This window comes from Streptomyces sp. NPDC050263 (genome assembly GCF_040655955.1).
Lineage (GTDB): Bacteria > Actinomycetota > Actinomycetes > Streptomycetales > Streptomycetaceae > Streptomyces.
Genome location: NZ_JBFAKW010000028.1, coordinates 1 through 54571, shown reverse-complemented (window position 1 = coordinate 54571; position 54571 = coordinate 1). Strand labels below are relative to the sequence as shown.

Here is a 54571-nt window from a genome sequence, read left to right as displayed (position 1 = left end):
GGCTGCCCTCCGGCAGCTCCAGCACCTTGTCGACGATGGCCTGCGGCGACTGGCGCGTGATCGGCCGGGAGCACTCGGGGCAGTGCGGCTTGCCGATGCGCGCGAAGAGCAGCCGCAGGTAGTCGTAGACCTCGGTGATGGTGCCGACCGTGGAGCGCGGGTTGCGCGAGGTCGACTTCTGGTCGATGGAGACGGCCGGGGAGAGGCCCTCGATGAAGTCGACGTCCGGCTTGTCCATCTGGCCGAGGAACTGGCGGGCGTAGGACGAGAGGGACTCGACGTAGCGCCGCTGTCCCTCGGCGAAGATGGTGTCGAAGGCCAGCGAGGACTTGCCCGACCCCGACAGGCCCGTGAAGACGATGAGCGAGTCGCGTGGCAGATCGAGCGAGACATTCTTGAGGTTGTGCTCGCGCGCGCCACGGACGATGAGACGGTCGGCCACGCCGGTCCGCACCTTTCTTGAGAGAAGTGACAGGGGCGGGGCCCCCGTCTTCCTCAGACTAGGGGGAGCCACTGACAACGCCGGTCGGGATTCACCGGTTCACAACAATCCCCGGCCTTCCAGCATGCCCGACGCCACCACCGACCATATAGCACGTGCATTCGATTTGCGGGTCCGGGCGGCCGCCTTCACCCGAAGGAGTGGCGGGGCTAGGGTCAGCAACATGACTGATCACGCTCATGACCTGGAGTCTGTACGTGCCGCGACCGAGCGACTGCTCAGCGAAGTGGGCGCACTGGACAACACGTCGGCAGTCGAGCCGTCACGCCTGCCCGGCTGGAGCCGTGGCCATGTGCTCGCCCACATCGCCCGCAACGCCGACGCCCTCGTGAACGTCCTCGAAGGGCGCCCCATGTACGCCGACGCGCAGGTGCGCGACGCCGACATCGAGCGGGACGCCCCGCGCCCCCTGGACGTGCAGCTCATGGACGTGCGGGAGAGCGGGGCCCGCTTCCAGGAGGCGGGAGCGGCGCCCGCGGACTGGTCGCGCACGGTGCAGCTGCGCAACGGGGTCGTCGACACGGCGGCCCGCGTGCCCTTCCGGCGGTGGGTGGAGGTGGAGCTGCACCACGTGGACCTCGGCACCGGATACGAGCTGGAGGATCTGCCGGAGGACTTCACCGAGCGGGAGATCGAGTTCCTCGCGGAGCGGTTCGACGGACATCCCGACGTACCGCCGACGCGCCTGACGGACACCACGCGCGTGTGGAGCACGGGTCGCAAGGCCGACGGGCCCGAGGTGATCGTCACCGGCTCTCCCGCCGACCTCCTGGGCTGGCTCGCAGGCCGCCGGGACGGATCCGCACTGACGGTCGACGGCGGCACGCTCCCGGCCCTTCCCCCGCTATAGGCTGCCGTCATGACGTACAGCGGAGAGGTGACGGTCGGCGGGCCCGCCGACGTGCACGAGCTCAAGGACCTCATGATCACCAAGATCGCGGTCGGCCCGATGAACAACAACGCCTATCTGCTGCGCTGTCGGGCCACGGACGAACAGCTGCTGATCGACGCGGCCAACGACGCGGAAGCCCTGCTCGGCATGATCGGCGACGACGGCATCGCGTCCGTCGTCACCACGCATCAGCACGGCGACCACTGGCAGGCGCTCGCCGAGGTGGTGGCCGGCACGCACGCGCGTACCTACGCCGGCCGGGAGGACGCCGAGGGCATCCCCGTACCGACCGACGTCCCGGTCGACGACGGCGACGTCATCCGGGTGGGGAACGTGGAGCTCACCGCGCGCCATCTGGTCGGGCACACGCCCGGCTCGATCGCCCTGGTCTACGACGACCCGCACGGCCACCCCCACGTCTTCACCGGCGACTGCCTCTTCCCGGGGGGTCCAGGTCGGACAACACTTCCGGAAGAGTTCAACTCCCTGATGGGCGGCCTGGAGACCAAGCTGTTCGACGTCCTGCCCGACGAGACCTGGGTCTACCCGGGCCATGGCAACGACACCACCCTCGGTACGGAGCGGCCCCACCTCGCGGAATGGCGCGCACGAGGCTGGTAACCGTCCGACGACGACCGCCCCCGTTTCGAAACCGAAGCGGGGGCGGTCGCGCGTTGGCCTGTCGACGCTCGGGCAGCATCAGCCCCACGGACGGTGGCGTCCAGAGCTCCGTCACCGACGCCGACAGCAGTGACCGTGGGGGGAACATCGGTGCCAGATCATGCGCTAAGGCCAGGCGGGATCCAGGATGACCGCCGCCCGTGATCAGTTTCGAAGGCTACCCGGCGCGATCCCACTCTTCAGGTTGCGCTGCCTCGTCTCGGCAAGAAGCTCCGGGTCGGTCGGCGGGCGGGCGCACAACGCCTCGCCCCGTACGCACGAAGCAGGTAACCGCTGAGTCTTCCTGGCCGCCGTGACGGATGGCCCTCCGCTTGGTCCAAGACCGGCGGGGGGCCATCCGCATGTCCGGCTCACAGATCCTCGGTGTCCCGCACGTCAATCTCGCACTCCAGACCGGGAATCACATCGAGCTGCTGCTTCACCGCCTCACGGGCATCAGCGGTCAGCGATACCGACACCCCGGCGGGGACGTCGGGAGCGTCCGAGCGGTTGACGGATGTCACGATCGCATCCGGATCCACGTTCTCCAGCGCGTGGAGAACCTCGTCGACACGGTCGTTCCGCACGGTCGTCGAGACATAGGTACGGACAGTCATTGTTGTCTCCCTGGTGGTAGCCCCACTCCTCCGGCCCGCCGCCCGCCGTCCTCGTCGGGCGGGTATAGGACCACGGGCGGAAGCCATGCCGCCAGCCTCACCCCGGCGGAGGCAGAGCGCATCCGCACCCGTTCACGCGAGCACGAGAGGCACGCAAGGGACGTGCCATCTGCCTGAGAATGCGCAGGTCAAAGCCAACAGACCACATCCACATCCTCTATGCGGCTAGAGGGCTTAGTACTGCAACGGTCTTTGCCGTGGTGTGGTCATGGGTGGAGACCTTGCTGATTGTTTCTGCAACTTCCGCGGTACCGCGGAAGGTTGACGCCCATCAGGCAGGGCAGGCCTTACGCTGCTGCGATGCGGATCCGCCCCCTCGTCGTCGACGCGCTGATTGTGGCGGCGCTGACCAGCGTGGCCTTACTGCTGGGGCCGGAGGCCGCGCGGCAGGGCCAGAATCCGCTCGACGGAGCCGCCTACGCGCTGGTCGTCCTGGTCCACCTGCCGCTCGTCCTCCGCGGCCGTGCCCCTGTCGTGGTCTGCTGCCTCGTGCACGCGACCTGGCTGGTGTACATCACCGCCGGCTACTGGCCCGTGGTATGCAGCTTCGGACCCATGCTCGCCGTCTACACCGTCGCCTCCGTGCGCGTGGCGCGCGTCTCCGTCGCCTGCGCCGCGCTGATGGGCGGGGTCTGGATCTACGCGGGTGCGGTGAACCACACCGACTCCTGGGCGTCTGTCATCGGACAGGCGGTGGTCTACCCGGCGATGCTGTGGCGGTTCGGTGTCCTCGCCCGCCGCTCGAACGAGCTGGCCCGGCAGCTGCGCCGGGAGCAGGCGGAGCGGGCCCGGCGCGAGGTGGCCGAGGAACGCGGCCGGATCGCCCGCGAACTGCACGACGTGGTCGCCCACCACATGTCCGTGATCTCCGTACAGACCGGTCTCGCCCGGTTCGTCTTCGACACCGACCGCCAGACCACGCGTACCGCACTCGACACGATAGAAGCCACCGGCAAGGAAGCCCTCGAAGAACTGCGCCGCATGCTCATGGTGCTGCGCGCTTCCGACGAGGGTGCCCCCGCCGGCCCGATGCCAAGCCTGGCCCGCCTCGGCGAGATGACCGAACGCGTCCGCGCCGGCGGGACCGAGGTCGCCTTGACCGTCGAGGGCGTCGAGCGTCCGGTGGCCCCTGGCGTGGAACTGTGCGCCTACCGGGTGGTGCAGGAGGCACTCACCAACGTCCTCAAGCACGCGCCCGGCGCGAGTGCGCAGGTACTGCTGAGGTATGAACCGCACCAGGTGACGGTTTCGGTCACGGACGACGGTGAGGGGGTGATTCCAGACAGAGTACGAACCGGCGGCGGACACGGCTTGCTCGGCATGCGAGAGCGGGCCAAGCTCTACGGCGGGCAGATCAACATCGGCCCGCAGGACCAAGGTGGCTTCGCCGTGCGGCTGATCCTGCCGACGTCCGCGCGGGCCGCACAGCAGGGGGACGGCACCACCACATGACCACCGTGCTCGTCGTGGACGACCAGTTCCTCATCCGGGCCGGCCTGGTGGGCCTGTTGCGTGCCGCACCCGGCATCGAGGTGGTCGGCGAGGCGAGCGACGGCGCGGAGGGCGTCCTCCTGGCCGCCCGAACCGCCCCCGAGGTGATCCTGATGGATGTGCGCATGCCCGGCATGAACGGCATCGAGGCCACCGAACGCATCCTCGCCGAGGCCGCCGACCCCCCGCCCCGCATCCTGATGCTGACCACCTTCGACCTCGACGAGTACGTGTACGGGGCACTGCGCGCCGGAGCCTGCGGGTTCCTGCTCAAGGACTCCGGCCCGGAACGGCTGCTCGCCGCCGTGGCCGCGATCGCCGGCGGCGACGCGCTCTTCGCGCCCAGCGTCACCCACCGCCTGGTGGAGGCGTACGCCCGGCAGACCGCCTGCGAACAGCCCCCCGATCTGCAGGCCTTGACCGCCCGCGAACTGGAGGTCCTGAAACTGATCGCCCGTGGCCTGTCCAACCTGGAGATCGCCGAGCGCCTCTACATCAGCGAGGCGACCGTCAAGACCCACCTCAACCGCACGATGACCAAACTGGACCTTGGCAGCAGAGCACAGGCCGTGGTGGTGGCCTACGAATCGGGGCTCGTGACCCCGGGCGGATAACGGCCGGGCGACTTGTTCCGTGCCGAGCCGTTGCCCGATCCGGCGCGGATCAGTGGACGTAGATGCAGGCCTCACCGCCGTAGTGCTGGCGGCCGCCGCTGGCGATCCAGAGCTTGGCGCAGTAGTTGCCCGCCCTCGAAACGGAAGCGTTGAGGACGGTGCCCTCCGAAAAAGCGCTGGTGGAATACTGGGAGCCGTTCTTCCAGTGCACGCCGCCGGCCTTGATGTACTCGAGGTGGACCGACTTGTTGCCGTTGCTGCCGTCGGTTCGCCTGGCGCTTCCTATGACCTCCTCGACAAACAGGTCATGGCCGACGATCTTGTAGCAGACCTCCCAGTACCCCAGGGAGTCGGACCCGCCGTTTCCGCAGACTCTCGCGGTGGCGGAGGCGGGGCTGGCTGTTGCCAAGGTGGCGATGGTCATCACGCCGGCGGTGATGGACGCGGCCAGAAGACGTCGATTTCTACGTTGCGTTTTCATGAGACGAGCCTGGCATTCCAAGGGCTCGAAGCCATCCCACGCTCGTAGGAGTGCGGGTAAACCTGTGGCGTACGTAGGGGTACACCAGTGGGGTACGTGCAGGTGAACCCGACCCCTCTGCCGCTGCCAACGGCCCTTCAGCCTCACCGCGAACGACACGGCCCACGAGGCCAGTCCGCCCGCTGTCCACCGGTGACGAGTAGGGACGGCGGTCGGCAGCACCCGTCAGCGCTCAGGTGGAACTCGCTGGTGAGCTGGGCAAGGCTGTGCGCGGCAGCGCACGGCCGGTCGAGGTGCTCGTCGAGGTCGACAGCGGGAGCCATCGCACGGGAGTACCGCCTCACGCTGCCGGTGAGGTCGGGAAGGCTGCCGCCGACGCAGGACTGGATGTTGTCGGCGTGTTCACGTTCCCGGGACACGGCTACGGGCACGATGCGCAGGCGCGCGAGCGTGCCGCACGGGACGAGGAGCGCACGCTGAGCGAGGCCGCACAGGTGCTGCGGGACCTTGGGCTCGACGTCCGTGTGGTCAGCGGCGGGTCGACTCCTACGGTGGGGCGGTGGCAGCCGGGAGAGGTGAACGAGTTGCGGCCCGGTGTCTACGTCTTCAATGACGCCACCCAGCTGGCCATCGGCACTTGCGGTGTGGAGGATCTGGCGCTGGTTGCCGCGGCGACGGTGATCAGCGTTCCCGCCCTTGACCGCTTGTGCTTGATGTCGGTAGCAAGGTCCTCGGCTCCGACCGGTCGCCTTGGGTGACGGGCCACGGCTACCTGCCCCGGTTCCCGCAGGGAACCATCACCGGATTGTGGGAGCACCACGCCGTTGTCCGGCTTCCGGAGGGGGCGCGGGGACCACGCCTTGGATCGCTGGTCGCTGTCGTCCCCAACCGCATATGCACGCCGGTGAATCTCGTCGAGGAGCTGCCGGTCGTCCGAAACCGCGAGGTGATCGACCGCTGGCAGGTAACGGCGCGAGGTGCCAATACCTGAGCTCGCAGCAGGCCGAGAGCCCGGTAGCAGATCAGAGTTGCGGCTATCCCGGCGAAGGCAAGGAAGTGTTCAGCCTTGCGCTCGTAACGACGGTGAAGGCGACGGCCCCCGGCCAGCCAGGCCACGGTCCACCGGTGACGGCGCAGCCGCTGCGAGGAAGGGAGCGAACGCAAGGGCGTCCAGCGCGGCAAGACGTGGGGCCTGAAGCCCCGTATGGGCTCCCGATGGGCGTGCCAACATTTCGATCACGACGCGGACGCCCATCCGCACCGAGTGGGAGGGAAAAGACATGGCGAAAGACCGACCGTGGAACCGGGCGGAGTCCACCGCACCCCCGGCGCCGGAAGGGTTCAACCTCGGGGACGCCAGCGACGAGGAAGTGCGCGCCTACTGTCTCCAACGCTCCCGTGCGTTCCTGGCCAGAGCAGAGACCACGGAGGCCGCGATAAGCAGCGACCGCCAACTGGACATCGCGGCCTACTCCCGTCCGGGCATCCGGCACACCAGGCCGGCCGACGCACCCGCGCTGAGAACCCTGCTCGCTGTCTGCGGGCGGCCGTAGGCTGCGACCCATGCCCGCATGGGTCAACTCAGTCTGGCCCGTAGCCGCTTTCTTCCCCGGGGGCGTGGGCAACACCCGCAAGGACCCGGAGGCGTTCGCCAGCCTGATCCACGACGTGGAGACGAAGATCTTCGACGTGCTGCCGGACGAGACCTGGGTCTATCCGGGACACGGCGACGACACCACGCTGGGCGCGCAGCGGCCGCACCTTCCGGAGTGGCACGCGCGCGGGTGGTGAACTGAGTCGTCCATACAGGGGGCGTGCGTCACCGAACGCGCGCCCCGTGTGAATCGCGCGCACGCGCCGACCCCCTGCGCGCGCTCCCCGCACAGGTGGTTGCGCGGTCAACTGGTGGCAGCCCCGCGCGGGATGACGGCTCCGGCGCGGAATGGGCCGCCGGTCCACGATCCCCGCCCTCGGCCGGCGGCCCAGGCGCTCAACCGGCCGGGCACAGCGCCTGTTCACGAGACTGCAACACCCGTTCCCACCATGCGAACAACTGCTGGTGTGACCTCGACAAACAGCGATTTGGCTGCCACTCTCCCGCCATGCATCCCGCCCCTCGTGTTCTGCGCCGCGCCGTGGCCGGCGCCACCGTAGCCCTCCTCGCGACCGCCGTCGGCTGCGCTCCGCAGCCGGAGGACAAGGCGGCCACCACGCCTTCCGGTTCGAGTACGAACACCTGCGCCAAGGGCAAGCTGGCCACCGAGACCTCCGGCAAGCTGACCATCGCGACCGACCAGCCCGCGTACGAGCCGTGGTTCAAGGACGACAAGCCGGCCAACGGCGAAGGCTTCGAGTCCGCGGTGGCGTACGCCGTCGCGCAGCAGCTCGGTTACGACAAGAGCGCCGTGGTCTGGCAGAGCGTGCCGTTCAACAAGGCCTTCGCGCCGGGCGAGAAGACCTTCGACTTCGACATCAACCAGGTGTCGATCAGCGACGAGCGCAAGAAGGCCGTGGACTTCTCGTCCGGATACTACGACGTGCGTCAGGCCGTCATCGCCCTCAAGGGCACGAAGGCCGCGAGTGCGACCACCATCGCCGGCCTCAAGGGCCTCAAGCTGGGCGCCCAGGTCGGCACGACCAGCCTCGACTACATCGACGACGTGGTGCGGCCGTCGCAGCAGGCGGCCGTCTACGCCAAGAACGACCAGGCCAAGTCCGCGCTGAAGAACGGCCAGGTCGACGCCATCGTGGTCGATCTGCCGACCGCCTTCTACATCACGGCCGCCGAGGTGACGGACGCCGAGATCGTCGGCCAGTTCGCGAACCAGGGTGCCGCGCCGGAGCAGTTCGGGCTCGTACTCGACAAGGGCAGCGCGCTCACCTCCTGCGTGACCGCCGCCGTGGACACGCTCCGCAAGGACGGCAGCCTGGCGAAGATCGAACAGCAGTGGCTCTCCGACGCCGTCGACGCACCGGTGCTCAAGTGACGGTCACGAAGGACGAGTCCGGCCGGGAGGGCGCGAACGGCAAGGACGACATGTCCGGGGGCGGTGACGGCGGCCGTGACGCGTACGCCCCGTCGCAGCGGCGGCTGGAGCGCGAACGCTACAAACGCGCGCGTGCCCGCCGCGCCACGGCGATCGCTGCGCTGTCGACCCTGGTCACGGGTGTCGCCCTCTACTTCGTCGTCGTCGGCGCGCCCGGCTGGCCGCGCACCAAGGAGACCTTCTTCAACGGGCAGTACGCGCGCGAGGCGCTGCCCAAGGTCCTCGAAGGGCTGTGGCTGAACGTCCGGCTGCTGCTGATCTGCGGAGCCGCCGTGCTGGTGCTCGGCATGCTCATCGCCGTGGCCCGCACGCTGCGCGGCCCCGTGTTCTTCCCGCTGCGGGTGCTGGCAGCGGCCTACACGGACTTCTTCCGCGGTCTGCCGCTCATCATCAACCTGATGATCGTAGTGCTGGGCGTCCCGGCGCTCCGGCTACAGAGCGTGACCGTGGACCCCGTGCTGCTGGGCGGTACGGCGCTGACGCTGACGTACTCGGCGTACGTCGCCGAGGTGTTCCGCGCCGGCATCGAGTCCGTGCACCCCTCGCAGCGCGCCGCGGCCCGCTCGCTGGGCCTGTCCAACCGGCAGGCGCTGCGCTACGTGGTGCTCCCGCAGGCGGTGCGCCGGCAGGTGCCGCCGCTGCTGAACGACCTGGTGTCACTGCAGAAGGACACCGGGCTCGTCTCGATCGGCGGCGCGGTCGACGCCGTGCGCGCGGCGGACATCATCGTGGGCCGCAGTCTGAACTACACGCCGTACATCGTCGCAGGGCTCGTCTTCGTGGCCCTGACCATCCCGATGACCCGCTTCACGGACTGGGTGACGGCCCGGATGGACCGTCAGCGGGCGCAAGGAGGAACGACATGAGCGACGCGCCCGTGCTGCGGATGGAGTCCGTCCGCAAGACGTTCGGCGACTCGGTCGTCCTGCGGGACGTGGACCTGGAGGTCGCCCCGCACACGGTGACCGCGCTGATCGGCGCCTCCGGCTCCGGCAAGTCCACCCTCCTGCGCTGCGCCAACCTGTTGGAGGACGTCGACGACGGCGCGATCTGGCTGGACGGCGAGGAGATCACCGACCCGCGCGTCGACCAGGACGCGGTGCGGCGCCGGATCGGCGTGGTCTTCCAGGCGTACAACCTGTTCCCGCACATGACGGTGCTGCAGAACATCACGCTCGCCCCGCGCCGCGTGCACGGGGTCGCCCGCGCGCAGGCCGAGGAGTACGCGAGGGAGCTCCTGGAGCGCCTCGGGCTGGCCGGCAAGGCGGGCGAGTACCCCGACCGGCTCAGCGGCGGCCAGCAGCAGCGGGTGGCGATCGTGCGCGCCCTGGCCGTGCGTCCCCGGCTGCTGCTGCTCGATGAGATCACGGCGGCGCTGGACCCGGAGCTGGTGGGCGAGGTCCTGAACGTGGTCCGAGACCTGAAGGGCGACGGCATGACCATGGTGCTGGCCACGCATGAGATGGGCTTCGCACGCGAGGTCGCCGACCAGGTCTGCTTCCTGGACGGCGGGGTCGTGCTGGAACGCGGCATCCCCGAGCAGGTCTTCGGCGACCCGCAACAGGAGCGCACACGGCAGTTCCTGCGGCGGATCGTCGAAGCCGGACGCCTCTAGGCCCGTACTTCGCAGGTCACCCGATCGTGAAGATCAAGTGGTCGTGGCTGATCGCTCGCCGATCGGAACCGCTACGGCAATAGCGGTCCCGGACCGACCCAGTCGAGATCGGACGCTGAGAGGCCGCTGCGGCGAACCTTTTCGGCGACCTGCGAAGTACGGGTCTAGGAGCTGCGGTAAGAGGCGTCCGCCAGGAGACCGGTCGTTACGCGTCGGTCTTTCCCGTGCCCGCGAGTGCCGCGACGCGCTCCACGCCGAACACGTACCCCTGCACCCCGCAGCCGGCGATGACGCCGTCGGCGCGCAGCGAGACGTACGAGTGGTGTCGGAAGGCCTCGCGCCGGTGGATGTTCGAGATGTGGACCTCCAGCACGGGCAGACCGTCGCAGGTGTTGAGGGCGTCCAGGATCGCGACCGAGGTGTGCGAGTAGGCCCCTGGGTTGATCACGATGCCGCAGTGGTTCAACCGTGCCTCGTGGATCCAGTCGACCAGTTCGCCCTCGTGGTTGGACTGGCGGAAGTCCACCGTGCCGCCGTGCGCGGCCGCCGCTTTGACGCACAGCGTCTCGACGTCGGCGAGGGTGTCGGAACCGTAGATCTCCGGCTGACGCTGGCCCAGGAGGTTCAGGTTGGGGCCGTTCAGAATCATGATCGGGGCGTTGGCCAGGGTGCGGGGCACGGTTCCTCCGGTCCGTTCAAGGGAAGGCGGCCTGTCAAGGACCGCTGCTCAGACCCCGGTTTATCACGGTGCACCGGCAGCGGGGCGGCCCGTACGCTCCCGGCATGACGACCCCTGCTTATCCCCCCAAGCCGTCACCCGGCAACCGCATAGCCGTCATCTCGCCGGGCGCCGCGCTGCCCGGGCTCTTCCCGCGCCCCCACGAACTGGGTCTGGAGCGACTGCGCAAGGAGTTCGAGCTGGAACCGGTCGAGTATCCGGCGACCCGGAAGATGGGTTCGACGCCCCAGGAACGCGCCGCCGACATCCACGCGGCATTCGCCGACCCGGACATCAAGGCGGTCATCGCGGCGATCGGCGGCGACGACCAGATCACCGTGCTGCCGTTTCTGGACCGCGAGTTGATCCGCGCGAACCCGAAGCCGTTCTTCGGGATGAGCGACAACACGAACCTGCTGGCGTACCTGTACAACACAGGGATCGTCGGCTTCCACGGCGCGACCGTGATGACGGCGCTCGGGCGTCCCGTGGCCATGGACCCGCTGACCGCCGAGTCCCTGCGGGCCGCCCTGTTCACCTCGGGCGAGTACGAGTTGCGGCCCACCGAGCGCTGGAGCGACGTCAACCGCGATTGGGCCGACCCCGCGACCTTCGACACCGAACCGGAGACCCGTCCCGGCACCGGCTGGACCTGGCTGAACGCCGACCGCGCAGTGGAGGGCCGCAGTTGGGGCGGCAACCTGGAAATCCTGTCCTGGCTGCTGATGGCCGACCGTGAGATCGCGCGCGACCTGTCGGCGTACGACGGCGGCGTGCTGTTCCTGGAGACCTCGGAGGAGCTGCCGAGCGGCACGGAGGTCTTCCGGATCCTGCGCAGCATGGGCGAGCGCGGCCTGCTGCACCGCTTCCCGGCGCTGCTGATGGCCCGCGCCAAGACGTGGTCCTTCGAGCAACCCAACAGCCCGCAGGAGGGCGCCCGTTACGCCGCCGAGCAGCGCGAGGCGGTGGAGCGCGCGCTGAAGGCGTACGCCCCGGACACCCTGGCCGTCTTCGACGTGGACTTCGGTCACACCGACCCGCAACTCGTCATCCCCTATGGCGGCACGGTCCGTGTCGACGGTCCCGCGCGGCGCATCACCGTCACCTACTGAGGCTCCCGGAGGCGGGCCGCGCTCCCACACGCCCCCGTAACCCGTGGTCACCGTGGGTAGTTGACGCGGCATGCACGACGTACACACCGTGAAGACGCCCTCCATGCCTCGGCTCGCGGCCGCCTCGCTCGCCGGGACCGCCATCGAGTTCTACGACTTCTTCGTCTACGGGACGGCAGCCGCGCTGGTCCTGGGGCCGCTGTTCTTCCCGACGTTCTCGCCGCTCGCGGGGACGCTGGCCGCCTTCGCGACGTTCGGCGTGGGGTTCGTGGCGCGGCCGCTGGGATCGGTGCTGTTCGGGCATGTCGGGGACCGGCACGGACGCCGGCCCGTGCTCGTCGTCTCCCTGCTGCTGACCGGCGCCTCGACCGTCGCGGTCGGCTGCGTGCCGTCGTACGACACGATCGGCGTGGCCGCTCCCCTGCTGCTGCTCGTGCTGCGTTTCCTGCAAGGGCTCGGGCTCGGCGGGGAGTGGGGCGGCGCGGTGCTGCTGACCGCCGAGCACGCGCCCGCCGAGCGGCGCGCCCTGTGGTCGAGCTTCCCGCAGGTCGGGCCCGCGGTGGGCTTCGTGCTCGCCAACGGGGTGGTGCTGGCCCTGGCGGCGACCCTGACCGACGCGCAGTTCACGCAGTGGGGGTGGCGGGTGCCCTTCTGGGCGGCCGGGGCGCTGGCCGTGCTCGGGCTGTGGCTCAGGTCGTCGCTGCCCGAGAGCCCTCGGTTCCTGGAGATCGACAACCACGCGCGCGTGCCGCTCGTCGAGGTCGTGCGCGACCACTGGCGGCTCGTCCTGCTGACCGCCGGCGCGCTCTCCGTCGGGTACGCGATCTTCTACGCCGTGACGACCTGGTCCCTGGCCTATGCGACGGAGCGGCTCGGGGTGAGTCGTACGGTCATGCTCGCCTGCATCCTGGCCGCCGTGGTGGTGAAGGGGTCGCTGACGCCCGCGATGGCGCTGCTGGGCGACCGCTACGGCCGACGGCCGCTGTGCCTCGCCGGATGCGCGGCTGCCGCGCTGTGGATGTTCCCGATGGTCTTCCTGCTCGCGACCGGCGAGCCGTTGCCGATGTTCCTGGGCATCCTGGGGGCGCTGATCGCGTTCGTCACGATGTTCTCGGTGATCGCGGCGTATCTGCCGGAGCTGTACGCGCCGCGCGTGCGCTGTACCGGTGCGGCGGTCGGCTACAACCTCGGCGGCGTCCTCGGGGGCGCGCTCACGCCGATCGTGGCGACGGCTCTCGCGGAGCACTCGGGGCGGGTGCCGTGGGGTGTGGGCGCGTATCTGACGGGGGTCGCGCTGCTCAGCCTGGGCTGCTTCGCGCTGCTGCCGGAGACCCGGCCGGTACCGGGGCAGGTACCGGGGAGGACAGCGGGGCAGGTCGCCGGGCAGGTGGCGAAGCCAGGGCCGGTGGCGGCGACCGAGGCGGCTGCCGGGGACTGCGCGTAAACGCTTGCGCAAACGTCTACGCGAGCGTTTACGCAAGCGTTTACGCGCCGCTACGGGTTGATCGCCAGCTCCAGGTACGCGGCGAACAGCACGAGGTGGACGCCGCCCTGCAACGGCGTGGCCCGTCCCGGGACCACCGTCAGCGAGCTGACCACGATGGTCAGCGCGAGCAGCACCAGGTGAGTGGAGCCGAGGCCCAGGACGAGCGGCCCGGAGAGCCAGATCGAGGCCAGGGCGACCGCGGGGATGGTCAGACCGATGCTGGCCATCGCGGAGCCGAGCGCGAGGTTGAGGCTGGTCTGCACCCGGTCGCGGCGGGCGGAGCGCAGTGCGGCGATGGTCTCGGGGAGCAGCACGAGCAGCGCGATGATCACACCGACGACCGCATGGTGGAGACCGGCGGCCTCGACCGCGGACTCGATGGTCGGCGAGACGCCCTTGGCGAGGCCGACGACGCCGATCAGGGCCAGGCCGAGGAGCCCGAGGCTGAGCAGGGCGGTCCTGGAGCTCGGGCGGCCGGCGTGGTCGTCCGCGCTGATGACGTCTCCCTGCCGGGTGACGGGCAGGAAGTAGTCGCGGTGCCGGACGGTCTGCGTCGCCACGAACAGGCCGTACAGGATCAGCGAGGACAGTGCGGCAAAGGTGAGCTGGACCCCGGAGAACTCCGGGCCGGGTTTGCCGGTGGTGAAGGTCGGCAGGACGAGGCTGAGCGTGGCCAGGGTCGCGACGGTCGCCAGGGCGGCGCCGGTGCCCTCCGGGTTGAAGACCGCCGTGCCGTGGCGCAGTGAGGCGACAAGGAGGCACAGGCCGACGATGCCGTTACAGGTGATCATCACGGCCGCGAAGACCGTGTCCCTGGCGAGCGTCGAGCTCTTGTCGCCGCCGTCCGCCATCAGCGTGACGATCAGGGCGACCTCGATGATCGTCACGGCGACCGCGAGGACGAGGGAGCCGAAGGGTTCACCGACCCGGTGGGCGACGACCTCCGCGTGGTGGACGGCGGCCAGGACGGCTCCGGCGAGGACCGGGGTGACCAGTGCGACGACCGCGCCGGACAGGTCGCGTCCCCAGGTCAGGACGAGCAGGACGACCGCCAGCGCCGGCACGAGGGACGTCCACCGGGTCATGACCGGCCTGAGCCGAGCGATCATGCGGCGATCGTCGCAGAGCCGTACGGGCTTCGCATTTCCGGCCCGTACGGCCCTTGCGGCTTTCTCCAGCCTCTATGGCGACCGTCGTTGCGGGAACTCGGCCGTCACCTGAACTCGGTCGTGTCCTCGACGTCGCAGTCGGTGAAGGACGGGGGCCTGGTGCACAGCGCGGCCATCCGCTCCGCGAACTTGCCCGTCTCCGGGTCGTCGCTGTTGCGCATGGCCTCGTCGTAGGAGTCGAACTCGATCACCACGAGGTAGCGGTTCGGGCGGCCCCTGTCCTTGAGGACGAGGCGGCGCGTCGGGCCGTCGGCCCGGTCGGTGAGGCGTTGTTCCCCTTCCTCGGCCAGGGCGCGCATCTCGTCGATGCTGTCGGTCTCGAACTCGACGATCTGCACGAACCGCTGCGATGTGCTCATGGTGCCTCCACCTGTATCCGGCGTCTCCGCACGGAAACGCCCAGCTCCCAAGGAAGCACCGGGAGCGATGCTCGGCAATCAGCCGCGCACCGCTCCCGGGGGTGGTTGTTCCTACGTCGTCCGTGGTCAGGCCTCGATGCTGTCCTTCGGAGCGCCTTCGCCCGCCGTCTGCGCCGCCTCGGCCGCCGCCTGCTTCTTCGACGCTCGCAGGCTGGTGAGCGTGGTGATGACGAGGACGGAGCAGATGACGCCGAGCGAGACCGGGATGCTGATCTCGGGGACGTGCACCCCGGACTCGTGCAGTGCGTGCAGCACCAGCTTCACGCCGATGAAGCCCAGGATGACCGAGAGGCCGTAGCTGAGGTGGACCAGCTTCTTCAACAGGCCGCCGATGAGGAAGTACAGCTGCCTGAGGCCCATCAGGGCGAAGGCGTTGGCGGTGAAGACGATGTACGGGTCCTGCGTCAGGCCGAAGATCGCCGGGATGGAGTCGAGGGCGAAGAGCACGTCGGTGGAGCCGATCGCGAGCATGACGACCAGCATCGGGGTCATGACCCGCTTGCCGTTCTGCTCGATCCACAGCTTCGTGCCGTGGTAGCGGTCGGCGACACCGAAGCGCTTCTCCACCGACTTGAGCAGCTTGTTCTCCTCGAACTCCTCTTCCTCGTCGCCGGAGCGGGCCTCCTGGATGAGCTTCCAGGCGGTCCAGATCAGGAAGGCGCCGAAGAGATAGAACACCCAGGCGAAGCTGGCGAGGATCGCGGCGCCCGCGGCGATGAAGATCGCCCGCAGGACCAGGGCTATGAGGACGCCGACGAGCAGGACCCGCTGCTGGTACTGCGACGGGACCGCGAACTTCGCCATGATCAGGACGAAGACGAAGAGGTTGTCGACGCTGAGCGACTTCTCGGTGATGAAGCCCGCGAAGAACTCGCCGGCGGGCTCACCGCCGCCGAAGATCAGCAGACCGAGCCCGAAGAGCCCGGCCAGGGCGATCCAGACGACCGTCCAGATCCCGGCTTCCTTGATGGACACGTCGTGCGGCTTGCGGCCGATGAAGAAATCGACCGCGATGAGGGCGGCAAGGCCCGCGATGGTCAGGACCCATAGGGCCACGGAAACATCCACTGCGCCTCCGGCAGTACGTAACGGCAGGTAATCAGCGTCGTTGCGCTGCCGGAGGTCTCTTCCACCCGGTCCATCAAGGACGGGCCGACGCCCCGGGATCGACTCTGATCCGTATTGACGGGTACGCCGCAGCAGGGAGTACTCCCCTCCGTGAGGAAAACAGTACCCCAACCACCAAGAAAAGGTAAAGCGATTGGCAAAAGAAAGACCAAGTTCCCTGGTCAGGACCCTTTACGTGTTCTTGGGGCGAGCCATCGCGAGCTGGGCGAGGACCTGCTGGAGCACCTGGCTGCCGGGCGGCACGAGGGCCGGTTCGTACGTCCAGGCGTGTCCCACCCAGGGGTCGGCGAGGTGGTCGTCGGGCACCGGCGTCAGCCGCAGCAGTCCGCGCCACAGCGGGTCCAGCAACGGACCGTAACCGTCGGCGTCCTCCCGGTCGGCGACCATCATCAGGTGCACGCCGACGGCCGGGCCCTCGTCCGCCAGGTAGCGCAGCTGGGTCACGGCACGGTCGTCGAAACCGTGCGGGAAGTCGTTGACGACCAGGAGCTGCTGGGACGTGTCGAAGCCGGGCGGCAGCGAGTCGGCCGCGCCGCCGCGCACCGCCATGTGCACCAGGTCGACGCGCTCGGTGAGCCGGCCCAGGACCGCGGCGACGCCCGCCGCGCCGACCGCGGGCGGACCCGCGAGCACCCCGTGCTGCACCAGGGGCGTCAGTTCCCGGGCGCCCGAGCCGGCCGGGTCGATGACGTGCACGGTGAACTCGCCGACCGGGTGCACGGCCAGCAGCCGGGCCGTGTGCGCCACCGCCGATTCCATGGCGAGGCGCCGCAGTTCATGGGAGTCGGCGAACGATCCGTCGGACGACGAGGTGCGCCCGCTGTCGATCCACAGGCCGCGCTCCAGCGGGAGCCGGACCAGCATCGGGACGCGCAGCGGCTCGCTCTCGGGCAGGTGAAGATCGCCCAGGCGCAGGGCCATGGGCATCTCCATGGGGACGCGGTAGGCGTGCCAGACGGGGTTGTCCCAGCGCGCGAACGCCGCGGGCAGCGCCGGTTCGACGACCTCTGCCTCGGCGGTGAGCTGTGCGAGATCCCGGTCCAGCGCCTCCCGGGCCTGGTCGACGAGCTGGACGTACTTGGCCTGGGCCGCCTCGCGGGCGGCGTCGCCCTGGCCGCCGATCCTGCTGCGTGGATCGGACAGGACCTGGTCGAGCTCCTTCTCCATCCGCGTGTCCGCGAAGTCGACCGCGCTGCGGTACGCGGCGGCGGCGCGGGCCAGGTCCTCGAACATGCCCCAGGCCTGGTTGTAGAGCCGCTCGTCCATGGACCAGCCGGTCGCGTCGCCCGCCACGGGCCGGGCGGGCTGCCCGGGCTGGGCCGGGGGCGCGGTGGGCGGCGGGGGCGGAGCCGTGTTGCGCCGACGGGGGTGGCTGTAGTCGATCGGACCGCCGGTGGAGGGGGCCTGCGTCGGCTGGGCGGCAGCCGGGTCCGCCGGACTGCCCGATGTGGAGCCCTGCGGGTAGCCCGGTCCGGAAGGTCCCTGCGGGTTCTGGCTGGCCCCGTACGGGCCGGCGGCGCCCTGGGTGCTCTGGGCACCTTGAGCGCCCTGTGCCCCGTACGGTGAACCGCTCTGGTCCGGGCCGAGCGCGGACGCGGCCGCCTGCCGGGAGCGGTCGGCGTCGGCCGTACGCGGCGGCGGAGCCGGCACCGAGCGGGCCAGGCCCTGGGCCACGGCGTCGTTGATACCGGCCGCGAGCTGGTACGCCTGTGACAGGCCCTGGTCGGTGAGGAGTTCGGCGAGCCCGCCCGCATAGCCCTGGCCGACGGCGCGCACCTTCCAGGCGCCCTGCCGCCGGTACAGCTCCAGCGCGACGACCGCCGACTCCGCCTCCAGGCCGGTGATGGTGTAGGTGGCGATCTCTGCGCCGTCGAGGCCGGTGACCGCGACGAACGGGGAGGCGAGGGAGCCGAAGTTGACCGGCCCCCCGACCCCCACCGGCAGTGCGAGCAGGACGTTGACCCGGTGCACGGCCGCCGGCATGGCGTCCAGGTCCACCGCGAGACGGTGGTCGGCGGCCGCCTGCCGGGAGACCTCCAGCCCGGGCAGGGTGGGCACGCCCGGGTGCACCACCCACTCGACGCCGTGGACCTTGCCGGTCTCGTCGCCGAGTGTGGCCACCGCCACGACGGGCTTGCCGGCCGAGACCCGGATCTCGAGCCGGACCTGGGAGAGCGGGTGGTTCTGCCCCCGCGCCAGCTCGGCCGTCATCGCCTGTCGTCCCCCTGCGTCGCGTGTGTCGGTGTCGTCGTGTGCCGCTCGTGCGCCTTACAGCGCCGGCAGGATGGCGGGCATCAGGTCCTGGAAGGTGCGGCCGTTGGCCGGGGCGCCGAGGGCCGTCATGTTCCAGCCCCCGCCCACCCGGTGCACCTTCGCCATGATCTGAGCCGTGTACGCGCCGCCGCCCGCGAGCGTGTAGCGCGCGAGCTCCTGGCCGTTGGTCTCGTCGACCAGACGGCAGAAGGCGTTCTGCACCTCCTGGAACGTCTGGCCGGTGAAGGAGTTCACGGTGAAGATGATCTGGTCGATGTGGACCGGAACGCGGGAGAGGTCGACGAGGATCGCCTCGTCGTCGCCGCCCTGGCCGACACCGCCGACGAGGTTGTCACCGGTGTGACGGACCGAGCCGTCGTCGCTCACCAGGTGGCGGAAGAAGACGACGTCGACCGGCTGCTTGTCCGCGAACAGAACGGCGGAGGCGTCGAGGTCGATCTCCCGGGTCCGGGAGCCGAACAGGCCGCGCCGCGGGGCCGCCTGCCAGCCGAGACCCATGCGCACCGCGGTCAGGCTGCCCCCGTCGTTCTTCTGCAGACTGATGGCCTGACCCTTGGTCATGTTGACGGTCACGCGCTGATCCCCTCTCGAACTGTCCCCTGTTGCCGCGGCGCCCGCGGTTGACGGAAACCCTACGCAAAAGCACTGACAGTGCCGTACCCAGGCCCGCACTTTGTGTCGGTCTTGCAACACAGCGCGTGCGCTGCCCGGGCACAGCAACCGCACGAGCCCGTCAGGCCAGACCCGCCTCTCTCATCTGGCGCAGTTCCTTCTTCATTTCGGAGACCTCGTCGCGGATCCGGGCGGCGACCTCGAACTGGAGGTCCGCGGCGGCGGCCCGCATGCGCTCGGTCATCTCCTCGATCTGCTCGGCGAGTTCGGCCGCGGGGCGGTCGGTCGGCACCGTCGCCCCGCCCTTGGCCGCCTTGGGCTTGGCGCCCTTGGCCGCCTTGTCGCCGAGGGAGGGCACCGGGGCCTTGGTGCCCCGGCCGTCCTTCTTCGCGCGGTAGCCGGAGCCGAGCAACTGCTCCGTGTCGACCTCCTCGCGGGAGATCTGGGCGACGATGTCGTTGATCTTCTTGCGGAGCGGCTGCGGGTCGATGCCGTTCGCCGTGTTGTAGGCGACCTGCTTCTCCCGGCGGCGGTTGGTCTCCTCGATCGCCCGCTCCATGCCCGGGGTGATCTTGTCGGCGTACATATGGACCTGACCGGAGACGTTGCGCGCCGCGCGGCCGATGGTCTGGATCAGCGAGGTGCCGGAGCGCAGGAAGCCCTCCTTGTCGGCGTCGAGGATCGCGACCAGGGACACCTCCGGCAGGTCGAGGCCCTCCCGCAGCAGGTTGATGCCGACCAGGACGTCGAACTCGCCGGCCCGCAGCTCGCGCAGCAGCTCGATGCGGCGCAGCGTGTCGACGTCACTGTGCAGATAGCGCACCTGGATGCCGAGTTCCAGGAAGTAAGCAGTGAGGTCCTCGGCCATCTTCTTGGTGAGCGTGGTGACCAGGACCCGCTCGTCCTTCTCGACGCGCCCGCGGATCTCGTGCACCAGGTCGTCGATCTGGCCCTCGGTGGGCTTGACGACGACCTCCGGGTCGATGAGGCCGGTGGGGCGGATGATCTGCTCGACGACGCCGTCCCCGCGGGAGAGCTCGTACTTGCCGGGGGTCGCCGACAGGTAGACGGTCTGCCCGATGCGCTCCTGGAACTCCTCCCACTTCAGCGGGCGGTTGTCGAGGGCGGAGGGCAGCCGGAAGCCGTGGTCGACGAGGGTGCGCTTGCGGGAGGCGTCCCCCTCGTACATGGCGCCGATCTGCGGAACGGTGACATGGGACTCGTCGATGACGAGCAGGAAGTCGTCCGGGAAGTAGTCCAGCAGGGTGTTCGGCGGGGAGCCGGGCAGGCGGCCGTCGAAGTGCATCGAGTAGTTCTCCACGCCGGAGCAGGAGCCGATCTGGCGGAGCATCTCGAGGTCGTAGGTGGTGCGCATCCGCAGGCGCTGGGCCTCCAGGAGCTTGCCCTGCTTCTCCAGCTCGGCGAGGCGCTCGCCCAGCTCCTTCTCGATGTCGTTGGCGGCCCGTTCGAGGCGCTCGGGTCCCGCGACGTAGTGGGTGGCCGGGAAGACGTACAGCTGTTCGTCGTCGCTGATGATCTCGCCGGTGAGCGGGTGCAGGGTGGACAGGGCCTCGATCTCGTCGCCGAACATCTCGATGCGGACGGCGAGCTCCTCGTAGACCGGGAAGATCTCGATGGTGTCGCCGCGCACCCGGAAGGTGCCGCGGGTGAACGCCAGGTCGTTGCGCGTGTACTGGATGTCGACGAAGCGGCGCAGCAGTTGATCCCGGTCGAGTTCGTCACCGACCCTGAGGGGGACCATCCGGTCCACATACTCCTGCGGGGTGCCGAGACCGTAGATGCAGGAGACGGAGGCGACCACGATGACGTCCCGCCGGGTGAGCAGCGAGTTGGTCGCGGAGTGGCGCAGGCGCTCGACCTCCTCGTTGATCGAGGAGTCCTTCTCGATGTAGGTGTCCGACTGCGGGACGTACGCCTCGGGCTGGTAGTAGTCGTAGTACGAGACGAAGTATTCGACCGCGTTGTTCGGCAGCAGTTCGCGGAACTCGTTCGCCAGCTGGGCGGCCAGGGTCTTGTTCGGGGCCATCACCAGGGTGGGGCGCTGGAGCTTCTCGATCATCCACGCGGTGGTCGCGGACTTTCCGGTGCCGGTCGCGCCGAGCAGGACGACGTCCTTCTCACCTGCCTCGACGCGCTTGGCCAGCTCGGCGATGGCCGCCGGCTGGTCACCGCTGGGCTGGTAGGGGCTGACGACCTCGAAGGGCGCCACCGTGCGTTCGATCTGGGAAACGGGCCGCATGACATCCACCGTACGGCCCCCCACTGACAACGGGATCCGATCAGCGGTTTCACGGCTTCGGGCGGGACCCTTCGCGGTCCCGGCCGAACGCTTCGGGGGGCTCGGCGCGAGGGGTGGTGGTGCCCGGCCCGGCGGCGGGCCCGGTCCTGCGGTTCGGCCGGGCCCGGTCCTGCGGTTCGGCCGGGCCCGGTCCTGCGGTTCGGCCGGGCCCGGTCCTGCGGTTCGGCCGGTGCTGATCAAGGGGGCCAGGGGCTGGACCACTGCCGGGAGGGTCAGGCCCCCGCGACTCCGCAGGGTCCGACCCGAGGTTTCGCGGCACCCGGCCCGGCAGTCCGGCAGCACCCAACCCGGCGGTTCGGCGGGTGCCGATCAAAGCGGTCAGGGGGCCGGCCCACTGCGTGGAGGGTGCGGCTCGGTCGCTTCGGGGGTGCGGGCCCAGCGGGTCCGCGGCGTCCGGACCGGCAGTCTCGCGGGCTCCGACGGGGGGCCACGGCGTCCTGCCCGGAGCTTCCCGGCGAGTCGGCCCGGGTGGGTGTGCGGCGTTCCGGCCGGCGGTCTCTCGGGCCGGTGCGCGCCTGACGGTCAAGGGGCTCCGAGGGGCCGCCCTGCGGCCCCTCTCGTGTCGGGCGACGGTTCCGGCGAGGTCAGCGGTTCTGGGGGGTTCGGGTGTCTCGGTGTTCGAGCTTGCGGCGGCTGCGGAGCACGGAGCGGCGCGACGGGTGCGCGGCCGGGGGGTGCGCCGGGACGCCGGGCTTGTGCTCGGCGGGGATCCAGTCGGGCTTGCCCATGACCATCAGCGGGTCGAACATCACGACGACGCCGGCGAGGCAGAGGAACGCGAGGGGACCGATCAGCATCGGCGCGAGGAGCGTGGCGGGCGAGTCGCCCGCGGTCGGGGCCTCGGCCGTGTGCAGATGGACCCGCAGGGCGGCCATGCCGGTGTAGTGCATGCCGGTGACGGCCAGCCCCATGACCAGGCTGGCGCCCACGCTCCACAGGAAGCCCCTGACCTGCCCCGCGGCCCACAGGGCGGCGGTGGCCGCGGCCATGGCTATGGCGACGGAGGCGGCGACGGTGAGCGTGTTGTATTCGAACTTGCCGTCGAATCGCATTCCGGCCATGCCCAGGTAGTGCATCGACGCGATGCCCAGGCCGGTGATGGTGCCTCCGGTGAAGAGCGCGGATCCGGTCGCGCCCTTGTAGCCGACGATGAACATCCCGACCCCCACCATCAGAATGGCGACGCCCAGGCTCGCGAAGGTCAGGGGCTTGTCGTAGTGGATCGGGGCGCCTTCGACCGTGAAGCCGATCATCGCCACGAAGTGCATGGTCCAGATGCCGGAGCCGATGGCCGCCGAGCCGAGGGCGAGCCATCCGGGGCGCCAGGTCTGGGCGACGAGCAGGGCTCTGGTGGTGCAGCGCAGACCGAGTGCACCGCCGAGGCAGGCCATGAGGTAGGCCACCAGCGGTGTGACGAGTCCGTAGCTGAAACCGTCGACCGTGCCTTGCATGCGCGGTTGCCCTTCGCCTGTTGCTCGATTTCCCTGAAACGCGCCCTCCCAGGACCGCTGAGCGCGGTCAAGGCTGAGAGAGAGTATGACTCCCACCGGAATGGTCGAACGATTTTCCGGCAAAGAAACACGCCCTTGCCCCACATGTGCGGCACCGGTGAGCGGCGTCGGGCGTCTCCTTTCATTCTGTGGCCATCCTGCGCTTCCCCGTCGTCGACCCTCTGCTGCCACAGTTGAGCTGTACGTGATCGCCCGACGCGAGGAGTACGCATGCACGCACGCGTAGGCGCCGCCATGGCCACCGCCGTCCTCGGCACCGTCGCCCTCCTGCCCCTCGTCCCCGACGCGCGGGCGGGCAGCGCCGTGCGGCCCTCGGTGATCGCTCACCGGGGCGCTTCCGCCCTGGCTCCCGAGAACACTCTGGAGGCCGTCGACAAGGCCGCCGCGCTGGGCATCCGGTGGGTGGAGAACGACGTCCAGCGCACGAAGGACGGCGAACTCGTGGTGATCCACGACGACAGTCTCCGCCGTACGACCGACGCCGAGGTGGTCTTTCCCGGCCGTGCTCCCTGGAAGGTGAGGGACTTCACTGCGGCCGAGATCGCACGGCTCGACGCGGGAAGCTGGTTCGGCGTCGCGTACGCGGGCGCGCGCGTGCCGACGCTGGAGGAGTACGTCGACCGGGTCGAGCGCAACCACCAGAAGCTGCTCCTGGAGGTCAAGAACCCCGAGCTGTATCCGGGTATCGAGCAGCAGACCCTGAAGCTGCTGAGCAACGAGGGCTGGCTGGACGGGCGGCATCTCGCCGACCGGCTGATCGTGCAGAGCTTCAGCGCCGACTGTCTGCGGATCGTGCACGCGTCGAAGCCGGGGGTGCGGACCGGTCTGCTCGGTGCGCCCGCCGTCGCGGACCTGCGCCGGTACACGGACTTCGCCGACATGATCAATCCGTCGTACGCCTCCCTGTCCGAGGAGTACGTCTCCGCCGTGCACGCGCTCACCGGACCGCACGGCACGCCGATGGAGGTCCACGCCTGGACCGTCGACGACGCCGCGACCGCACGGACCGTCGCCGGGTACCGCGTCGACGGCATCATCACCAACAAGCCCGACGTGGTGCGGCGAGCCCTGTACGGGTACTGACGTCCCCGTGCGCGGCGGCGGCCCCGGGGCGTTGTCAGTGGCGGGTCGTACGGTGGACGCATGGACAGCCATGGGCAGTACGAGCAGCAGGTCGTGTGGACCGTCGTCGGCACCGACATCGGTCCGCTGCTGCTGGCGGCGACCCCCGAGGGTCTGCTCAACGTCGTGTTCCACGCCACCGACGCGGTGCGCGAGAAGACGCTCGACCGACTCGCGGGCCGGCTGGGCACGGAGCCCGTCGAAGCGCCCGACTCCCCCTTGCTGGCCGAGGCGATACGGCAGGTCAAGGCCTACTTCGCGGGTGAGCGGCGCGACTTCGAGCTGCCGTTGGACTGGTCCTTGATCTCGGGTTTCAACCGGCAGGTGCTGCGCGAGCTGGCGTCCGGCGTCCCGTACGGGGCGGTCGTCGGCTACGGCGATCTGGCCGGGCGGGTGGGGCAGCCGGGGGCGGCGCAGGCGGTGGGCGTGGCGATGGGTTCCAATCCCCTGCCGGTCGTCGTGCCCTGCCACCGGGTGGTCGAGAGGGACGGCGGCATCGGCGGCTTCGGCGGCGGTCTGGAGACCAAGCGGAAGCTGCTCGCTCTGGAAGGGGTCCTGCCCGAGCCGCTGTTCTGAATTCCGGACGCCGGTCCTGAGCCGCTCTGAGCGCGGTCCTGCTCCGCTTCCGCAGGGGGTCTGGGCGGCGTGGACCACAGGGGGGAGACTGCGCCGGTGACCACATTCCTCGTACGCCGGCACGGCCCCGCAGCGGTCAGGCACGCGCCGTGACCGGCGTCGAGCGCGCCGCCGTCCAGCCCGTCGACGCCGCTCTTCTGCCCGCCCTGCGGCGGCGGACGACCGCGGTGCTGGTCGCAAGCCAGATCCTCGGCGGGCTCGGCGTCGCCACCGGCATCGCGCTGGCCACCGTACTGGCCCGGCAGATCAGCGGTACCGACGCGCTGTCCGGGCTCGCGCCCACCGCGACCGTCACCGGCACGGCCGTGCTGTCGATGCCGATGGCCGCGCTGATGACCGCGCGCGGGCGGCGGCCGGGGTTGGTGCTCGCCTATCTGGTGGGCGCCCTGGGCGCCGGTGTCGTCGTGGTGGCGGCGCGGGTCGGCAGCTTTCCGCTGTTGCTGTGCGGCCTGGCCGCCTTCGGCGCGGCCTCCTCGGCGAACCTCCAGGCCCGGTTCGCCGCGGCGGACCTGGCCGAGCCGCACCGCCGGGCCCGGGCCATCTCGAACGTGGTGTGGGCGACGACCCTGGGCGCGGTCGTGGGCCCGAACATCGCCGCGCCCGCCGGCCGGAGCGTCGCCGGGCTCGGGATACCCGCCACCGCGGGCCCGTTCCTGTGGGCGGCCGGGATCTTCGTCGTATCGGCGGTCGTGGTGGGTGTGCTGCTGCGCCCCGACCCGTTGCTGACGGCTCGCGCGCTCGCGCCGGAGGAGGAGCGGTCCCCGCAGGCCCGTTCCCTGCGCGCCGGGCTGGCGGCCGTCGCCGCCTCGCCCCGCGCGCGGTTGGCGCTGGTGACGGTGACCGTGTCGCACACGGCGATGGTCTCGGTCATGTCGATGACCCCGGTCGACCTCGCCCACCACGGCGCGGGCATCGATCTGATCGGGCTGGTCATCAGTGGGCACATCGCGGGCATGTACGCGTTCGCGCCGCTGATGGGCCGGCTCGCGGACCGGGTGGGGCGGCTGGCGGTGACGGGGCTCGCGGCGGGGCTGCTGGCCGTCGCGCTGTTCCTGGCGGGGACCGCCGGCGACAGCCACGGACAGATCGCGGCCGGGCTGTTCGTGCTCGGCCTGGGCTGGTCGGCAGGGCTGGTGTCCGGTTCCGCGCTGCTCACGGACGCGGTGCCGCAGTCCGCGCGGGCCGCCGCCCAGGGGCTCTCGGACCTCACCATGAACACCGCGGCAGGCGTCGGCGGAGCGGTCGCCGGGCTCGTGGTCGCACAGGCGAGCTACGCGTGGCTCAACGTCGCCGCGGCGGGTCTGCTCGTCCCGCTGGCCGCCCTGGTGCTGCTCACCCGCACCAGGGGCCGCAGGAACGGAAAGGGGAGCGAAGAAGGGAACGAAGAAGGGAACGGGACGGCTGCCGCCGACAGCCCGACCGGTATGCGTCAGTCGTAGTGCCGTGCCTCGATGACGTTGCCGTCCGGGTCGCGGAAGTAGAAGCTGCGCTCGGCCTCGCCGCGGGCGCCGAAGGAGCCGTGCGAGACGTCCGAGACGGGGACGGCGCGCTCCTCCAGGCGGGTGCGGAGGGCGTCGAAGTCGCCTTGTGGGAGGGCGAGGCAGACGTGGTTCACGGGGTGTCCGCAGCTGTCGGCGGCGCCGGGGAGCATCTTCATGCGCTCCGCCATCGACAACGGCATGAGGTCGAGCAGGGCCTCCTCGTTGACGCGTACGGAGGGAAAGGGTTCTTCGCCGACGGCGAACTCCGGGAGCCGCACCGGCTCCAGGCCGACGGCCTTCTCGTAGAAGTCGACGGCGGCGATCGGGTCGCGCACCCAGAGGACGACGTGGTCGAGGCGTGTCGTGCCGGTTGTCGTGTCATCGGTCATGCCTCCCAGGCTGGTGTCGTCCCCCACAGGCCGCAAGGGTTTGACCGGGCGCGCCGCCTGCCAGAGATGAGGGGAGACCGACGAACAGGAGGCGGGCGCGTGGTGCTGGTGGTGTCGGAAGAGGTGTGGGACGCGGTCGACGCGCGTCGACCCGTGGTGGCCCTGGAGTCCACGATCATCTCGCACGGGCTGCCCCGCCCGCGCAACCTCCAGGTGGCGCTGGAGCTGGAGGAGGTCGTGCGCGCGCAGGGCGCCGTGCCGGCGACGATCGCCGTGCTGGACGGACGGCCCCATGTGGGCCTGGACAAGGGGCAGCTGGAGCGGGTCGCCAACGAGGACGGGTTCCGCAAGCTGGGCCATCGCGATCTGCCGCTGGCGGTGGCCGCGGGGGCGAGCGGGGCGACCACGGTGTCGGCGACGGCGCTGCTGGCGGCGCTGGCGGGTGTACGGGTCTTCGCGACGGGCGGGCTCGGCGGGGTGCACCGGGAGTGGACGGTCACCCAGGACGAGTCGGCCGACCTGGGGCTGCTGGCGAGCACCCGGATCACGGTGGTGTGCGCGGGGGTCAAGTCGATCCTGGACGTGCCGGCGACCCTGCAACGGCTGGAGACGCTGGGAGTCTCGGTCGCCGGGTACGGCACCGACCGCTTCCCCGGGTTCTATCTGTCCGACTCGGGCCATCCCGTGGACTGGACGTTGGCGACCCCTCAGCAGGTGGCCGACGTGATGCGGGCCCAGGACGCGCTCGGGTCGCCCGAGTCGGCGCTGATCGTCGCCAACCCGGTGCCCGAGGAGGAGCAGCTGGATCCGGAGCTGCACACGCGTGTGCTCGCCGACGCCCTGCACGCGTGCGAGGAGGCCGGCGTCAGCGGCCAGGGCGTCACGCCGTTCCTGCTCGACCATCTCGTCCGGCACACCGACGGCGCGTCCCTGAGCGCCAATCTGGCGGCGGTGCGCGGCAACGTACGCCTGGCGGCGGACATCGCGACGGCGTGGGCCGAGGCATGACCGGGCGGCCCGACGGCACCGGGCGACCCGACGACGGAGGCTCGGCCGGCGGGGGCGCGGAGGGCGGCCGGGCGCTGCTGGTCGTCGGGGACGTCGTGACGGACGTCATCGCGCGGCATCGGGGGCCGCTGGCCTCGGGGACGGACACGGCCTCGGTGATCCGCACCCTGCCGGGCGGCGCGGGCGCCAACGTGGCGTGCTGGGCGGCCCACTGGGGGTGTGCGGACGTACGGCTGCTCGGCCGGGTGGGCGCGGAGTCGGCGGCCTGGCACGAACGGGAGCTGACCGCCTGCGGGGTGCGGCCCCGTCTCGTGGTCGACCCGCAGGTGGCGACCGGGACGGTGATCTGCCTGGTCGACACGGACGCCGCGGCCGAACGGACGTTCCTCACGGACAGCGGCGCGGCCCTGCGGTTCGAACCCGACGACTGGTCGGAGGCCCTCCTGGACGGGGTCGGTCGGCTGCATCTGTCGGGCTACCTGCTGTTCTCGGAGTCCGGGCGGGCGCTCGTGCGTACCGCGTCGGCGTCGGCACGCGCGCGTGGTGTGCCGGTGAGCCTGGATCCGGCGTCGGCGGGCTTTCTGGTGGACCTGGGCGTCGAGCGTTTCCTGACCCTGGTGAAGGGGGTGGACGTGCTGCTGCCCAGCCGCGACGAGGCCTGTCTGCTCACCGGGCTGCTCGACGGAGCGGACGCGGCGGCCGAGCTGAGCCGGCAGGTCCCGCTGGTGGTGGCCAAGCAGGGGGCGGACGGTGCGCTGGTGGCCCGGAACGGCCGCGTGCTCGCCCACGTACCCGCCGCTCCGGCGCGCCCCCGGGACACCACGGGCGCGGGCGACGCCTTCACGGGAGCGTTCCTCGCCGCGCTGCTCGCGGGGGCCGATGCCCGGGCCGCGGCGGCGGAGGGGTGCCGGGCGGGGGCTCGGGCGGTGGAACGCGTCGGCGGCAGACCGGCCGCGTCGGGGGACGACGACCCGGCGTCGACGACTCACCCCGCCCACGCCGGCTGAGGGGGCGGGAGCCGGCCCCTCCTACCCCTTTCGCCCCCATGCCGAGATCATCGGCGCCGTCGCCAGGTCCATGCTTCCGGAGGCGACGTTCGCCAGGTGCCGGTCGATGTCCTCGTCGCTCGCGAGGCCCGCCCCGACGAGTTCGGCGCGGATCTGGCGGACCGTCGCGGACTCCAGCGCGGCGCAGGCGGGCGAGGTGATGGGGAAGCAGGCGTCGGCCTCGACCCGACGCAGTCCGGCCTCGCGGAGCAGCCGAGGGAGCTTGCGGCCGTAGGAGAGGTCGGCGCCGCGGTCGGCGAGGAGCTTGCGGAAACCGTGCCGCAGACGGTTCGCCAGCTGCTGTTCGGGGCCGTGCTCGTCGGGGCAGAGCAGGGGCTGCAGGGCGGGGTCGGCGTCCTCGACGAAGAGCCGTCCGCCGGGGCGCAGGGCCTTGACCATCGACCTCAACGCCCGCTCCCGGTCCGGGACATGGACCAGGACGAGTCGGGCGTGGATCAGATCGAAGCCCTCCATCGGCGGCTCGTCCGCGCCGAGGTCGTGGACGCGTACCTCGACCGGCGGGCGGGCGACCGACGTCAGCCGGGAGGTGTCGATGTCGGTCGCGAGAACCTTGCCCGTCGGGCCGACCTTCTTCGCCAGCCAGGACACCACGGAGGTGCCGCCGGCGCCGGCCTCCCAGCACCGCCAGCCGGGGCCGATCCCGAGCCCTTCGAGGTGGCGGAACGTGGTGGGGTCGAAGAGAGCGGCGAAGGCGTCGAAGCGTTCCCCCGCCTCGGGCTGCCGGTTGTCGAGGAGGTACCCGTCGGATCGCGTCATGCCGCGATCATCCCAGTAGTCCCGCTTGCCGGACGTGGTCGACGCGGCCGGGATCCGTGCCGGGAAAGGCGTGCGGCAGTCTCTTGAGCAGTGCGAAGTCCCGTCGTCCACAGGCGGGAACAAAACGGAACCTTCCGTTTCCACAGGCTTACCCAGGACATACGCCGGCCTGGCAGACTGGCGCGCCAGGGCGCAAAAATTGCGGCGCGAGGAGATCCACACAAGGAGTCCCAGATGACCATGGCAGGGAATCTGCGGAAGGTCACCGGCCTCGGAAGGGTCGGCGGCCTGCGCAGGGTGGCCCGGTTGTCCCGGCGGCTGCCGCGGGTCGACCTGAGCCACCACGCACGATCCCCGCTGGGGTCCTCGGTCGTGAACTGCGTGACGTACCAGGACGGCGTCCGGGCCCCGCGCGGCGGGGATCTGGTCGACACCGTGGAACGGGTGCGCAAGAACGGCCACGGTTTCGTGTGGCTCGGGCTGCACGAACCGACGAACGACGAGTTCGCGGGCATCGCCGAGCTCTTCGAACTGCATCCGCTGGCGGTGGAGGACGCCGTCGAGGCCCATCAGCGGCCGAAGGTCGAACGGTACGGCGAGACCTTGTTCGCGGTGTTCAAGACGGTCTGCTACGTCGAGCACGAGGAGCTCACGGCGACGAGCGAGGTGGTCAACACCGGCGAGATCATGGTGTTCGTCGGCCGGGACTTCGTGATCACGGTGCGCCATGGGCGGCACGGCTCGCTCGGTCCGTTGCGCGAGGAGCTGGAGTCCGACGCCTCCCAGCTGGCGAAGGGCCCGTCGGCGGTGCTGCACGCGATCGCGGACCACGTGGTCGACGACTACCTCAACGTCATCGACTCGGTGCAGGCGGACATCGACCAGGTCGAGACGGACGTGTTCGCGGCGAACGGCGCACGGGCGGACCCCGGACGCATCTACCAGCTCAAGCGTGAACTCCTGGAGCTGAAGCGGGCGGTGGTGCCGCTCGGCCGTCCGCTGCTGGACCTCGCGGACCGGCCGGTCCGGGTGGTCGATCCGGAGATACAGGCCTACTTCCGGGACGTCTCCGACCATCTGCTGCGGGCCACGGAGCAGATCGCCGCCTTCGACGAACTGCTCAACTCGATCCTCCAGGCGCATCTGGCGCAGGTCACGGTCGCGCAGAACGAGGACATGCGGAAGATCACGGCATGGGCCGCGGTGATCGCCGTGCCGACGATGGTCTGCGGCGTGTACGGCATGAACTTCGACAACATGCCGGAACTGCACTGGAGGTTCGGCTATCCCCTGGTCATCGGGTTGATATCCGTGGCCTGCTGGGTCCTGTACCGCGGCTTCCGGCGCAACGGCTGGCTCTGAGCGACCGCGCCCGTGGCGGCGGACCGTCGGGGCGGCCGGTGGCGGCTGCTCCTGGCCGCTTCCCGCCGCTGCCGGTGGCGGCGGTCAGTGGCGGGCGGGTCCGGTCCTGGCGTAGACGTTCTCGGCCCAGGTGGCGATCTGGTCCTCGGTCAGGTGCCGGGCCAGGTCGGCCTCGCTGATCATGCCCACGAGGCGCTTGTTCTCGATGACGGGCAGCCGGCGGATCTGGTGGTCCTGCATCTCCTGGAGCACCTCGCCGACGTCGGCGTCCGCGTCGATCCAGCGTGGGGTGCCCTGGGCCATCTCGCCGGCGGTGACCTTGGCGGGGTCATGGCCCATGGCCACACAGCCGACGACGATGTCCCGGTCGGTGAGGATGCCGCAGAGCCGCTCGTCCTGGTCGCTGATCGGCAGCGCCCCGACGTTCAGGTCGCGCATCAGCTGGGCGGCGCGGTCGAGGGTCTCGTGCGCGGGGATCCACTGAGCGCCCCGGTGCATGATGTCTGAGGCGGTGGTCATGAAGTACCTCCCGGTGCCGGACGGCCGGCGCGGCGCGGGTGGCCCCCTAGTCCCGGCACCCTACATTCTCGCCGCGCCACCGGGCGCCCGCACCCGGAAGTCCACGCCGGGACCGGAGCGGTACGCGGGGTCTCGCCGGACCGCCGCAAGCGGTTCCGGCTCAGGCGGAGAAGCCCACGATCTTCTGCGGGACGACCCGGATGATCAGACGGACCTCGTCGTCCTTCTCCGCGGGCGGGTCGATGCCGAGGTATTTGTGCGACAGCTCGTGCGGGAGCCGTTTGTCCGGGTCCGGGAGGATCTCGGCGAGGCCGCGGATCTCGACCGACGTATAGGGGTTGGCGAGATCGAAGACCGAGAGGCTGACGCGGGCGTCACGACGGAGGTTGCGCACCTTCTGACGGCCGTCGGTGGAGGAGAAGAGGACGGCGTCGCCCTCTCGCTTGATCCAGACCACGGAGTTCTGCGGGGCTCCGCCGGGGCCGAGGGTGGCGACGCCGGCGAAGTTCTTGCCGTCGAGGAGAGCGCGGACGGAATCGGAGAAGGGAACGGAGATCGACATGCCCGCCACCCTACTTACATGCACGTGCATTTAAAAGCGCATGGCACCGGCTGAAATCAGCCACCCCAGGCCGGGTGGCGAGGGTCGTCCGCGCGGACGACGACATCGGCCGTGGCGGCCGGATCGGTCTCCTGGGCGTAGCGCTCGAAGGCGGGCAGCGTCCAGTGGTCGGCTTCGGGGGTGCGCCGGCGCAGGGCGGCCGGGGAGAGGAGGACATGGACGGTGAAGTCGAACGGGAACCAGTGCCGCAGCAGCAGCGGCCCGTGCAGCAACAGGAAGCCGCCGGGCGGGAGTGGGACGTAGGAGCTGCGGGTGGCGCGATCGGTGACGGGGTCCCGGAGGTCGGGCAGTATGCATCCGTCGCCGTCCGGTTCGAGGGGGTTGAACACCTCGCGCCACAGGGCGCCGGTGTCGAACCAGCCGTCGTAGTAGGCCTCCACGTCGTGACGGCCGTACTCCAGGCGGAGGGAGGCGGGACGCAGGAAGCCGTGCGTGTCCACGACACGGGAGGGACGCCCGCGGGTGCGCAGCGCCTCGGCGACACGCTCGGCGAGGTCTCCGGGACGGGCCGCGGGGGCGCCGTCGAAGGCGATCCGCGGCCAGGGGCTGCCGTCGTCCGGCTTCAGGTCGAGCAGCCGCTGGGCGAGGAGGTCGCCGAGCCGTTCCCAGGTGATCGCTTCGAGTCGCACACCGTTCATCATGCGCCAGGTGACGAACCAGGCGGCGAACAGAGCGGAGGACACCGGACGATGACCAGGTGCCGACGTGCCCACCAGGGGGAATGAAGCCCGTATGGCAACCGCAGCCCTCCCCGCTTCTCCCTCCCCACCGCCCCGATACGGGCTTCTCGTCGTCCAGCCGCTTCGGCGGAAGCACTGCGCCGGGTGTCGTCGCGGGCCGCTGTCGATGCTGATCCTCGAGGACGCCGCGCCGCGCTGCCTCGACTGCGCCGATCTGGGGCACCTGGTGTTCCTGCCGCGCGGTGACACGGCGCTGACCCGCAGATCGCAGGAGGAGAGCGGGCTGTCCGCGGTGGTGGTCCGGTTCAACCGACGCAAGAGCCGTTACGAGCGGCAGGGCGTCCTCGTCGAGGAGGCAGGGCTCCGACGGGCCGAGGAGCGGTGCCTGGCGGACGCCGAGGCACGACGGCGGCGCCGGGTGCGGGACGCCGGGCGGCGGGCGGCACAGGACCTGCGGTTCGCGGAGGCGTTCGCCGCGGAGATACTGCGGCTGTTTCCCCGCTGCCCGCAGGACCGGGCGCAGGGGATCGCCGCGCACGCCTCGCTCCGGGGCAGTGGCCGGGTCGGGCGCAGCGCCGCCGGCCGGGCGCTGGCCGAGGGACCGGTCGTCTCCGCGGTCGTGGCGTCCGTACGGCATCTGGACACGCCGTACGACCGGCTGCTGATGAGCGGCGTGCCGCGGCACGAGGCACGCCGCCGGATCGCGGCGGACGTGGAGGCACGGCTACGGATGTGGCGGGACGGGTCCGTCGCCTAGGGGCCGCGACGTCCGCGCATGCCGACGCGCGTTTCGGCCATGGTCACCGATCATGAATCGGCCATGGTCACCGATCATGAAAGGGATTTCACTTGAGGTGACGGACGGTACGGGGCAAGATCTCCGCTCGACGGGTGGGAGTTGACGTTGTCATGATCGATGGACCGTATCTGGTGCTCGCGATCCTGGGCGCCGTGGTGACGGGCCTGATGGCCGGAGTCTTCTGTGCCTTCTCGATCCTGGTGATGCGCGGGCTCGCCGCGCTGCCGCCGGCGCAGGGCGTGGCGGCGATGAAGGCGATCAACTCCTCGGCGATGGCGCCGGCGTTCATGGCGCTGTTCCTCGGCGCGGCGGCGCTGTGTCTGGTGATCGCCGTGGTGACGTTCGTGCTGTGGCCGGACCACGGGACGGTTCACCTGCTGCTGGGCAGCGGGCTGTACCTGTGCGGCTCGTTCGGCGTGACCGTGATGGCGAACGTGCCGCGCAACGACGCGCTGATGAAGCTGGAACCGGGCACGCCGGAGGCCGTCACGTACTGGCCGACCTATGTGCGTGAGTGGACGAGGTGGAACCACGTGCGCACGGCCGCATGCACGGCGTCGGCGCTCGCGTACATGCTGGCCGTGGTCTGACGTTCGGGAAAGCGCTGTCGCCCACTCTGCGGGGGCGGCCCACGGGACGTATCGTGGCCGAAAGAGTGCCGCCCGATGACGCTCGGCCTGTCGTACGCGTAGGCGAGGGACACGCCCATGGCCGATCCCAAGGGATTCATGACCACACCCCGCCAGGACTGGCCCCGCCGGCCGGTCGAGGAGCGGGTCCGGGACTGGGACGAGGTCTACGTCCCGGGCGCGCTGCTGCCCCTGATCAGCAGACAGGCCGACCGGTGCATGGACTGCGGCATACCGTTCTGTCACGACGCCTGTCCGCTCGGAAATCTGATCCCGGAGTGGAACGACCTGGTGTCGCGGGAGGACTGGCGGGCGGCGAGCGACCGGCTGCACGCGACGAACAACTTCCCCGAGTTCACCGGCCGGTTGTGTCCGGCGCCCTGCGAGGCCGGGTGCGTCCTCGCCATCAACCAGCCCGCCGTCACCATCAAGAACGTCGAGGTCGCCATAGCCGACCGGGCCTGGGCCGACGGTCTCACGCCGCCGCGGCCGCCGGACCGGCTGTCCGGGAAGACGGTGGCGGTGATCGGCTCCGGGCCCACCGGGCTGGCCGCGGCACAGCAGCTGACCCGGGCCGGGCACACGGTCGCCGTCTACGAGAAGGACGACCGGGCCGGCGGGCTGATGCGGTACGGAATCCCCGAGTTCAAGATGGAGAAGCGCCATCTGGAGCGCCGGATCGAGCAGATGCGGGCCGAGGGCACGAAGTTCCGTACGTCGACCACCATCGGGCGGGACGTGATGGCCGCGGATCTACGGACGCGCTACGACGCCGTGGTGATCGCCACCGGGGCGACCGAGTGGCGGGAACTGCACGTTCCGGGGCGGGAGTTGACCGGCATCCAGCAGGCGATGGAGTATCTGCCGCTGGCCAACCGGGTGTGCGAGGGAGACCTCGCGAAGTCCCCGATGTCCGCCGCCGGAAGGCACGTCGTGATCGTCGGCGGCGGCGACACGGGGGCCGACTGTCTGGGCACTGCGGTGCGCGAGGGCGCCGCGTCCGTGACCCAGTTGGACATCTACGCGCAGCCCGGCGTGGAGCGCGACGAGGACAGCGACCCCTGGCCGACGTATCCGAAGATCTACCGGCTCTCGGCGGCGCACGAGGAGGCGCGCGATCTTCGCTCCGCGCCGGCGGCGGACGCGGACGCGCGGCTCTTCGCCGCGTCCACGCTCCGCTTCACCGGCGACGACACCGGGCACGTACGGGCACTGCACCTCGTCGAGGTCGACGCGCGGCGGCGGCCGGTGGCGGGCACCGCACGGGCGCTCCCCGCCGACCTCGTGCTGCTCGCCCTCGGCTTCTCCGGGCCCGACCGGGAGGACGGGCTCGTCGAGCAGCTCGGGCTGACGCTGGAGCCCCGCGGCACGATCGCGCGGGACGCCGACTTCGCGACGAACGTCCCCGGCGTCTTCGCCGCGGGTGACGCGGCACGCGGGCAGTCGCTGATCGTGTGGGCCATCGCGGAGGGACGGGCGGTGGCGGCGGCCGTCGACCGTCGCCTGACGGGACGTTCACAGCTGCCGACGCCCATCGGCCCGTACGACCGACCGATGGGTGTATAGAACCCGCACCGGGCCAGGACGCGCAGGGGGCGGACCGTTTCAGCGGCGCTCGTCCGTCCCGGCCACCTTCGCCGTCGCCAGGGCCACCCGGTTCCAGGTGTTGATGGTGCAGATCAGGGCCAGCACCTGGGCCAGCTCCTGCTCGCCGAACCGGGCGGCGGCCTCGGCGTAGACGTCGTCCGGGACGCCTCCGTCGGCCACCAGTGTGACCGCCTCCGTCAGGGCCAGGGCCGCCTGTTCCCGCTCGGTGAAGAAGTGCCGGGCCTCGCGCCAGACGGCGACCATGTGCAGCCGGTCCTCGTTCTCGCCGGCCTTGCGGGCGTCGTTCGTGTGCATGTGCAGGCAGTACGCGCAGTGGTTGAGGTGGGAGGCGCGGATCTGGATCAGTTCGACGAGGGCCGGGTCGAGGCCCTGACGGGCGGCGGCGTCGAACCCGACCAGGGCGCGGAACGCCTTGGGGGCGGCCTTCCCGAAGTCGAGGCGAGGCATCCCCGCGGTGCTCGTGATTCCGGTGCCTGTGTCGGTGCCGGTGCCGGTGCCGGTGTCGGTGTCGGTGTCGGTGCCGGTGTCGGTGCCGGTGTCGGTGTCGGTGTCGGTGCCTGCGTTCGTGTACGCGTTCGTCGTCATGCCCCACTAACCTACGAGCCGAAGAGACCCGTTGTAGAGTGCATTTTCATGGTGGATTCGTGGGTCAATTCCGCGGAGCGGATCGGTGCCGACCTGCATCTGGAGCTGGCCGGGCCGGGAGGGCGTCGGGCCGCGCTCATCGGGGCGTTGCGCGAGGCCGTGCGCAGCGGGCGGCTCGCACCGGGGACCCGGCTGCCGCCGTACCGTTCGCTGGCCGCCGACCTCGGCGTCGCCCGCAACACGGTGGCCGACGCGTACGCCGAGCTCGTCGCGGAGGGCTGGCTGACCGCCCGGCAGGGCTCGGGCACCCGGGTCGCCGACCGCGCCGAACCGCTGCGCCGCCCCGAGCGGACGCCCGTAAGAACGCCGCTACGCGCGCGTGGCCCCCGGCACGACCTTCGGCAGGGCGTTCCGGACGCGTCGGCGTTCCCCCGCGCGGCCTGGCTGGCCTCCTACCGGCGGGCGGTCCAGCAGGCGCCCAGCGAGGTGTTCGGGCCCGGCGACCCCGCCGGACGCCGGGAGCTGCGCGAGGCCCTGACCGAGTACCTGGCACGCGCGCGTGGAGTGCGCACCGAGCCGGAACGGATCGTGGTCTGCTCCGGTTTCGCGCACGGGCTGCGCTTGCTGTTCGGACCGGCCGGCGGCGGGGTGCTGCGCGGTCCGCTGGCCGTGGAGGCGTACGGGCTGGACTTCCACCGGGAGCTGCTGACGGCGGCGGGGGTGCGGACGGTTCCGCTCCCCCTGGACGCCGACGGGGCGCGCGTGGACCGGCTGGGGCGCGAGCGGGCGGTGCTGTTGACGCCCGCGCACCAGTTCCCGACCGGCGGGCCGCTGCACGCGAGCCGCCGGGCCGCCGTGATCGACTGGGCACGCGCGCGTGGCGGTGTGATCGTCGAGGACGACTACGACGGGGAGTTCCGCTACGACCGCAAGCCCGTCGGCGCGCTCCAGGGGCTCGATCCCGAGCGGGTGATCTACATCGGCTCGGTGAGCAAGAGCCTGTCGCCCGCGCTGCGACTCGGGTGGATGGTGCTGCCCGAGCGGTATGTGGACGGCGTCCTCGCGGCCAAGGGCGAGCGGGAGGCCTGGGCGAGCGTCCTGGACCAGCTGAGCCTGGCCGACCTCGTCGGGTCCGGGGCGTACGACCGTCACGTACGGCGGATGCGGCAGCGTTACCGCGGGCGCCGGGACCGACTGGTCGAGGCACTCGCCGCACAGGCCCCGCACGTCGAGGTGACCGGGGTCGCGGCGGGGCTCCACGCGGTGCTGCGGCTGCCGCCCGGCACCGAGCGGGCCGCGCTCAAGGCGGCCGCCTGGCAGGGCGTCGCCCTGGACGGCCTGGCCGCCTTCCGGCACCCGGGGACGGGCATGGCTGCGGGCACGGCAACGGACCCGGCGGCGGAGGACGGGCTCGTCGTCGGTTACGCGACGCCGCCGGAGCACGCGTACGCGGCGGCCCTGGACGCGCTGTGCCAGGTGCTGCCGCCGCCGGACAACACCCGGCGCAGTCCTGCCTGCGGATGAGGCTCGCGGTGGTCGCCGTGAGGCGTCTGGTGGACGCCCCACGGCGCATGCGGTCCTGGGTGTAACCGGATGTAGCGGATGCCGCCGATCGGCCCGCCAGACCCGCCAGAGCGGTCTCAGGGCTTGCGGGCCACCGCCCCGCAGCCCGGGAGACCCGCCGGGTTGAGCTTCTCCGTGGCCAGGGTCTGCCCGTTGACTCGTGCCATCACCGGCACTCTCGGGTCGAGGGCGAGCGTCTGCCGGCCCATCGCCTCGCAGACGGGACAGTCGTCCTTGCGGCGTCGGCGGGTTCCTGCCCGGTCATGAGGCACTCCGTAAGCATGCGCAGCGGTTAGTGATCAAGTCAGTTCCAGAACAACGTCAGTACCAAAAACAAAGAACAGGTCCGGTCAGGACAGCAGGAAGTCGGCCTCCCCCGCCTTGGCTCCCTCGATGAAGGCCGTCATCTCGTCGGTGGTGTAGATCAGCGCCGGTCCGTCGGGGTCGGTGGACTGCCGGACGGCGATCCGGCCGTCGGCGAGCTTCATCGCTTCCAGGCAGTTTCCTCCGTTGCCGCCGCTCCACGGCTTGTGCCAGCCCTCGCTGCCCAGGTCCCGGGCGGGCATGCCGTTGTAGATCCGCTGAGCGCGGATCCGCGGCCTGGACTGGGTCTTGATGTGATTCATTCACAACTCCTTGCGGAGACCCCGGAGGATCTCCTTCGTGCGATGTGCTGTAGCGGCCTGCGCCGCCATGCGGTCCATGACCTCGAGGTGGGTCGCCACCTCGGTGCGGGCGTCGAGGTACACGGCGCCGGTCAGGTACTCGCTGTAGACCATGTCCGGAAGCTCCGGCATGGCGAATCGGAACAGCACGAAGGGCCCGTAGGTGCCCGGATGCGGCCCGCTGTCGAACGGGGCGATCTGGAGCGTCACACGGGGCAGCTTCGCGGCCTCGAGCAGTTTGTCGATCTGCGCGCGCATCACCTCCGGGCCGCCCACCGGGCGGCGCAGCACCGTCTCGTCCATGACGACCCACAACCGGGGCGCATCGTGACGAGTGAGCAGATCCTGGCGTTGTATGCGCAGGTCGACGAGGCGCTCGATGTCCTCCGGCCGGGTCTGGCCGATGGCGCCGGACTTCAGGACGCCGCGGGCGTAGTCCACGGTCTGGAGCAGGCCGGGGACGAAGTGCGGCTCGTACTGGCGGATCAGGGCGGCGGCGCCCTCGAGGCTGACGTGCATGGAGAACCAGCCCGGCAGAACGTCGTGGAACCGCTGCCACCAGCCCGGCTTGTTGGCCTCCTCGGCGAGCTGGACGAAGCCCTCGGCCTCCTCGTCGGTGACCCCGTAGGCCTTCAGCAGCAGCTGGAGGTACGGGATCTTGAGGCTGACCTCGGCCATCTCCATACGGCGGACCGTGGCGGGCGCGACGCGCAGGATGCGGGCGGCTTCCTCGCGTTTGAGCCCGGCGCGTTCCCGCAGGTCCAGCAGGCGCCGACCGAGGACGACCTGTCCGACCGTCGGCGCGGACCGCGGTTCGCTCACGCTCCACCTCCACGAAGAGCCCGGCCGGCCGCGCGGGGGCTTGTGCGCGCCCCGACCCGGCCGGTCACGGAAAGAATCCCGACAGCCCTACGGCGCCGCTCGAAGACCGAGTCGAAGATCTGTACGGATGGGTACGGATCTTCGGTGATCCCAATTGGCGCCGTCCTGCGTGCTGTTGCGAGCAGTGTGCCACGGCCCTCCACCGCGTCACACAGCACTCTGCATTTTTCAGAGTGACACTTGCCAAGTGTTCACGGCGGGGCGATAGTGGCAAGCGTGATTCCGTCCGCGCCCTTAGGAACAGACGCCGCCGCAGGCCGCCCCCAGGGTCTCGGTGCCAGCGCGGGAGCAGGCCCCGACCAGGCCGCTGCCGAGCGCCGGTTCCGATTCGAACTGGCCGCCCATCCGGGTTCCCCCGCCCAGGCCAGACGCCTGACGAGGGCCCGGCTGAGCGGCTGGTCGGTGTGCGAGGACACCTGCGACACCGCCGTCCTGGTCGTCTCCGAGCTGGTCACCAACGCGATCGTGCACACCGCGAGCGACGTCGTCGTCTGCGAGCTGCACGACGGCGGCGACCTGGTCCGCATAGCCGTGCGCGACGAGGGTTGCGCGCCGGGTGAGCCGCACCCCTCCCCGCAGCGTCCCGAGGAGGAGCACGGGAGGGGACTGCTCCTCGTCGAGGCCGTCTGTCAGGCCTGGGGCGCCCAGGAGCACGGGCCCGGCCTGCTGGTCTGGGCCGACCTGCCCCGCCAGGCCGACGCCCCGCCCACCCCCGTCGAACCGCAGCACGCCGGCCTCGGCGAGGCCCTCGACACGCCGGGCGAGCTCGACGACGACCGCGCCGCTCCGCACCTCGACCCCGCCGCGCCCCGTGACGACCTCGGCTGGGGCGCCCCGCCGAAGCCGGGACCGGCCGACGGCGCGGGCGACGAGGAGGAGCACGCCGAGCAGCGTCACCGCGGGCCGGCCGGTTCGGCCGTCCCCCGACCGCACCCCACGCCCGGATCCATGGCCAAGCCCACCTCCATACCCGGCGGCCTGTCCCCCCGGGTGGCGCCCCAGTGGCACCGGGCCCCCGACCATGACGGGCCCGACTGGCGCCTCGGGCCCGACGGGCGCGAGGGCCGCAACGGATGGACGCCCGGCCGCTCCGCCGCCCCCCTGCCGTTCGAGCACGGTCGCGAGCGGGGACGCATATGAGCGCCAGGCCCGGTCCCGCACCGGTGCTGACCCTCGACACGCTCGTCCGCCTCAGGCGCGGGCCGGGCGGCGCCCCGGCCCCCGGAGCGCCGCACCGACTAACCGTGCCCGACGGCATGACGGCCCCGCTGGGCTGTGACGCCGTCTCCGCCCCCGCCCACCTCGGCCCGCTGCTGATGCCGCGGCTGCCGCGCATGGGCTGCGTCTACGCCGACCGGGCGCACTGGTGGTGGCTGGTGCCGTCCGACTCCGACTACGCGCTGGAGTGGCCCGCCCCCGCGCGCTACGCCACGGGCGCGCTCCTGCCCGACTCCCCGCACGTCCCCGGCCTCATCCACCGACCGGACGGCACGCTTCCGTACACCCCGCCGATCCCCCTCTACCTGGCGCTGTGCCGGCTCACGGGCACGACGCCCACCTGGTCACGGCCGATCAGCGCCTGACCCCGCCCGCCCTTCACGAGGCGGTTTCGACGCCGTCCCCGGCGCACGCCCGCGCGCCCCGGCTCCCCCGTCCTGCGCCCTGCCCGCACGCGCCTCGTCCCGCAATAGTGGCCGTCGTCCACGATCGCGACCGGGAGGCTGACTGTGGGGCAGGCACGGCGGACGGACAGGGCGGACAACGCGGGGAAAGCACGGAAACCACAGGGCTCCGACGAACGTGACGTGTCGGAGTCGGAGCGGCTGCTCTTCGGTGGCCCGCTCCGCTACGACATGGGCTGGAACCAGCACCGGGACGCCTTCCTGGAGCTGAACTTCCGCGCCATGGTGACCCGGCTGCCGTCCCTGCTCGCCGCCAGCCTCCGCCTCGCCCGGCAGGCCGACCCGCGGGCCGCTCGTGTCGTGCTGTCCGCCGAGATCGCCCGGGGCGTGGCCCAGGCGGTCGGTCTGCTCGCCATGAACACGGTGCTGGGCCGACTGATCGCCGCCGGCCCGATCGAGGACCGGCTGCGCGACGCCGCCCCCGCACTGGCCGTGATGGCCGCCGTCCTGCTGGTCGGAGCGCTGCTGCGGGCCGCGTCGACGTACGCCACCGGGCGCCTCGAACCCAAGGTGGAGCGGGTGGCGACCGAGCTGTACCTGGAGCGGGCGGCCGCGGTCGAGCTCGCCGCCATCGAGGACCACGCCTTCCACAAACTGCTGGACACCGCGCAGTACGGCGCGCAGTCCGCCCGCAGGATGATCAGCTACGGCGCGCGCGTGGTGAACGCGATGATCTCGCTGGCCGCCGCGGCCGGCGTGCTGACCGTCCTGCATCCGCTCCTGCTGCCGCTGCTGGTGACGATGACGCTGCCGTCCGCCTGGAGCGCCCTGACGAACGCCCGGCGCCGCTACGAGTCCTTCCACACCTGGGTGCAGCACGCGCGCGCGGGACACCTGATCGCCAGTCTCCTCACCGAGCCGGCGTCGGCGCCCGAGATCCGCGTCCACGGGGTCGGCCCCTTCCTGCTGCGGCACTTTCGCGCGATGTCGGAGACGGCGGAGGCGGAACAGGCCCGGCTGGCCCGGCTCGCGGCCCGCACCGGTCTGTTCGCGGCGACCTGGACGGGCCTGGCGACGCTGGCGACCTACGCCACGCTCGGCGGGCTGCTGCTCAGCGGGACCATGGCGCTGGCCGTGGCGGGGACGGCCGTCATCGCGATCCGCAGCGGTTCCGCGAGCCTGAACACCCTTGTCCTGGAGGTGAACCAGCTGCACGAGGAAGCCCTGTTCGTGGGCGACCTCCAGCGGCTGTACGTGGAGGCGGCCGAGCGGGCGATCCCGGTGGGCGGTGCGCCGCTTCCGGAGGATCCGCGCGAGATCCGCTTCGAGAACGTCACGTTCGGCTACCCGGGCGAGTCCGCGCGGCCCGCCCTGGACGACGTCACCCTCGCCCTCCCGCTCGGCCGGATCATCGCGCTCGTCGGCGAGAACGGGTCCGGCAAGACGACCCTGGTGAAGCTGCTGGCCGGGCTGTACAAGCCGGACCGGGGGCGGATCCTGTGGGACGACGTGGACGCGGCGGACGCGGACCGGCGTCAACTGGCCGAGCGCGTCGCGATGGTGGCGCAGGACTTCAAGCGGTGGCCGTTCACGGCCCGGGTCAACATCGCCATCGGCCGGTCCGCCGCGCCGCTCACCGAGGAGCGGCTGGCCGCCTCGATCGCCGAGGCGGGCGCCGAGGAGGTGGTCGCGGACCTGCCGCGCGGTCTGGACACCCTGCTCGCCCGGCACTTCAGCGGCGGTCACGAGCTGTCCGGCGGCCAGTGGCAGCGCCTGGGCATCGCACGGGCGGCCTACCGGCGCGGGCGGATCCTGATCGTGGACGAGCCGACGGCGGCGCTGGACGCCCGGGCCGAGCTGGAGGTCTTCGAGAAGATCCGCGCGCTGGCGGACAGCGGCCAGACGGTGGTTCTGATCACCCATCGGCTGGCGTCGGTCCGGCACGCGGACCTGGTGCACGTCCTGGACCAGGGCCGGCTGGTGGAGTCCGGGACCCCGGACGAGCTGTTGGCGAGCGGTGGCGTCTACGCCGAGCTGTACGCGCTCCAGGCCGAGCAGTTCGCCGCGCAGGTGCCGGTCCCCGTGCCGGTACCGGTGTCCGTGCCCGCCCCGTCGCAGGCGGGCTGACGGCTCACCGCGCGGCGTCGCCGCCCCGGACGACCACCAGGAACATGTCCGTGGCCAGGTCCATGACGACCTCGGCGGGCAGCCCCTCCATGCGCCGCGCGTGCGCGAACTCCTCCGCGGGCCACGAACCACGCGGCCCACCTGCGGGAAAGCGCTGGAGCACGGTTCGCCCGTTCACCATCTCGCACCTCCGATCAGCGTCGCACCTGTAGGAGTTAACGCTCTTCGAAGGCCGTACGGCTCGCCCGGTTGCGGGACTGAGACGTAGTTGACACGGGTTCAACGCAGAGTGTGAGAATCCGGTCACCTTACGAACGTCTCGGGCACTCTCCGTGTCAGAACTCGTACTCGTCGTGATATCGCACGCGTGCACTGCCCGCGGGCGCCCCGAGGCTCGACACCCGCCCCTTGGGCTCCTCCCACTCCTCCTGCCGTCCCAGGGCCGTCAGATCCAGCAGGCTGGTGGCCGAGCCCAGCCCGTCGAGACCGCGCTCGTACGTCGAGTAGGTGTGGAAGACGCGGTCGCCCTCCCGCAGGAAGCAGCTGAGCCCGGGCCGCTCGACGAGCTCCCCGCCGCCCGTCTGCGATTCCGCTTCCAGGGTGACCTCGAAGTCGCCGTTGAAGGCACTGCCGTAGGACGAGTACCAGGGGAGCGTCCAGCCCATCCGCGCCTTGAACGGCAGGATCCTCGGATACGGCGCCCGCGACACCGCGGCGAACGTGGTACCGCGTGCCTTCAGGTGCGCCAGGTGGCCGATCTGGTCCAGGAACGCCGAGCAGCTGCGGCAGCCCGCCTCCCACTCCGGCGCGAACATGAAGTGGTGGACGACGAGTTGCGCGCGCCCCTCGAAGAGGTCGAGCAGGGTCGCCTTGCCGTCGCCGCCCTCGAAGACGTACTCCGTGTCGACCGCGACCATGGGCAGCCCGCGCCGCTGGGCGTTCAGCGCGTCACGCGCGCGTGTCACCGCCTTCTCCTTGACCAGCAGTTCCTCGCGCGCCGCGCGCCACCGCGCGCGCGAGACGATCTCCGGAAGCTCCGGCTGCGCCATGGCTGCCCCTCCTGTGCAACGGTCCGTTCGAGGGGGTGACCGGCGGGCTCGGCGGAACTCATCGCTGCCGCGGAACGTTTTTCGCGTACGGACAGACCTCAAGTGCGGGTCCGGCTATGTGTCGTACTCCTGGATGCGGCGGCCGTGGCTGCGGTCGAGGAGCGCGGGCATCCGCCCCCCGAGCTCCGCCACGACCTCCGGCACGTCGATCGTCAGCAGCTCGCGGTCGCGCATCAGGATCCGTCCGTCCACGATCGTGGTGCGCACATCGCAGGAGCGGGCGCTGTGCACCAGGGTCGCGGCGAGGTCGTGGACGGGCTGGGTGTGCGGTCCGGTGAGGTCCACGAGGACGATGTCGGCGCGTCGCCCGGGAGCGATGGAGCCCACCTGTCCGGCGAGTCCGACGGCCTGTGCGCTCTGGAGCGTGGCGTGGTGCAGGGCCTGTCGGGAGGTCAGCCAGCGCGGGTCGCCGGTGGTCGACTTCTGGACCAGGGCGGTGAGCGCCATCGCCTCCCACACGTCCAGGGAGTTGTTGGAGGCGGCCCCGTCGGTGGCGAGCCCGACGGGCACGCCGATCTCGCGCAGGGCGCGGACGGGGGTGGTGGTGGGCCAGCCGAACTTGAGATAGCCGCGGGGCGCGCTCGCCACGGCCGTACGGCCACGCGCGCGTGCGAGGACGGGCAGGTCGCGCTCCAGGATGCCGGTGCCGTGCGCGATGAGGACGTCCGTGTCGAGGACGCCGGTCCGCTCCAGGACCTCGATGGGGGTGACCCCGTGCCGGGCGAGGCTCGTGTCGGTCTGGTCGCGGTTCTCGGCGGCGTGCAGGTGCACGGGCAGGCCGTGGGCGCGGGCGAGTTCGGCGGTGGCGGCGAGATCGGCGTCGGCCACGGTGTAGGGGGCGTGCGGGGCGAGCGCAGTGGTGATGCGGCCGCCGGCGCCGCCGCGGTGGCGCAGCGCGAACTCCAGTGACTCCTCGCGGCCCCGATCGCCCTGGGAGGAGAAGTAGGCCTGCCCCAGGTGCGCGCGCATCCCGCACTCGGCGACGACCGCGGCGACCGCGTCCATGGCGAAGTAGTGGTCGGCGAAGCAGGTGACGCCGCCGCGGATCATCTCCGCGCACGCCAGCCGCGCGCCCGACGCCACGTCCTGCTCGGTGAGGTTGGACTCCACCGGCCAGACGACGTCGTTGAACCACTCCGCGGTGGGCAGATCCTCGGCGAGCCCGCGCAGGGCCACCATCGGGGCGTGCGTATGGCAGTTGACCAGCCCGGGCATCGCTACCTGCCCGCGCGCGTCGATGCGCTCACCGGCGCGCAGCCCGGCCGCCTCGGCACTGCCGGTGACGTCGTCCACGACCCCGTCCCGGACGACGATCGCGGCGTCCTCCCGGAACACGACGCGTTCGTCCTGATCGTGGGTGAGGACGGTGCAGCCGGTGATGACGAGGTCCGCGGTTCGGGCCGGCCCCGGGACGGGCGTCGGAGAAGGCGTCATTGCGTCAACGTACGGCGGTGTCGTGTCCCGGCGTGAGCCGTGGCCCGCATCCTGTCCCGAACCTGTCGCCGATCCCGGCGGACGGGCACCCTGGCCGGGACGCCTCCTGGAGGGATCCCGGCATGCTCCTCGGCACCTGGAACCTGGAGAACCTGTACCGGCCCGGAGGGCCGTTCGGCCCGAAGGACAAGGCCGCGTACGAGACGAAGCTCGCCGCGCTCGCCGCCGTCGTCACCGCGCTCGACCCGGGCCTGCTCGGCGTGCAGGAGGTCGGGGAGCCGGAGGCGCTGACGGACCTGCTGGAGACGGTGGGCGGCACCTGGCACGCCGCGCTGTCCGCGCATCCCGACGGCCGCGGCATCCGGGTCGGGGTGATCAGCCGTACGCCGCTGGACATACTGGCCGACACGCGCGCGTACCCGACGGTACTGCGCCCCGTGCAGACGGACGACTCCAGGGCGACCTCGGCCGAGACGGGCCGCGGCTTCCTGGCGGTGGAGACGACCACGCAGGCCGGGCCGCTGCGCGTCGCGGTGGCACATCTGAAGTCCAAGTTGCTGTCCTACCCGGGGGATCGTTTCTTCCCGCACGACGAGGGCGAACGGGCCCGCTACGGCGCCTACGCCCTCTATCGTCGGGCCGCCGAGGCGACGGCGCTGCGCGCGCTCGCCGACGACCTCCTGGCCGGCGACGGCCGGGAGCGGGACGTGGCGGTGCTGGGCGACCTGAACGACGAGGTGCAGGCGGCGACCACGCAGATCCTGCTGGGCCCGCCCGGCTCGGAGCTCGGCACCCCCGGGTTCACAGCGCCCGACAAGGGCGACGCGGCCCGCCTGTGGAACGTGGCCCCGCTGATCCCCGCCGACCGGCGCCACTCGCGGATCGACTCCGGCCGCCGCGAGCTGATCGACCACATCCTGACCAGCCACCGCCTCGTCCACCGGCTGACGGCGGCAGGCACGGGGACGCAGACGGAGACGGAGCTGCGGCTTCCGTCGGTGGGCGCGAACCCGGCGACCCGCAGGAACGAGCCGGGGTCGGACCACGCGCCGGTGTGGGTGCGGATCGGCTAACGGGCCTGCCGTACCGCGTGGGCGTCGGCGTGGACGGCGACCGACGGGGTGGGCGCTGACGTCGGCAGTCCCACCCGTTCCCGGCCGGCGGCGAGTTCGTCCAGGAGTTCGGCGAGCCGCTGCCGGTGCCGGGAGGTGAGCCGGCCGGTGTCGTCGAGGTGGACGGCGCAGGCGGTGGTCGTGTCGAGGAGCCGTTCCAGGACGGCGGCGACCTCGTCGGTGCCCTCCGTGTGCCGGGCGAGGGCGGGCAGTTCGTGGGCGGCGAGGGCGCTGGCCGCACGGGCCTCGGCGAGCGTGCGGTAGGCCTCGCGGCGCAGGGTCCAGCGGGCGGCGCGGTCCTCGGGGCCGTCGAGGACATGGGCGAGGTAGGCGTGCGCGGCGCCCGCCGCGGCGGCCAGCCGGGCGCGCACCTGTCCGCCCCGCTCCCCCGGCATCGGCAGGTGCCCGACGATCAGCACGATCGCGCAGGCCAGCAGGGTCTCCACGATCCGGCTGACGGAGGCCTGGGGCTCGCCGCCGACCATCACCAGGGACAGCACGAGCACAGTGACGACGGCGGTCTGGGCGGCGAAGTGCCGGGTGGAGACCGGTATCAGCGCACCACAGAGGGCGACCAGCGCCACGAGCCCCTCGGGGCGGGGCAGCACGGCGGCGAAGCCGGCGAAGAGCAACGCCCCGAGCACGGTCCCGGCGGCCCGGCACAGCACCCGGGACACCAGCGGCCCCAGGTCCGGCTTGACCAGGAACACGGCGGTGGCGGGCAGCCAGTACCAGTGCGTGTGCTGCCCGTACCAGTGGGAGTGGAGGAGGGCCTGGGCGACGGCGGCGCTGGCGCCGAAGGAGAGGGCGACCCGGAGCCCGTACTCGCGCCCGCCCGCCCCGAACGCGGTGCGCAGCAGATCGCGGGCGCTGCGCCGACGGGTGTGCAGGTGGCCACCGCCGCCCTGGTCGAAGGCGTCGGCCGCGTGCAGCAGGGCGTCGTCCAGGGCGCGCAGCGCGGGAGCGGACCGGGAGGGCGCGGGCAGCGGCCCGGTGTGCGTGTTCTCGCGGACGGCGGCCGCGAGCCGGCGGGGCCCGGCGCAGGCCCGCGCGGCGACGGACTCCCCGGCCCAGGCGAGCGCGGTCGCGGCCTCCGCGAGGGGCAGCGCGGCGGCGTACTGGCCGTGCAGCCGCCGTTCGGCCGCGGAGCTGGCGCAGCGCCGCAGCCGGGGTCCGGCGAGGGCGTCCTGGGCGTGGTCGAGGGCGGCGGTGAGCGCGGCGCGGCGGGCGGTGGCGGCCTGCGTTCCGGAGGCGTCGAGCAGCCCGGCGACCGCGTCGTACACACGGGCCACCGCGTCCCGTTCCCCGTCGAACCGGAAGTCGCCGGTCATCGCGCCGGGCGTGGGCAGCGCGAGCCGCAGCGCGACCAGCCACCCGGCCCCGGCGAGAAAGGCGAGGGCCCGGGTCCAGCCCGACTCCGGCACCGGCATCCCGGCCCCGATCGCCGCGCCGACCAGCAGCTGCGTCCCCGCGCCCGAGGCTACGGGCCCGAGGGCGCTCATCCCGCCGGCGAGGAGCCCCAGACCGGTGAGGACGGCCGTCAGCGCGACGGCCCCGACCTGGTCCCCGGCGTACGTCCCGACGAGCAGCCCGCCCGCTCCCGCGAGCGCGGGCGCGCCGAGCCGCCGGACGGAGGCCCGTCGGCTGCCGGGCCGGTCGTTGATCCCGGCGAGCATGGCGGCGATGGCGGCGACGACCCCGAGGCCGGTGCGGTCGACGAGGACGGCGGCCAGCAGCAGCGGTCCGGCGGCCAGCGCCCCGCGGGTGACCGCGCTCCAGGGGACGGGCCCGCGCTGGGCGCGCAGGGCGTGGGCGATCCAGGGCGGCAGGGTGGTGAATGCGCGAGCGGGAATGTGCGGGCGCGGGGACACGAAGCTCCTGTCGTGACGAGGGCGGGGTGTGCCTTCGGGCGACGGCGGCCGGGGCGGGTCAGCGGTGAGCTGCGGTGTCCACGGTAGGGGGCGGTCTTGGAGAGATGGGGACGCTTGCGTTTCGGCGAGGTGACGCTTCGCCCGAAACACGCGTTCTTTATGAACGCAATTCCGTTCGCGGCACCGGAAATGGGAGCGGGACCGGGGGCGTAGCCTGCCCCCGGCCCCTGAAGAGCCGCCCATGTCGCACACCGGACCGCTTGAGGACCCAGGTCAGTCGTAATGTCGTCGCGTCCTGCCTTTGGACCACCGCGCATCGAGCTGCGCGGGCCGGACTTGAACCGGCAATTCGACGTCCGGGGGCCTGGGCCCGGTCGATCCGGCGATCGGCGGCGAATGCTGAGTCTGGAGCGAGAGTCTGAGATTCATCGATCGTCATGACAAGCTTCAGCTTCAGTTTGCGCTCCTCGCGCACCCCGGCCGCAACGGGCCGGGGGGTCTGAAAGGTTACTCGAAGAGGTAACCGAACACGGCGTCCCCCACCCGCTGGTCCACGACGTCCACGCCGTTCGCCTCCTCTCGGGCGAACTTCACCGCCTGCTGCAACTTCTCGAGACGGGACAGGAGTTCGTTGACCCGGCGGGCCGGAAGGGCACCGGAGAACTTCACGGTCGTCCAGTAACCGACCGGCACGTCCTCGTAGTACACCTCGACCTGTGCCGGGTGCTTGTCGGTCGCCTCCGCCTTCACATGGTTGCGGGGCACCTTCTTGGTGCGCAGCGTCCGCACCGGCTCGGTCTTCCAGGCGTCCGTGGACGGGTCCTGCACCCAGGCCTCGGAGGCGTCGAGGACCGGCAGCCTGCGCACGAAGGCGGTGAGGTCGACGAGCTGCTTCTCGAGGAAGAGCAGGTAGGACACGGGGACTTCGGCGACGAGGACCCGCCCGTCCACCTTCACATCCGCTCGGGCGGCGCAGTTGGCCCAGTCCTTCGTGGCGGTCACGTCGAACAGCCGGGTCAGCGTGGCCGCGGTCTCCCGCAGCACGTCCTCGGCCTGTACCTGCACCCGGGTCGACTCGGGCGGCAGCTGCTCACCCTCCTCGTCCTTGGGCTGGTAGGTCCGCGAGATGCCGGCCAGCAGCGCGGGCTTCTGCAGTCCGTGATGAGCCGTGGTCAGGTCCTGGTGAGTCTTGGACTTGATGCCCTTCTCGACTGCGATGATCTGATTGAGTTTCGCCACGAGATGGACCGTAACAACGGTGACTCCCGTTTCTCCAACGGTTATTCGCCGGTTGTCCGCCTACGCCCGGGCCGCCCGCACCCGCTCCGCGAAGAACGACTCGGCCTGTTCGACCGTCCGCGTCAGCGCTGCCCCGGCTCCGTCGGCCCCGGCGCTCCCGACGAGCGCGACGAACTCGTCCACCTCCCGCAGTCCGGCCCGCTCCAGCAGCCGCTTCTCGTTCGTCACCCACTCCCCGCGAGCCGCCAGCACCGCGTGCCCCACCTGTGCCGCCGCCACGGCGAGCGCGCCGGCGAGCTCGGTACGCCGGCCGGCCGACGCGTGGTTGGCCCCGGCATAGGCGAGCGTGGCGCGGGCCGTTCCGTGCCAGCGGTCGCACGCGGCTCGGCGCAGCTTCGCCGGGTACGGGGCGGGCCGCGGCAGCTCACCGCTCAACACCTGGTTGATCGCCAGCTCGGCGACCACCAGATAGCTCGGAATCCCCGCGAGATGGAACAGCAGCGGCTCCACCCGGAACCGCCCCTCCTGCGCCTGCGCCACCTCGTGCTCGACGACGTCGAGATCCCTGTAGTGCACGTCGACCCGCCGCCCGTCGATCGTCAGCCAGGCGCCCCCGTTGAAGACGCCGCCGCCCCACCCGCCGATCTCCGACACCTCGCCCTCCCAGCCGAGGGCGCGGAGGTCGGCGGGGTCGAAGGACCCCCGGTAGTAGACGGCCAGGTCCCAGTCGCTGTCGGCACGGTGCGTGCCCTGCGCGCGTGAACCGCCGAGCGCGACGGCACGCACGGCGGGGAGGGCGGCCAGGCGGGCGGTGACCTCGCCGAGGAAGGCGTCGTCGGCGCGGGAGGGAGAGGGTGCGGAGGGAGAGGGGGCGGAGGGCATCGGTTTCCGTACTCCGGTTCAGAAGTCCCACAGGTTCCCGTGGCGGTGGCGGGTGGGCGGGTGGTCCAGTTCCTCGGCCACGGAGAGGAGCGCGCCGGGCGGGGCGGCGCGAAGACGGTTGCGGGCGGTCGAGCGGAACACCGACAGTGCGGCGCGCGCCCGGGACTCGTACGGGCCGTCGACCTTCTCGTTCAGGCTCCGGGGGTAGGTGTGGGCGCGAAACGCGTGCACCAGCGGAGCCGGGACCGGGCGACGCCGCTCACGACGTGCACGGGCCAGTTCCTGTGCGCTGTACCGAAGGTCGCCGAGAAGGTGGCCGACAATCGTGCCGGCGAGTACGTACGGCCGATCAGCGGGGTGGCGGCGGTGTCGTGGACGGACGTGATGGACGGTTCGGGACATGGCAGACCTCCGGGGGCCCGCCGGGACTTCCGGCGTGGCCCCTAAGAAGTCCGCCGCCGTGAAACGACCGAGGTGTCTGCTCCTGCTCCGCATGAAAGGAAGCCTGGTGAGCGAGGGCGGGGGTTGTCCAACGGTTTCCGGCGCGAGGCGATTGTCAGTGGTGGGCGCTTCAATGGGAGATGTCGTCACAGAGCGTCACGACCGGAGTGCGTCAGGGGGAGCAGGTCTTGGACAGGCACGTGGAGCGGTACGTGGAGGACGGACAGCGGTATGTGTCGCTGGCGGGACTGCGGATGCGGGGCTGGACCGGCGCGCTGGTGCACCGATTGCTGGGGCCGCCGGACCGGCTCGGCATCGATCCACGCGCGCGGGCCGCACCACAGCTACGCCTCTATCGCGTCGAGCGGGTCGAAGCGGCCGAGCGCAGCGAGGAGTTCCTGAAGGAGTGCGCCCCGCGGGCACCCGCCCCACAGGCACCCGCCCCACGGACACCCGCCCCACGGGCCCACGGACACGGGGAGTCCCCTTGATCGACCGACCTGCCGCGCGCTACTCCGCTCGCCAGAGCCTCCGCTTCGGCACCGGCTTCGCGAAGCCGCCCACCCGGCTGGTGCTCAGCCCCAGCCCGACCAGCGCCTCCGCCAGCTTCACCGCGGCTCCCACCCCGTCCACGACCGGAAGGCCCAGCTTGTCCCCCACCACGCGCTGCAGTCCGGTCATCCCGGCGCAGCCCAGCACCAGCACCTCGGCCCCCGCCTCCCGAGCCCGTTCGGCGGCCGCAAGGAAGGCCGTCTCCGTGCGGTCGGCGTCGGCCAGGTCGAGAACGCCCAGTCCGGTGCCCACGACGGCGGCGCAGTTGCGGCCCACCCCGGCCAGCTCCAGGCTGTCCTCGATCTGGCCGCAGGACCGCTCCAGCGTGGTCACGACCCCGTACCGGCGCCCCAGCAGACAGGCCAGATGCGCCGCGGCCTCGGTGATGTCGACGACGGGCACGTCCACCAGCTCGCGTACGCCCTCACGTCCGTGCTCGCCGAAGCCGGCCATGACGACGGCGTCGTAGTGCGGTCCGTCGTAGGTCCGCAGCGTGTCCATGACGGCCGCCGCGGAGAGGTAGCTGTCGAGCCAGCCCTCCGCGGACTCGGGCCCCCACCCGGGGGTCAGCCCGGTCACGGCGGTGCCCGGGCCGGCCGCGGCCCGGGCGCCTCGCACGATCTCCTCGGTCATCTCCCGCGTGGTGTTGCAGTTGGTGACGACGATCCGCACGTTCCGCTCACTGCGCACGCTTCTCAGACCTCCGCGGGCTTCTCGACGGCGGCCACGGATCCTGCCGTCCGCTCACTGCGGCACAGCAGCAGATAGACGCCGGCGCCGAGGGCCGTCCCGATGAACCAGGAGTAGGGAGCCACATCGCTGAACGTCTTCACCAGTGCGAGCACCGCCGCGACCGCGGCCGAGGGGAGGAACGCCCACAGCGCCTTGGGGTTGACGCCCTTGCGGTAGTAGTAGCGGGAGCCGGGGGTGGCGTCGAACAGCTCGTTGACGTCGACGCGGCCGCGCTTGACCCAGTAGTAGTCGACCATGATCACGCCGAACAGCGGGCCGAGGAAGGCGCCGAGACCGCCGAGGAAGTAGTTGACGACCGTCGGGTTGGAGAACAGGTTCCACGGAGTGACCACCAGGGCCGCGACCGTGCTGATCATGCCGCCCACCCTGAAGGTGATCTTCTGCGGCCAGACGTTGGCGAGGTCGTACGCCGGCGACACGAAGTTGGCGACGATGTTGACGCCCATCGTGGCGATGGCGAAGGTGAGCGCGCCCAGGACCAGCACCCAGGTGTTGCCGACCTTGGCGACCAGCTCCGCCGGGTCGGTGATGGCCTCGCCGAACACCTCCAGCGAGCCGGCCGTGACGATCACGGAAACGACCACGAACGCCGTCGAGTTGAGCGGCAGACCCCAGAAGTTGCCGCGGCGGACGGTCTTGTAGTCGGGGGCGAAGCGGGAGAAGTCGCAGAAGTTCAGCATCAGCGTGCCGTAGGTGGCGAGGATCAGGCCGATCGCGCCGAACCACTGCCGCCACTGCTCACCCACGGAGACGGGGTGCGGGGTGCTGGTGAGCGAGATGGTCCAGCCTGCCTTGGACAGGACCCAGATCGCCAGCGCGATCATCACCAGCCAGATCGCCGGGCCGCAGAAGTCCTGGAACTTGCGCACCGACTCCATGCCCTGGCTGATGATCAGCGCCTGGATCAGCCACAGGGACACGAAGGAGATCCAGCCGAGCGCGTCGAGGCCCAGGAAGGAGCTGTGCGTCCAGGACTCCAGGCCCGGCCAGGCCGCCAAGAGCATCACGTTGACGGCGACGGAGGCGAGGTAGGTCTGGATGCCGTACCACATGATGGCGATCACGGCGCGGATCAGGGCCGGGATATTGGCGCCCCAGACGCCGAAGCTGATGCGGCTGACCACCGGGAAGGGCACGCCGTGCCGCTGGCCGATCTTCCCCATCCAGTTCATGCCGACGTAGATGAGCACGAAGCCGACGAGGAGGGAGGTGAAGACCTGCCAGACGTTCATGCCGAGGACGAGCAGGCCGGCGGCGAAGGTGTAGTTGCCGAGGTTGTGGACGTCCGACATCCACAGGGCGAAGAGGTCGAAGACCTTCCAGTTCCGCTTCTCGGCGGGCGCGAGGTCTTCGTTGGTGAGCCGGGGATCGGGGACGAACGCTGGTGCGTCGGTGGCTTCGGCGCTGTCGGCGAGGGACACGGGGCCTCCCTGGGAAGGGGACGGAGGAGGACTACTGGCCGGGTCTTTTGGTATACCAAACTGCGGACATGGTCCCGCCGTCAAGCGTTCCGACCGATGTCCGTCCCGTTACGGCTCCGTAAAAGCCCCCTCGCATCGGCGAAGATGGCCACATGACGAAGATCGAACCGCTCGGAGCGGTGCGCGAGCGCGTCCTCGGGACCCTGCGGCAGGAGATCATCGCCGGCCGACTCCGCCCCGGGGACCGGCTCGTCGAGCGCGAGCTGGCCGACCGGTTCGGCGTCTCCCGAGTCCCGGTCCGGGAAGCCATCCGGGCCCTGGTCGCCGAGGGCTTCGTCCACTTCGAGACCCCGCGCCGCACCGTCGTCCGGCCCCTGAGCCCCACGGACGTCAAGGAACTCTTCGAACTGCGCGAGGCGTTGGAGGTGTACGCGGCAGGCCTGGCCGCCACCCGGGCGACCCCGGAAACCCTCGCCGAGCTGCGCGAACTGCTGACAAGCGCGGCAAGCGCCACCGCTGCCGGGGACGCGGAGGCGATCACCGACATCAACACCCGCTTCCACGACCGCCTCCTCGCCATGGCCGGCAACACCCTGCTGATCTCCGTCATGGAACCGGTCGCCGGCCGCCTGCAATGGCTCACCCGACGCAACGAGGAATGGCCCCAACTCCTCACCGAACACCAGGAGCTCTACGACGCCATCGCCTCCGGCGACCCCGACCGCGCCCGCGCCCACGCCCTGCACCACGTACAGGCCAACTACCGCTCCACGGTCCGGCACCTCTTCGGAGACCTCGCCGAAGCACCGTCCGCCTAGGGGGCTTCTGATGGATCTCCGTGGGAGAAGGAGCGGCGTTCGGTGCGTGCTCTCGGTGTGCCGGGCGAGAGTCCTCGTAGCGGAGCTAC

56 protein-coding genes and 3 pseudogenes (1 of these 59 cut by a window edge) are annotated in these 54571 nt (G+C 71.3%); 29 read left to right on the top strand and 30 right to left on the bottom strand.

Features of this window, described 5'->3' with window-relative positions:
* Positions 1-442: the 5' end (the start) of an excinuclease ABC subunit UvrA gene (gene uvrA / locus AB0J04_RS15695; RefSeq protein WP_363168966.1), read on the bottom strand. It extends 2636 nt beyond the left edge of the window; only the first 442 of its 3078 coding nucleotides appear in the window; it begins with the start codon at positions 440-442; its stop codon lies beyond the left edge, outside the window.
* 223 nt (positions 443-665) lie between these two features.
* Here uvrA and AB0J04_RS15690 point away from each other — a divergent pair, with 223 nt between their 5' ends.
* Positions 666-1352 carry a maleylpyruvate isomerase family mycothiol-dependent enzyme gene (locus AB0J04_RS15690; RefSeq protein WP_363168964.1) on the top strand — a complete coding sequence of 229 codons (687 nt, stop codon included), beginning with the start codon at positions 666-668 and terminating at the stop codon, positions 1350-1352.
* A 9-nt stretch (positions 1353-1361) separates the two neighbouring features.
* The gene (locus AB0J04_RS15685) at positions 1362-2015 is read left to right on the top strand and encodes an MBL fold metallo-hydrolase (protein ID WP_363168963.1); all 654 of its coding nucleotides are present in this window, start codon (positions 1362-1364) and stop codon (positions 2013-2015) included.
* Positions 2016-2425: 410 nt separating this feature from the next.
* Here AB0J04_RS15685 and AB0J04_RS15680 read toward each other — a convergent pair whose 3' ends face one another.
* Positions 2426-2671 (bottom strand): hypothetical protein, encoded by a 246-nt coding sequence (locus AB0J04_RS15680; protein ID WP_363168962.1) that lies wholly within the window; start codon positions 2669-2671, stop codon positions 2426-2428.
* A 360-nt stretch (positions 2672-3031) separates the two neighbouring features.
* Between AB0J04_RS15680 and AB0J04_RS15675 the strand changes: the two genes are divergently transcribed.
* Positions 3032-4183: a sensor histidine kinase gene (locus AB0J04_RS15675; RefSeq protein ID WP_363168961.1), complete on the top strand. Its 1152-nt coding sequence runs from the start codon at positions 3032-3034 to the stop codon at positions 4181-4183.
* A complete protein-coding gene (locus AB0J04_RS15670) occupies positions 4180-4836 on the top strand; it encodes a response regulator transcription factor (RefSeq protein WP_363168960.1) in 657 nt (218 codons plus the stop codon). The genes AB0J04_RS15675 and AB0J04_RS15670 overlap by 4 nt, the downstream gene beginning before the upstream one ends.
* Before the next feature lie 49 nt (positions 4837-4885).
* Here the strand turns inward: AB0J04_RS15670 and AB0J04_RS15665 are convergent, their stop codons facing one another.
* Entirely contained in the window at positions 4886-5317 is a 432-nt protein-coding gene (locus AB0J04_RS15665) for a hypothetical protein (protein WP_363168959.1), read from the bottom strand.
* A 236-nt stretch (positions 5318-5553) separates the two neighbouring features.
* On the opposite strand from AB0J04_RS15665, the gene AB0J04_RS15660 reads away from it, so the two are divergent.
* Complete coding sequence (locus AB0J04_RS15660) at positions 5554-6075, top strand: alanine racemase (RefSeq protein WP_363168958.1); 522 nt, start codon at positions 5554-5556, stop codon at positions 6073-6075.
* Positions 6024-6308: a hypothetical protein gene (locus tag AB0J04_RS15655; RefSeq protein ID WP_363168957.1), complete on the top strand. Its 285-nt coding sequence runs from the start codon at positions 6024-6026 to the stop codon at positions 6306-6308. Before AB0J04_RS15660 ends, AB0J04_RS15655 begins: the two co-directional genes overlap by 52 nt.
* A 14-nt stretch (positions 6309-6322) precedes the next feature.
* Here AB0J04_RS15655 and AB0J04_RS15650 read toward each other — a convergent pair.
* A pseudogene (locus tag AB0J04_RS15650) lies at positions 6323-6478 on the bottom strand (IS5/IS1182 family transposase); the annotation flags it as partial.
* A gap of 119 nt (positions 6479-6597) precedes the next feature.
* Between AB0J04_RS15650 and AB0J04_RS15645 the strand changes: the two are divergent.
* The 5 genes and pseudogenes from AB0J04_RS15645 to AB0J04_RS15625 all read left to right on the top strand — a co-directional run bounded on the left by AB0J04_RS15645 (position 6598) and on the right by AB0J04_RS15625 (position 9979).
* Positions 6598-6870, top strand: coding sequence for a hypothetical protein (locus AB0J04_RS15645; RefSeq protein ID WP_363168956.1), 273 nt, complete (start codon positions 6598-6600; stop codon positions 6868-6870).
* Between the two features lie 52 nt (positions 6871-6922).
* A pseudogene (locus AB0J04_RS15640) lies at positions 6923-7108 on the top strand (MBL fold metallo-hydrolase); the annotation flags it as partial.
* Positions 7109-7419: 311 nt separating this feature from the next.
* Positions 7420-8304, top strand: a complete 885-nt coding sequence (locus tag AB0J04_RS15635) for an ABC transporter substrate-binding protein (protein WP_363168955.1) — start codon at positions 7420-7422, stop codon at positions 8302-8304.
* Complete coding sequence (locus tag AB0J04_RS15630) at positions 8301-9230, top strand: amino acid ABC transporter permease (RefSeq protein ID WP_363168953.1); 930 nt, start codon at positions 8301-8303, stop codon at positions 9228-9230. The genes AB0J04_RS15635 and AB0J04_RS15630 overlap by 4 nt, the downstream gene beginning before the upstream one ends.
* Positions 9227-9979, top strand: coding sequence for an amino acid ABC transporter ATP-binding protein (locus tag AB0J04_RS15625; protein ID WP_363168952.1), 753 nt, complete (start codon positions 9227-9229; stop codon positions 9977-9979). The genes AB0J04_RS15630 and AB0J04_RS15625 overlap by 4 nt, the downstream gene beginning before the upstream one ends.
* Before the next feature lie 205 nt (positions 9980-10184).
* On the opposite strand, the gene aroQ is transcribed toward AB0J04_RS15625, so the two are convergent.
* On the bottom strand, positions 10185-10658 hold the full coding sequence (gene aroQ / locus AB0J04_RS15620; RefSeq protein WP_363168951.1) for a type II 3-dehydroquinate dehydratase: 474 nt from the start codon (positions 10656-10658) through the stop codon (positions 10185-10187).
* A gap of 104 nt (positions 10659-10762) precedes the next feature.
* Here aroQ and AB0J04_RS15615 point away from each other — a divergent pair, with 104 nt between their 5' ends.
* Together AB0J04_RS15615 and AB0J04_RS15610 are read left to right on the top strand one after the other, a co-directional pair.
* Entirely contained in the window at positions 10763-11809 is a 1047-nt protein-coding gene (locus AB0J04_RS15615; protein WP_363168949.1) for a S66 peptidase family protein, read from the top strand.
* 70 nt (positions 11810-11879) lie between these two features.
* Positions 11880-13253, top strand: a complete 1374-nt coding sequence (locus tag AB0J04_RS15610; RefSeq protein WP_363168948.1) for an MFS transporter — start codon at positions 11880-11882, stop codon at positions 13251-13253.
* Positions 13254-13303: 50 nt separating this feature from the next.
* On the opposite strand, the gene AB0J04_RS15605 is transcribed toward AB0J04_RS15610, so the two are convergent.
* The 7 genes from AB0J04_RS15605 to AB0J04_RS15575 all read right to left on the bottom strand — a co-directional run bounded on the left by AB0J04_RS15605 (position 13304) and on the right by AB0J04_RS15575 (position 22668).
* The gene (locus AB0J04_RS15605) at positions 13304-14404 is read right to left on the bottom strand and encodes an ionic transporter y4hA (RefSeq protein WP_363168947.1); all 1101 of its coding nucleotides are present in this window, start codon (positions 14402-14404) and stop codon (positions 13304-13306) included.
* A gap of 104 nt (positions 14405-14508) precedes the next feature.
* Entirely contained in the window at positions 14509-14823 is a 315-nt protein-coding gene (locus AB0J04_RS15600; protein ID WP_363168946.1) for a hypothetical protein, read from the bottom strand.
* A gap of 126 nt (positions 14824-14949) precedes the next feature.
* The gene (locus AB0J04_RS15595; protein ID WP_363168945.1) at positions 14950-15951 is read right to left on the bottom strand and encodes a TerC/Alx family metal homeostasis membrane protein; all 1002 of its coding nucleotides are present in this window, start codon (positions 15949-15951) and stop codon (positions 14950-14952) included.
* 231 nt (positions 15952-16182) lie between these two features.
* Positions 16183-18222, bottom strand: coding sequence for a TerD family protein (locus tag AB0J04_RS15590; protein WP_363168944.1), 2040 nt, complete (start codon positions 18220-18222; stop codon positions 16183-16185).
* 57 nt (positions 18223-18279) lie between these two features.
* Complete coding sequence (locus AB0J04_RS15585; RefSeq protein WP_363168943.1) at positions 18280-18858, bottom strand: TerD family protein; 579 nt, start codon at positions 18856-18858, stop codon at positions 18280-18282.
* A 160-nt stretch (positions 18859-19018) separates the two neighbouring features.
* Positions 19019-21157, bottom strand: coding sequence for an excinuclease ABC subunit UvrB (uvrB, locus tag AB0J04_RS15580; protein ID WP_363168942.1), 2139 nt, complete (start codon positions 21155-21157; stop codon positions 19019-19021).
* Positions 21158-21801: 644 nt separating this feature from the next.
* Positions 21802-22668: an MHYT domain-containing protein gene (locus AB0J04_RS15575; RefSeq protein WP_363168941.1), complete on the bottom strand. Its 867-nt coding sequence runs from the start codon at positions 22666-22668 to the stop codon at positions 21802-21804.
* A 270-nt stretch (positions 22669-22938) separates the two neighbouring features.
* Between AB0J04_RS15575 and AB0J04_RS15570 the strand changes: the two genes are divergently transcribed.
* The 3 genes from AB0J04_RS15570 to AB0J04_RS15560 all read left to right on the top strand — a co-directional run bounded on the left by AB0J04_RS15570 (position 22939) and on the right by AB0J04_RS15560 (position 25925).
* Positions 22939-23811 carry a glycerophosphodiester phosphodiesterase family protein gene (locus tag AB0J04_RS15570; RefSeq protein WP_363168940.1) on the top strand — a complete coding sequence of 291 codons (873 nt, stop codon included), beginning with the start codon at positions 22939-22941 and terminating at the stop codon, positions 23809-23811.
* A gap of 60 nt (positions 23812-23871) precedes the next feature.
* Positions 23872-24426: a methylated-DNA--[protein]-cysteine S-methyltransferase gene (locus AB0J04_RS15565; RefSeq protein ID WP_363168938.1), complete on the top strand. Its 555-nt coding sequence runs from the start codon at positions 23872-23874 to the stop codon at positions 24424-24426.
* 149 nt (positions 24427-24575) lie between these two features.
* Entirely contained in the window at positions 24576-25925 is a 1350-nt protein-coding gene (locus tag AB0J04_RS15560; protein WP_363168937.1) for an MFS transporter, read from the top strand.
* Here the strand turns inward: AB0J04_RS15560 and AB0J04_RS15555 are convergent.
* Complete coding sequence (locus tag AB0J04_RS15555) at positions 25916-26356, bottom strand: VOC family protein (RefSeq protein ID WP_363168936.1); 441 nt, start codon at positions 26354-26356, stop codon at positions 25916-25918. The genes AB0J04_RS15560 and AB0J04_RS15555 overlap by 10 nt on opposite strands.
* A gap of 99 nt (positions 26357-26455) precedes the next feature.
* Here AB0J04_RS15555 and AB0J04_RS15550 point away from each other — a divergent pair, with 99 nt between their 5' ends.
* Together AB0J04_RS15550 and AB0J04_RS15545 are read left to right on the top strand one after the other, a co-directional pair.
* Positions 26456-27364, top strand: coding sequence for a pseudouridine-5'-phosphate glycosidase (locus tag AB0J04_RS15550; RefSeq protein ID WP_363168935.1), 909 nt, complete (start codon positions 26456-26458; stop codon positions 27362-27364).
* Positions 27361-28371 carry a sugar kinase gene (locus AB0J04_RS15545; protein WP_363168934.1) on the top strand — a complete coding sequence of 337 codons (1011 nt, stop codon included), beginning with the start codon at positions 27361-27363 and terminating at the stop codon, positions 28369-28371. Before AB0J04_RS15550 ends, AB0J04_RS15545 begins: the two co-directional genes overlap by 4 nt.
* A gap of 21 nt (positions 28372-28392) precedes the next feature.
* On the opposite strand, the gene AB0J04_RS15540 is transcribed toward AB0J04_RS15545, so the two are convergent.
* Positions 28393-29187 (bottom strand): methyltransferase, encoded by a 795-nt coding sequence (locus AB0J04_RS15540; protein ID WP_363168933.1) that lies wholly within the window; start codon positions 29185-29187, stop codon positions 28393-28395.
* Between the two features lie 234 nt (positions 29188-29421).
* Here AB0J04_RS15540 and AB0J04_RS15535 point away from each other — a divergent pair, with 234 nt between their 5' ends.
* Complete coding sequence (locus AB0J04_RS15535) at positions 29422-30549, top strand: magnesium and cobalt transport protein CorA (RefSeq protein WP_363168932.1); 1128 nt, start codon at positions 29422-29424, stop codon at positions 30547-30549.
* Positions 30550-30633: 84 nt separating this feature from the next.
* Here AB0J04_RS15535 and AB0J04_RS15530 read toward each other — a convergent pair whose 3' ends face one another.
* The 3 genes from AB0J04_RS15530 to AB0J04_RS15520 form a co-directional block, all read right to left on the bottom strand.
* A complete protein-coding gene (locus AB0J04_RS15530; RefSeq protein WP_363168931.1) occupies positions 30634-31068 on the bottom strand; it encodes a CBS domain-containing protein in 435 nt (144 codons plus the stop codon).
* A 160-nt stretch (positions 31069-31228) separates the two neighbouring features.
* Positions 31229-31630 (bottom strand): PPOX class F420-dependent oxidoreductase, encoded by a 402-nt coding sequence (locus AB0J04_RS15525; protein WP_363168930.1) that lies wholly within the window; start codon positions 31628-31630, stop codon positions 31229-31231.
* Positions 31631-31686: 56 nt separating this feature from the next.
* Complete coding sequence (locus tag AB0J04_RS15520) at positions 31687-32328, bottom strand: uridine kinase (protein WP_363168989.1); 642 nt, start codon at positions 32326-32328, stop codon at positions 31687-31689.
* 94 nt (positions 32329-32422) lie between these two features.
* On the opposite strand from AB0J04_RS15520, the gene AB0J04_RS15515 reads away from it, so the two are divergent.
* The 3 genes from AB0J04_RS15515 to AB0J04_RS15505 all read left to right on the top strand — a co-directional run bounded on the left by AB0J04_RS15515 (position 32423) and on the right by AB0J04_RS15505 (position 35364).
* Positions 32423-33127, top strand: coding sequence for a DUF2293 domain-containing protein (locus AB0J04_RS15515; RefSeq protein WP_363168929.1), 705 nt, complete (start codon positions 32423-32425; stop codon positions 33125-33127).
* A gap of 152 nt (positions 33128-33279) precedes the next feature.
* The gene (locus tag AB0J04_RS15510) at positions 33280-33759 is read left to right on the top strand and encodes an anthrone oxygenase family protein (RefSeq protein WP_363168928.1); all 480 of its coding nucleotides are present in this window, start codon (positions 33280-33282) and stop codon (positions 33757-33759) included.
* A gap of 117 nt (positions 33760-33876) precedes the next feature.
* Positions 33877-35364, top strand: a complete 1488-nt coding sequence (locus AB0J04_RS15505) for a glutamate synthase subunit beta (RefSeq protein WP_363168927.1) — start codon at positions 33877-33879, stop codon at positions 35362-35364.
* A 39-nt stretch (positions 35365-35403) separates the two neighbouring features.
* On the opposite strand, the gene AB0J04_RS15500 is transcribed toward AB0J04_RS15505, so the two are convergent.
* A complete protein-coding gene (locus AB0J04_RS15500) occupies positions 35404-35853 on the bottom strand; it encodes a carboxymuconolactone decarboxylase family protein (protein WP_363168988.1) in 450 nt (149 codons plus the stop codon).
* 186 nt (positions 35854-36039) lie between these two features.
* Between AB0J04_RS15500 and AB0J04_RS15495 the strand changes: the two genes are divergently transcribed.
* Positions 36040-37515 carry a PLP-dependent aminotransferase family protein gene (locus AB0J04_RS15495; RefSeq protein ID WP_363168926.1) on the top strand — a complete coding sequence of 492 codons (1476 nt, stop codon included), beginning with the start codon at positions 36040-36042 and terminating at the stop codon, positions 37513-37515.
* 116 nt (positions 37516-37631) lie between these two features.
* Here AB0J04_RS15495 and AB0J04_RS15490 read toward each other — a convergent pair whose 3' ends face one another.
* From AB0J04_RS15490 to AB0J04_RS15480, 3 genes are all read right to left on the bottom strand, one after another.
* A complete protein-coding gene (locus AB0J04_RS15490) occupies positions 37632-37826 on the bottom strand; it encodes a hypothetical protein (protein ID WP_363168991.1) in 195 nt (64 codons plus the stop codon).
* 78 nt (positions 37827-37904) lie between these two features.
* Positions 37905-38180, bottom strand: a complete 276-nt coding sequence (locus AB0J04_RS15485) for a DUF397 domain-containing protein (RefSeq protein WP_363168925.1) — start codon at positions 38178-38180, stop codon at positions 37905-37907.
* A complete protein-coding gene (locus AB0J04_RS15480) occupies positions 38181-39041 on the bottom strand; it encodes a helix-turn-helix transcriptional regulator (protein WP_363168924.1) in 861 nt (286 codons plus the stop codon).
* Between the two features lie 267 nt (positions 39042-39308).
* On the opposite strand from AB0J04_RS15480, the pseudogene AB0J04_RS15475 reads away from it, so the two are divergent.
* The 3 genes and pseudogenes from AB0J04_RS15475 to AB0J04_RS15465 form a co-directional block, all read left to right on the top strand.
* Positions 39309-39980 (top strand): annotated as a pseudogene (locus AB0J04_RS15475) (ATP-binding protein); the annotation flags it as partial.
* Between the two features lie 257 nt (positions 39981-40237).
* On the top strand, positions 40238-40684 hold the full coding sequence (locus AB0J04_RS15470; protein ID WP_363168923.1) for a hypothetical protein: 447 nt from the start codon (positions 40238-40240) through the stop codon (positions 40682-40684).
* 270 nt (positions 40685-40954) lie between these two features.
* The gene (locus tag AB0J04_RS15465) at positions 40955-42850 is read left to right on the top strand and encodes an ABC transporter ATP-binding protein (RefSeq protein ID WP_363168987.1); all 1896 of its coding nucleotides are present in this window, start codon (positions 40955-40957) and stop codon (positions 42848-42850) included.
* A gap of 4 nt (positions 42851-42854) precedes the next feature.
* Here the strand turns inward: AB0J04_RS15465 and AB0J04_RS15460 are convergent, their stop codons facing one another.
* From AB0J04_RS15460 to AB0J04_RS15450, 3 genes are all read right to left on the bottom strand, one after another.
* Positions 42855-43031 carry a hypothetical protein gene (locus AB0J04_RS15460; RefSeq protein WP_363168922.1) on the bottom strand — a complete coding sequence of 59 codons (177 nt, stop codon included), beginning with the start codon at positions 43029-43031 and terminating at the stop codon, positions 42855-42857.
* 154 nt (positions 43032-43185) lie between these two features.
* Positions 43186-43899 (bottom strand): DUF899 domain-containing protein, encoded by a 714-nt coding sequence (locus tag AB0J04_RS15455; protein WP_363168920.1) that lies wholly within the window; start codon positions 43897-43899, stop codon positions 43186-43188.
* 114 nt (positions 43900-44013) lie between these two features.
* Positions 44014-45393 (bottom strand): amidohydrolase, encoded by a 1380-nt coding sequence (locus tag AB0J04_RS15450; RefSeq protein WP_363168919.1) that lies wholly within the window; start codon positions 45391-45393, stop codon positions 44014-44016.
* Between the two features lie 122 nt (positions 45394-45515).
* Between AB0J04_RS15450 and AB0J04_RS15445 the strand changes: the two genes are divergently transcribed.
* Positions 45516-46466 carry an endonuclease/exonuclease/phosphatase family protein gene (locus tag AB0J04_RS15445; protein WP_363168917.1) on the top strand — a complete coding sequence of 317 codons (951 nt, stop codon included), beginning with the start codon at positions 45516-45518 and terminating at the stop codon, positions 46464-46466.
* Here AB0J04_RS15445 and AB0J04_RS15440 read toward each other — a convergent pair.
* The 4 genes from AB0J04_RS15440 to AB0J04_RS15425 form a co-directional block, all read right to left on the bottom strand.
* A complete protein-coding gene (locus AB0J04_RS15440) occupies positions 46463-48376 on the bottom strand; it encodes an FUSC family protein (protein ID WP_363168916.1) in 1914 nt (637 codons plus the stop codon). The genes AB0J04_RS15445 and AB0J04_RS15440 overlap by 4 nt on opposite strands.
* Positions 48377-48883: 507 nt before the next feature.
* Positions 48884-49615 carry a hypothetical protein gene (locus tag AB0J04_RS15435; RefSeq protein WP_363168915.1) on the bottom strand — a complete coding sequence of 244 codons (732 nt, stop codon included), beginning with the start codon at positions 49613-49615 and terminating at the stop codon, positions 48884-48886.
* A 60-nt stretch (positions 49616-49675) separates the two neighbouring features.
* Positions 49676-50497 carry a nucleotidyltransferase domain-containing protein gene (locus AB0J04_RS15430; RefSeq protein ID WP_363168913.1) on the bottom strand — a complete coding sequence of 274 codons (822 nt, stop codon included), beginning with the start codon at positions 50495-50497 and terminating at the stop codon, positions 49676-49678.
* An 18-nt stretch (positions 50498-50515) separates the two neighbouring features.
* Positions 50516-50899, bottom strand: a complete 384-nt coding sequence (locus tag AB0J04_RS15425) for a hypothetical protein (protein ID WP_363168912.1) — start codon at positions 50897-50899, stop codon at positions 50516-50518.
* A gap of 227 nt (positions 50900-51126) precedes the next feature.
* Between AB0J04_RS15425 and AB0J04_RS15420 the strand changes: the two genes are divergently transcribed.
* Positions 51127-51429, top strand: coding sequence for a hypothetical protein (locus tag AB0J04_RS15420; RefSeq protein WP_363168911.1), 303 nt, complete (start codon positions 51127-51129; stop codon positions 51427-51429).
* Positions 51430-51448: 19 nt separating this feature from the next.
* Here the strand turns inward: AB0J04_RS15420 and AB0J04_RS15415 are convergent, their stop codons facing one another.
* Both AB0J04_RS15415 and AB0J04_RS15410 read right to left on the bottom strand, forming a co-directional pair.
* A complete protein-coding gene (locus AB0J04_RS15415; protein ID WP_363168986.1) occupies positions 51449-52162 on the bottom strand; it encodes an aspartate/glutamate racemase family protein in 714 nt (237 codons plus the stop codon).
* A gap of 23 nt (positions 52163-52185) precedes the next feature.
* On the bottom strand, positions 52186-53664 hold the full coding sequence (locus tag AB0J04_RS15410) for an NCS1 family nucleobase:cation symporter-1 (RefSeq protein ID WP_363168910.1): 1479 nt from the start codon (positions 53662-53664) through the stop codon (positions 52186-52188).
* Between the two features lie 152 nt (positions 53665-53816).
* Between AB0J04_RS15410 and AB0J04_RS15405 the strand changes: the two genes are divergently transcribed.
* Entirely contained in the window at positions 53817-54482 is a 666-nt protein-coding gene (locus AB0J04_RS15405; RefSeq protein ID WP_363168909.1) for a GntR family transcriptional regulator, read from the top strand.
* Positions 54483-54571 lie beyond the last annotated feature (89 nt).

Bases quoted from the DNA above. Each gene is read 5' to 3' on its own strand.
- AB0J04_RS15610 (WP_363168948.1), top strand. From the start codon at position 11,880: ATGCACGACGTACACACCGTGAAGACGCCCTCCATGCCTCGGCTCGCG.
- AB0J04_RS15625 (WP_363168952.1), top strand. From the start codon at position 9,227: ATGAGCGACGCGCCCGTGCTGCGGATGGAGTCCGTCCGCAAGACGTTC.
- AB0J04_RS15455 (WP_363168920.1), bottom strand. From the start codon at position 43,899: ATGGCGCAGCCGGAGCTTCCGGAGATCGTCTCGCGCGCGCGGTGGCGC.
- AB0J04_RS15540 (WP_363168933.1), bottom strand. From the start codon at position 29,187: ATGACGCGATCCGACGGGTACCTCCTCGACAACCGGCAGCCCGAGGCG.
- AB0J04_RS15590 (WP_363168944.1), bottom strand. From the start codon at position 18,222: ATGACGGCCGAGCTGGCGCGGGGGCAGAACCACCCGCTCTCCCAGGTC.
- AB0J04_RS15515 (WP_363168929.1), top strand. From the start codon at position 32,423: ATGGCAACCGCAGCCCTCCCCGCTTCTCCCTCCCCACCGCCCCGATAC.
- AB0J04_RS15635 (WP_363168955.1), top strand. From the start codon at position 7,420: ATGCATCCCGCCCCTCGTGTTCTGCGCCGCGCCGTGGCCGGCGCCACC.
- AB0J04_RS15615 (WP_363168949.1), top strand. From the start codon at position 10,763: ATGACGACCCCTGCTTATCCCCCCAAGCCGTCACCCGGCAACCGCATA.
- AB0J04_RS15525 (WP_363168930.1), bottom strand. From the start codon at position 31,630: ATGTCGATCTCCGTTCCCTTCTCCGATTCCGTCCGCGCTCTCCTCGAC.
- uvrB (WP_363168942.1), bottom strand. From the start codon at position 21,157: ATGCGGCCCGTTTCCCAGATCGAACGCACGGTGGCGCCCTTCGAGGTC.
- AB0J04_RS15685 (WP_363168963.1), top strand. From the start codon at position 1,362: ATGACGTACAGCGGAGAGGTGACGGTCGGCGGGCCCGCCGACGTGCAC.
- AB0J04_RS15570 (WP_363168940.1), top strand. From the start codon at position 22,939: ATGCACGCACGCGTAGGCGCCGCCATGGCCACCGCCGTCCTCGGCACC.
- AB0J04_RS15670 (WP_363168960.1), top strand. From the start codon at position 4,180: ATGACCACCGTGCTCGTCGTGGACGACCAGTTCCTCATCCGGGCCGGC.
- AB0J04_RS15505 (WP_363168927.1), top strand. From the start codon at position 33,877: ATGGCCGATCCCAAGGGATTCATGACCACACCCCGCCAGGACTGGCCC.
- AB0J04_RS15575 (WP_363168941.1), bottom strand. From the start codon at position 22,668: ATGCAAGGCACGGTCGACGGTTTCAGCTACGGACTCGTCACACCGCTG.
- AB0J04_RS15690 (WP_363168964.1), top strand. From the start codon at position 666: ATGACTGATCACGCTCATGACCTGGAGTCTGTACGTGCCGCGACCGAG.
- AB0J04_RS15485 (WP_363168925.1), bottom strand. From the start codon at position 38,180: ATGAATCACATCAAGACCCAGTCCAGGCCGCGGATCCGCGCTCAGCGG.
- AB0J04_RS15470 (WP_363168923.1), top strand. From the start codon at position 40,238: ATGAGCGCCAGGCCCGGTCCCGCACCGGTGCTGACCCTCGACACGCTC.
- AB0J04_RS15495 (WP_363168926.1), top strand. From the start codon at position 36,040: ATGGTGGATTCGTGGGTCAATTCCGCGGAGCGGATCGGTGCCGACCTG.
- AB0J04_RS15465 (WP_363168987.1), top strand. From the start codon at position 40,955: ATGGGCTGGAACCAGCACCGGGACGCCTTCCTGGAGCTGAACTTCCGC.
- AB0J04_RS15600 (WP_363168946.1), bottom strand. From the start codon at position 14,823: ATGAGCACATCGCAGCGGTTCGTGCAGATCGTCGAGTTCGAGACCGAC.
- AB0J04_RS15565 (WP_363168938.1), top strand. From the start codon at position 23,872: ATGGACAGCCATGGGCAGTACGAGCAGCAGGTCGTGTGGACCGTCGTC.
- AB0J04_RS15605 (WP_363168947.1), bottom strand. From the start codon at position 14,404: ATGATCGCTCGGCTCAGGCCGGTCATGACCCGGTGGACGTCCCTCGTG.
- AB0J04_RS15535 (WP_363168932.1), top strand. From the start codon at position 29,422: ATGACCATGGCAGGGAATCTGCGGAAGGTCACCGGCCTCGGAAGGGTC.
- AB0J04_RS15665 (WP_363168959.1), bottom strand. From the start codon at position 5,317: ATGAAAACGCAACGTAGAAATCGACGTCTTCTGGCCGCGTCCATCACC.
- AB0J04_RS15425 (WP_363168912.1), bottom strand. From the start codon at position 50,899: ATGTCCCGAACCGTCCATCACGTCCGTCCACGACACCGCCGCCACCCC.
- AB0J04_RS15405 (WP_363168909.1), top strand. From the start codon at position 53,817: ATGACGAAGATCGAACCGCTCGGAGCGGTGCGCGAGCGCGTCCTCGGG.
- AB0J04_RS15675 (WP_363168961.1), top strand. From the start codon at position 3,032: ATGCGGATCCGCCCCCTCGTCGTCGACGCGCTGATTGTGGCGGCGCTG.
- AB0J04_RS15645 (WP_363168956.1), top strand. From the start codon at position 6,598: ATGGCGAAAGACCGACCGTGGAACCGGGCGGAGTCCACCGCACCCCCG.
- AB0J04_RS15510 (WP_363168928.1), top strand. From the start codon at position 33,280: ATGATCGATGGACCGTATCTGGTGCTCGCGATCCTGGGCGCCGTGGTG.
- AB0J04_RS15555 (WP_363168936.1), bottom strand. From the start codon at position 26,356: ATGACCGATGACACGACAACCGGCACGACACGCCTCGACCACGTCGTC.
- AB0J04_RS15500 (WP_363168988.1), bottom strand. From the start codon at position 35,853: ATGCCTCGCCTCGACTTCGGGAAGGCCGCCCCCAAGGCGTTCCGCGCC.
- AB0J04_RS15545 (WP_363168934.1), top strand. From the start codon at position 27,361: ATGACCGGGCGGCCCGACGGCACCGGGCGACCCGACGACGGAGGCTCG.
- AB0J04_RS15520 (WP_363168989.1), bottom strand. From the start codon at position 32,328: ATGAACGGTGTGCGACTCGAAGCGATCACCTGGGAACGGCTCGGCGAC.
- AB0J04_RS15445 (WP_363168917.1), top strand. From the start codon at position 45,516: ATGCTCCTCGGCACCTGGAACCTGGAGAACCTGTACCGGCCCGGAGGG.
- AB0J04_RS15680 (WP_363168962.1), bottom strand. From the start codon at position 2,671: ATGACTGTCCGTACCTATGTCTCGACGACCGTGCGGAACGACCGTGTC.
- AB0J04_RS15530 (WP_363168931.1), bottom strand. From the start codon at position 31,068: ATGACCACCGCCTCAGACATCATGCACCGGGGCGCTCAGTGGATCCCC.
- AB0J04_RS15460 (WP_363168922.1), bottom strand. From the start codon at position 43,031: ATGGTGAACGGGCGAACCGTGCTCCAGCGCTTTCCCGCAGGTGGGCCG.
- AB0J04_RS15430 (WP_363168913.1), bottom strand. From the start codon at position 50,497: ATGCCCTCCGCCCCCTCTCCCTCCGCACCCTCTCCCTCCCGCGCCGAC.
- AB0J04_RS15450 (WP_363168919.1), bottom strand. From the start codon at position 45,393: ATGACGCCTTCTCCGACGCCCGTCCCGGGGCCGGCCCGAACCGCGGAC.